This is a genomic window from Methylobacterium organophilum (assembly GCF_022179465.1).
Classification (GTDB): domain Bacteria; phylum Pseudomonadota; class Alphaproteobacteria; order Rhizobiales; family Beijerinckiaceae; genus Methylobacterium; species Methylobacterium organophilum.
This window is the reverse complement of sequence record NZ_BPQV01000005.1, coordinates 219424-276834: the sequence shown is the minus strand read 5'-3', so window position 1 is coordinate 276834 and position 57411 is coordinate 219424. Positions and strand designations below refer to the sequence as shown.

Sequence of the window (57411 nt, the reverse complement as noted above, 5' to 3'; positions counted from 1 at the left end):
CGCTCGGTCGGACCCACGATCAGGAAGATCTTCCGCCAGCGCATCAGGGTCATGTACTGCGCCAGTGCATCCGTTTGCATGGCCCGGCTCGGCAGCACGTGGAAGACGTTGGCGCGGCACTCGACCCCGCGCAGGGCGTCGTCCGGCGCCCCGGCATTCAGCACCACGGCGCCCTCCCCCTTGAGGGCGTCGGCCACGGCCAGCACCTCGGCCGCCGGCAGGGTCAGCACGACATACTTCACCCCCTTGGCGACGAGCGCCCTGGCGGCGGCGACCGCATCCTGGCCCTCTTCGAGAGCCACCTCGTCGAGGGCGTAGGTCTGCTTGGTGAAGCGGCCGGTGGTGTTGTTGTCCTTCACCGCCATCCGCGCCCCGGCGACGCCGAGATCCTCCGGGTCGGCCTCGGCGTCGTAGGAGGACGGCGCCGGCAAGGGCCGGTAGAGGAGGCCGATCCGCGTGTCGCTGCCGCCGGCCGCCGGCGCCTCCGCGCCGGGCGCCGGCTTGTCCTCCGCGGCCCGGCTCTCCTGAGCCCGCGCGGCACCGGCCGGCAGCGGGGCGGCGAGGATCAGCGACAGGGCGAGGGTGGAGGGGCGAAGGGCAGGATGATGCATGCGGGCGGCACGCTAGCAACATTGCGCCGGCCGCCTCAACGCCGGAAGCATAAGAGCATCATAAGCTTTTCGCCCGGAAAAACCACCCGACGACCCGGGAGGCAGAGGCGGCGGGCGTTGCCAAAACCGCCATGCGCCCGACCTTGGGGAGACGAGAGGCCGCAGGAAAAGCCGGCCTCCCCCGGGAGACGACGCTCATGACGGTTCGTGCCAGGAGAATCCGCGCCCCGCGCCTGCTCGGGCTCCTCACCTGTGCCGGCCCGGCCCTGCTCGCGCCCCTCGGCCCCGTCCGGGCCGAGGCGCCGGCCGGGGAGGGCGGCAAGGCGGCGGTCTTCGCGGCGGAGATGAACGATCCCTCCCTCGCCTATGGCCGCAAGCCCGTGCCCGCCGAGCAGAAGCGCCTCGCCCTGGTGACGGACGAATTGCGCAAGGCCCTGTCCGACAAGGCGGGGCTGGCCAGCGTCGACCTCGCCCCGCAGCAGGAGGAGATTGCGAAGCAGGCGCCCCTGTGGAAATGCAACGGCTGCGCGTCGGACATCGCCAAGGCGCTCGGCGCCGGCTATGCGGTGACGACGACGGTCGAGAAGGGCGCGGGCCAGATCTTCAATCTGGACGTCGCCATCGCGGATTCGGCCACCGGCAAGGTCGTGCGCAGCGGCCTCGTCGTGATAAGAGCCAACACCGACGACGACTGGACCCACGCCATGCGCTGGGTCGTGAAGAACCGGCTCCTCACCGAGCCGCTGCCGGGACGCTCCTGAGGGTCCCGAGGCGGTGCCCGGGGAGCCCTTGATCCGGAACACCGAGACAGCGTGCCGCAGCGTAGCCACCCGATCGCGTCCCCCCTGCCCGCCCCCGTCCGCCTGCTGGTCAGCGTGCGCGACGGCGCCGAGGCGCGCCTGGCCGCCGCGGCCGGGGCCGATCTCGTCGATGCCAAAGATCCCGAGCGCGGGGCGCTGGGCGGCCTGACCCCGCAGGCCGTGCGGGCGATCCGCGTGGGCCTTGCCCCGGGCATCGTCACCAGCGCGGTGGCCGGCGACGAGGGGGGGCAAGAGCGCGGCCAAGCATGCGGCCAAGCGTGCGGCGAAGACCCCGTGGCCGCGGTGGCGGCCATGGCGGAAACGGGCGTCGACTGGGTGAAGGTCGCGGTCGGCGCTGCGGAGGGCCGTCCGCTCGCCGCCATGGCCGCCGCCGCGCCCGGCCGGCTGATCGGCGTGCTGTTCGCCGAGGAGGGCCTGGCCGAGGCGGGCGCCGCCCCGGCATGGGTCGCGCGCCTCGCCGCGGCGGGCTTCGCCGGGGCGATGATCGATACGCGCGGCAAGGCCGGGCGCCGCCTGGGCGACCTTCTGTCCCCGGCGGTGCTGACCGAATTCGTGGCCTCCTGCCGGGCGCATCGGCTGATGAGCGGGCTGGCCGGCTCCCTCGCGGTCGCGGACATCCCGGCCCTGGCGGCCCTGCGCCCCGACTATCTCGGCTTCCGCGGCGGGCTCTGCCGCGAGGGCGACCGCCGGCAGGGGCTCGATGCGGGCCGCGTCGCAGAGGCCGTCGCCGCCCTGCGGGCGCTCGCCCGGGATGCGGCCGCGTGACGGGCCCGTCCCTCACCGTCGTGAAGGTCGGCGGCAGCCTGCTCACCGACCGGGACCGCCTGCGGGCGGTGCTGGCCGCCGCCGTCGAGGCCGGGCCGGTCGCCGTGGTGCCCGGCGGCGGCCCCTTCGCCGACGCGGTGCGCCGGGCCCAGGCCAGCCTCGGCTTCGAGGACGGCCTCGCCCACCGCCTCGCCCTCGACGCCATGGGCCGCATGGCCGAGATCTTCCGCGCCCTTGAGCCGCGGCTTCCCGTCTCGGCCTCCCTCGACGCCCTCGCCGGCGCCCTGCGGGCCGGCCGGAGCGGGATCTGGGACCCGGCGGCGCTCAAGGCCGGCCATCCCGACATCCCCGAGAGCTGGGCGGTCACCTCCGACAGCCTCGCCCTCTGGCTCGCCACCCGGCTCGGCGCGGCGCGCTGCATCCTCGAGAAATCGGCGCCGGCACCCGCCGGGGCCGATCCCGCGGCGCTGGCGGCCTGCGGGCTGGTGGATGCGGCCTTCCCGCGCTTCGCCGCCGCCTTCCCCGGCACGATTCTGGTCCGCGGTCCCGAGGCCGGCTCCGGGAGGGACGCCGCATGAGCGCCCCCGGACAGAGCCCGCGCGACCACCTCGTCTTCGTCACCGGCAAGCTCGCCCATGCCCGGCTGGAGAAGGTCGCGGCCACCCTCCCCCCGGACCGCTTCGCCTGGAGCATCGCCGATGCGGGGGTGAAGGTCGCCGCGCTGATGACCGAGGAGATCATCAAGCGCCGGGTGAGCATCCCCGAGGGCGCGACGCGCATCGTCCTGCCCGGGCGCTGCCGGGCGAACCCGGAGGCGCTCGCCGCGCATTTCGGCCTGCCCGTGGAGCGCGGCCCCGACGAGATCGTGGACCTGCCGGCCTATCTCGGGCTCAGCGGCCGCAAGGTCGACCTGTCGCGCCACGACCTGCGCATCTTCTCCGAGATCGTCGACGCCTCGAAGATGACCGTCGACCAGATCGTGGCCAAGGGGCTCGACCTCGCCCGCCGCGGCGCGGACGTGATCGATCTCGGCGGCCTGCCCGACACCCCCTTCCCCCATCTCGACGACGCCGTGCGGGCGATGAAGCGCGCGGGCCTGACGGTCAGCGTCGATTCCTTCTCCCTCGACGAACTGACCCGCGGGGCGCGGGCCGGGGCCGATTATCTCCTCAGCCTCAACGAGGAGACCCTCGACCTCGCCTTCGAGACCGACGCGGTGCCGGTGCTGGTGCCGATGCGGCCGGACGACCTGCCCTCCCTCGACCGCGCCATCGCGCGGATGGAGAAGGCGGGCCGGCCCTATATGGCCGACCCGATCCTGGAGCCGATCCATTTCGGCTTCGTCGAGTCGGTCGCCCGCTACAACGAGGTGCGCCGGCGCTGGCCGGGCATCGAGATGATGATGGGCACCGGCAACCTCACCGAGCTCACCGAGGCCGACAGCCTCGGCGTCACCGCGCTCCTCGTCGGCATGTGCTCGGAACTCTCGATCCGCAACGTGCTGATCGTGCAGGTCTCGAACCACACCCTCCGCACGGTGGAGGAGCACGATGCGGCCCGGCGGGTGATGTACGCGGCCAAGGCCGACGCGGCGCTGCCCAAGGGCTATGGCCGGGCGCTGCTCGCCCTGCACGACAAGCGCCCCTTCGTGCAGACCCCCGATGAGATCGCGGCCCTGGCCGCCGAGGTGCGCGATCCCAATTACCGCATCGCCGTCGCGCAGGACGGGATCCACGTCTACAACCGCGACATCCACAAGGTCGGCACCGACGCGATGGCCTTCTTCCCCGACTTGAACGTGGCGAGCGACGGCGCCCACGCCTTCTATCTCGGCGGGGAGCTGACCAAGGCGGAGACCGCCTTCCGCCTCGGCAAGCGCTATGTGCAGGACGAGCCCCTCGACTGGGGCTGCGCCGCCGACCGCGCCGCCGAGGACACCACCGCCTTCAAGAAGGCCGGCCACACCCGGCATAGCGGGCCGGACGCGCCCCCGCCGGGCACCCGCGACGCGGCGGATCCCGAGCGGGACGCCGCCCCGCCCCGGCGGGAGGACGGCCAGGGCCGCCCGGAGGCCGCCGACCCGCTGTCCCAGCCTCGGGGCGGCCGCGTGGTCTGCGGGAAGCTCGTGCCCGATGCGGGCCGGGCGGGCGAGGATTGAGCCAGGGGTTGAGACGGTGCCGCTGATCCTCGAGACCATCGTGACCACGCTCTCCCCCGAGGGCGCGCTCCACCTCGTGCCGTTCGGGCTGATCCAGGACGGCGCGGACTACGTGCTGGCCCCGTTCCGGCCTTCCCCGACCATTCACAATCTCGCGACGAATCCGGTCTTCGCCGCCTCGGCGCCGAGCGACGTGCGGGTGATCGCCGGTGTGGTCACGGGGCGGCGCGACTGGCCGGTCGTGCCCTGCGAGAAGATCGCCGGGCAGCGCCTCGCGGAGTGCTTCGGCCATGCCGAGTTCGAGGTGGTGGCGGTGGAGGAGGACGCGGCCCGCCCTCGCTATCGTGGCCGGCTGGTCCATGCCATGAGCCACCGGCCGTTCATCGGCTACAACCGCGCCCAGGCGGCGGTGCTGGAGGCGGCGATCCTGTCGACGCGTCTGCACATGCTGCCCCCCGACAAGATCCTGACGGAGATGGCCTATCACGCCATCGCGATATCCAAGACGGCCGGGCCTGCCGAGCGGGAGGCCTGGGACTGGATCGAGGACAAGGTCGCGCAAGCCCTCGGGCGGAGCGAACGCGTCCTCGGAAACACCGGCTCCGCGTCCTGACGCGGCGGCTCAACGGAGAAACCTCTGATGCGCTTCATGACGCTCGCGGCCGTGGCGGCCCTCGCCACGGTCTCGTTCACGGCCCAAGCCCACGGCCCGACCCGGCAGAAGGTCTCGGAGACGATCGAGATCAACACGCCCGCCGACAAGGTCTGGACGGTGGTCGGCAACTTCCAGGACGCCAGCTGGATCCCGGTGGTCGAGAAGACCGAGGGCAAGGGCGGCAACGAGGTCAAGGCGACCCGGACGCTGACGCTCAAGGGCGGCGCCACGGTCGAGGAAGAGCTCGCCAAGTACGACGCCGAGAAGAAGCTCCTCATGTACCGGATCAACAAGGTCGACGTGAAGGTGCTGCCGGTGAACGACTACTCCTCGACGATCGAGCTCGAGGGCGACGGCGGCAAGACCAAGGTCACCTGGAAGGGCGCCTTCTACCGCGGCTACATGAACAACGACCCGCCGCCCGAGCTGAACGACGAGGCCTCCAAGAAGGCCGTGCTCGGCCTCTACAAGGCCGGCCTCGAGAACCTGAAGGCCAAGGTCGAGAAGGGCTCGTAGGGGCTTTGAGTCTTCGGAGAGCCGGCGTGCGTCGATCGTTTCGGTGGGCCCGCCGGCCCTTTCCGCCCGCCTGGGCGGGGGCGAGGATCAGGGCGCCGCGCGGCGTCCTGCTGGCGGTGGGGATGCTCGCCGTGTCCCCCGCCCTCGCGCAGCAGGCCTATGTCACGACGCAGCTCGGCAACGCCGTCGACGTCGTGGATCTCGCCGCCGGCAAGGTGGTGCGCTCGATCCCCGTGGACGGGGCGCCCGCCGGCATCGCCCTCGCGCCCGATCGCAGGACGGCCTACGTCACCCGCCCCGAGGGCCATGGCCTCGCGGTGATCGATCTCGATGCGGGACGGGTCAGCGCGACGGTGCCCCTGCCCGGCGGCCCCCTCGGCATCGGCGTCAATCCGAGGACCGGCGCGGTCTACGTGGCCGACTGGTATGGCGCCCGCGTCTTCGTGCTCCTCCCCGAGGGCGGGAGCCTCCGGCGCTCCGGCGAGATCGCGGTCGGCCGCTCGCCCTCCGGCATCGCGGTGACGCCCGACGGGGCCACCCTGCTCGTCGCCAACCGGGAATCCGACAGCGTCTCGATCGTCGACCTCGCCTCGGGCAAGGAGTGCGCGGTCGTTCCCGTCGGTCAGCATCCCTTCGGGCTGACCCTGTCCGCGGACGGGACCCGCGCCTACACCGCCAACGTCGTCTCCGACGACGTCTCGGCGATCGACGTGGCGGCGGCCCGGGAGATCGGCCGGGTGAAGACCGGGGAGCGCCCCTACGTCATCGCCCTGGCCGGTGGCCGCGGCTTCGTCACCGACCAGTACGTGAACGACGTGACGGTGTTCGATCTGGCGAGCCTGGAGAAGGTCGGTACGATCGATGTCGGCGACCATCCCGAGGGCATCGGCACCGGGCGGGACGGCAGGACCGTCTACGTCGCCAATTGGGGCGACAACAGCCTGAGCGTGATCGACGTGGCGACCCTCAAGGTCACGGGGACCATCGCCACCGGCGACGGCCCCCGCGCCTTCGGGGATTTCCTGCGCTAGGACCCTCTCCGCCGGAGGCCCCTCACACCGCCTTCTGCATCGGCACCACGTTGTGGAGCGTGCGGTCGGAATTGTCGAAGAAGCGGCGGATGTTGCGCGCGGCCTGGCGGATGCGCTGCTCGTTCTCGACCAGCGCGATGCGCACGTACTCGTCGCCGTGCTCGCCGAAGCCGATGCCCGGCGCCACCGCCACGTCCGACTTCTCCAGGAGCAGCTTCGAGAATTCGAGGCTGCCGAGCGGCCGGTACTTCTCGGGAATCGGCACCCAGGCGAACATCGAGGCCTGGGGCACCGGCAGGGACCAGCCGGCCTTGCCGAAGGACTCGATCAGCGCGTCGCGGCGCTTCTTGTAGGTCGCCCGCATCTCCTTGATGCAGTCGTCCGGCCCGTTCAGCGCGGCGGTGGCCGCCACCTGGATCGGCGTGAAGGCGCCGTAATCGAGATAGGACTTCACCCGGGTCAGCGCCGCGAGCAGACGCTCGTTGCCGACCGCGAAGCCCATGCGCCAGCCCGCCATCGAGAAGGTCTTGGAAAGGGAGGTGAACTCCACCGTGACGTCGATGGCGCCCGGCACCTGCAGCACGGAGGGGGGCGGGGTGTCGTCGTCGAAATAGACCTCGGCATAGGCGAGGTCGGAGAGCAGGATCAGCTCGTGCTTCTTCGCGAAGGCGACGAGGTCCTTGTAGAAGTCGAGGCTCGCCACGTAGGCGGTCGGGTTCGAGGGGTAGCACACGACCAGGGCGACGGGCTTCGGGATCGAGTGGACCACCGCCTTCTCCAGGGCCGGGAACATGGCCGGGGTCGGCTCGGCCGGCACGGAGCGGATCACGCCGCCGGCCATCAGGAAGCCGAAGGCGTGGATCGGGTAGCTCGGATTGGGCACCAGCACGACGTCGCCCGGGGCGGTGATCGCCTGCGCCATGTTGGCGAAGCCTTCCTTCGAGCCCAGCGTCGCCACGACCTGGGTGTCGGGGTTCAGGCTCACGCCGAAGCGGCGCTGGTAGTAGCCGGCCTGGGCGCGGCGCAGGCCGGCAATGCCCTTGGAGGCGGAGTAGCGGTCGGTCCGCGGCTTCCCGGCGGTCTCGACCAGCTTCTCGATGACGTGCCGGGGCGCGTCGAGATCGGGGTTGCCCATGCCGAGATCGATGATGTCGGCGCCCTGCGCTCGGGCAGCGGCCTTGATCCGGTTCACCTGCTCGAAGACGTAGGGCGGGAGGCGCTTGATGCGGTGGAAATCGGTCATGACAGGTCCATCGGCGCGGAGGTTCCGGCAGGGCGCTGTTGGGCCGGAACGCGGCGAAGCGGCTCGTTTACCACCGACGCGCGCCCGCGCCGATCTTTTTGTGACGCCCCCGTGAAGCCGCGGGAGCGGCGAAGGCTACGGGTTGGGCGGGGCCGAGGGGGCGGACAGATCCTTCCCGGCCGACTTGCCCGCGCCCTCCGCGGCCTTTCCGCGGGCCTCGTTGCGGCTGCGGGCGCCTTCCAGCTCCGCGGCGAGGGCCTTCTGGCCCTCGGACGAGCGGGCGCGGATGGCGCGCTTCGGGGCGTCCTCGCCCACGGGCATGTAGCCGACGCCCTCGCGGCGGGAATTGGCCACGAAATCGGGGGCCTGCATCTCCTTCGGGCCGTGGCCGGCGCCGACGAAGGCGGCCTTCATCGGGTTCACGTCGCTGGAGCAGGCGCAGAGCCCCGCGGCGATCGGCAGCAGGGCCGCGGCGGTGGCGAGCCTACGCCCGATCCTGCGGGCCTGCGCCGACGGGGATGCGCCTTCGGCGGAGCGCGCTGCGAGGTGCCACAGGAGTGTCATCGGCTTTGGCTTGAAAACCTAAATCGCGGGCCGGCACTGGCAAGGAAAGCGGTTGGCGCGTTAATTTGTCGGAAACGAGGCCCGCCGTCTCCGCTGACGCGGCCCGAGCAGAGCCTCCAGGGAGGAGAGCGCGCGCGTGGCGACCGAGAGAAGCGTACCCGGCGTACCGGACCTTGAGGCGATCTCGCGCAACGCCGGTCAGCTCGCGGAGGAATTCGGCAAGATCGCCGCCGCCTCGATGCGGCCCTTCGAGGCGAAGGACGGGGCGTTTCCCGCGGCGCCCGAGGGCACCGACGAGATCAACGAGATGACCCGCACCCTGACCCGGGTGGCGGAAGCCTGGATGAGCGATCCGGAGAAGGCGCTGACGGCGCAGCGCAGGCTCAGCGAGGCCTTCATGGCCCTGTGGGGCGCGACCTGGACGCGGATGCAGGGGCAGGCGGCGGCGCCCGTGGCGGAGCCGGAGCCCAAGGACAAGCGCTTCGCCCACGAGGAATGGTCGAGCAACCCGGTCTTCGATTTCGTCAAGCAGAGCTATCTCATCACCGCCCGCTGGGCGGAGACCCTGGTGCGCGAGGCGGAGGGGCTCGACCCCCATACCCGCCACAAGGCGGAGTTCTACCTGCGCCAGATCCTCGGGGCGATGTCGCCCTCCAACTACGTGATGACCAACCCCGAACTGCTGCGCCACACCCTGCAGGAGAACGGGGCCAATCTCGTGCGCGGCATGAAGATGCTCGCCGAGGATATCGAGGCCGGCGGCGGCCAGCTGCGGGTGCGCCAGACCGACCTCTCCGCCTTCAAGTTCGGCGAGGACGTCGCCGTCACCCCCGGCGAGGTCGTGTTCCGCAACGATCTGATGGAGCTGATCCAGTACGCGCCCAAGACCGAGACGGTGCTCAAGCGACCGTTCCTGATCGTGCCGCCCTGGATCAACAAGTTCTACATCCTCGACCTCAACCCGGCCAAAAGCCTGATCGGCTGGATGGTCAGCCAGGGCCTCACGGTGTTCGTGATCTCCTGGGTCAACCCGGACGAGCGCCACCGCGACAAGGACTTCGAGTCCTACATGCGCGAGGGCATCGAGACCGCGATCGACATGATCGGCGTCGCCACCGGCGAGACCGAGGTGTCCGCGGCGGGCTACTGCGTCGGCGGCACCCTGCTCGCCGTGACGCTGGCCTATCAGGCCGCCACCGGCAACCGGCGCATCAAGAGCGTGACCTTCCTCACCACGCAGGTCGACTTCACCCATGCCGGCGATCTCAAGGTCTTCGCCGACGAGGAGCAGATCCGGGTGATCGAGGCGCGGATGGCCGAGCGCGGCTATCTCGAGGGCGCGCGCATGGCCAACGCCTTCAACATGCTCAGGCCCAACGACCTGATCTGGTCCTACGTGGTCAACAACTACGTGAAGGGGAAGGCGCCCCTGCCCTTCGACCTGCTCTACTGGAACGCCGACGCCACGCGCATGCCGGCGGCCAACCATTCCTTCTACCTGCGCAACTGCTATCTCAACAACACGCTCGCCAAGGGCGAGATGGTGCTCGGCAACGTGCGCCTCGACCTGAAGAAGGTGAAGGTGCCGGTCTTCAACCTCGCCACCCGCGAGGACCACATCGCCCCCGCCGTCTCGGTCTTCGAGGGCTCCAAGAAGTTCGGCGGCAAGGTCGATTACGTGCTGGCGGGCTCCGGCCACATCGCGGGCGTCGTCAACCCGCCGGGCAAGAAGGCCAAATACGGCTTCCGCACCGGCGGCCCGACAAAGGGTCAGTTCGAGGACTGGCTCACGGCCGCCACCGAGCACGAGGGCTCCTGGTGGCCCTACTGGTTCAAGTGGCTGGAGGAGCAGGCGCCGGAGCGGGTTCCCGCCCGCATCCCCGGCGAGGGGGGCCTGCCCTCCCTCGGCCCGGCGCCGGGCACCTATGTCCGCATGAAGGCCTGAAGGCCCCGCGCCGCGAACGGGGCCGCCCGCGGCGGCCCCGGACATGAGGAGCGCCGTCAGTACTTGCGCACGAGCGGCGCCGGGATGGCGGCGGGGGGCGGCGCGAAGACGTAGCGGAAGCCGACCGAGACGACGTCCGCGCTCGAATCGACCGTGCCGGCGAAGGCGATGCTGGCGCCCAGCACGTTCCGCGTGTCGTAGTCGCGTCCCAGCCCGGCCAGGATGCTGCTCTTGTCCAGGAAGAAGTGCGAATAGGCCGCGTTGAGCGTGAGCTGGTCGCTCCAGCGGTAGCTCGCGCCGATCGAGGCGATGTAGCGGTCGTTGTCGGGCAGGCGCACCGAGCGGTTGCTGAAGTCGATCGGCGATTCCTCGTAGGCGAAGCCCGCCCGCAGGGTGAGGGCCGGCGACCAGTCGTATTCGGCGCCGATCGAGTAGGTGAACCCGTCCTTGTAGTTGAGCGGCAGGAAGTTCACCGGCACGCCGAGGGTCTTCGAGACGATGCCGATCGTGCCGAGCCTCGACCAGTTGTCCCACTCGAAGCCGAGGCTGACCCGGGTGACCGGGTTGATCGCCTGGGTCAGGCCCACGCTGAGCTTGTCCGGGGTGTTGAGGTTCGCCTTGACCTGGCCCGCCGCCCGGGCGAGCGCGAGCAGCGGCACGCCGATCGAGCCCTCGAGGTCGTGATGCACCGAGGAGCGGTAGCCGATGCCGAGCACGGTGCCGTCCCAGGGCGTGATCGTCGCGCCCGCGGTGAAGCCGACGCCCCAGGAATCTCCCTTCAGGAAGGCGCTCGGGAGGGCGGCCGCCGGCAGCAGCGGCGTCAGCGGCACGGCCTGCCGCAGGGTCAGGCGGAAATACTCGATGTTCGGGCCGGCGGCGACGGAGAGCCAGTCATTGACCTTGAAGCCGATCACCGGGTTGAAGGCGAGGGAGAAGATCCGCGAGGACCGCCCGTAGACCTCGCCGGCCCAGACGTCCCGGGGCTTCGTCACGAGGCCGAAGGGGGCCCCGGTCTGCAGGCCGATCCAGACCCGGTCGCTCAGCTGGTAGGAGGTCGCCCCCGCCGGCACCACCGCGCCCTGGCCGATATCGCCCGAGCCGCCGAGGGGCAGGAAGCCGGGATTGGTGCCGGCCGTGGGCTGGATCTCGGACGAGAGATTGATGAAGGTCAGGTTCTGCTCGCTGACCCAGCCCGGCCGCATGGTGATCACGGCCGGGTTCCAGAACATCGAGGAGACGCCGCCCGAGCCCGAGGCCGCGCCGGCGAAGGACAGGCCCTGGGCCTGCGTGCTCTGCTCACGGATGCCGAAGGCGCCGGCCTGGGCCTGGGTCGTCACGCCCGCCGCGAGCCCTGCGAGGCACAGGGCCGAGACCCCCGAGAGCGCGTGTGCGCGAATCCTGCCGATCTTCCCCACGTCCTGACCCCTTCTCAGACCTATTGTTCGACGGTGCTGGATTCCTCTCGGCTGCGTCGCCCGGGCTGGCACCTTGGCGCAACGGTGGCGCATTTGCGGGTACTTATCAATGCCTATGTTTCTTAAGGGTTTATCAGTAAATTGACGTGTCTCGACTGATTCTCTGCTTGCGAAAACCTGCGCGCGCTGTTGTCGCAGAGATCCGCCGCAAATGGTTCACATCTGAACCTTATGCGCTATCCTGCATTGACGATCGGCGTTGAGCGGGCGTTTCGGCGCTTTGATTCCGGTCTGTGTCATTTGCGTCACGTCCGCGGGCGGCCACCATTCCCGCGCCGGCGCCCGCGTCGACCCTTGCACCGGCTCCATGACGGCGCCATGGTCGCGCCCCCGCAAGGCAGGACCGGACGCAGACCCGATGAAGCTCATCCGCCACGGAAATCCCGGTGAGGAGAAACCCGGCCTCGTCGATCGCCACGGCGGCCTGCGCGACCTGTCGGGGCTCCTGCGCGACGTCGCCGGGCCGGCCCTGTCCCGCGAGAGCCTCGACCGCCTGCGCAGGATCGACCCCGAGACCCTCCCCCCGCTCCCGGCCGCGACCCGGCTCGGCCCTTGCGTCGGCGGCACCCGCAACTTCGTCGCGATCGGCCTGAACTATTCCGACCACGCTGCCGAGATCGGCGCGCAGATTCCGGCCGAGCCGATCGTGTTCAACAAGGCGCCCTCCTGCATGGCCGGGGCGAACGACACGGTCATCCTGCCCAAGGGCTCGGCCAAGACCGACTGGGAGGTGGAGCTCGCGGTGGTGATCGGCCGGCGCGCCTCCTATGTCCACGCCAACGAGGCGCTGGACTACGTGGCCGGCGCCTGCATCTGCAACGATCTCTCCGAGCGCGAATTCCAGATGGAGCGTGGCGGCACCTGGACGAAGGGCAAGGGCTGCCCGACCTTCGGCCCCCTCGGCCCCTGGCTCGTCACCCTGGACGAGATCCCCGATCTCAAGGGCCTGTCGCTCAGCCTCGACATCAACGGGCAGCGCATGCAGACCGGCTCCACCGCGACGATGATCTTCGACGTGCCGCAGATCGTCGCCTACGTCTCGCATTTCATGATGCTGGAGCCCGGCGACGTCATCACCACCGGCACCCCGCCGGGCGTCGGCGTCGGCATGAAGCCGCAGCGCTTCCTGAAGAGCGGCGACGAGATGGTGCTGCGCATCGACGGTCTCGGCGAGCAGCGCCAGAGCGTCGTCGCCTTCGACGACTGGACGGCCAAGGTCGCGGCGGGCGAGCCGACGCACTGAGGGGCCTCGTCACTTCGTGGTGAAATTGATCGTGCCGGCAAAAATAATATCGTAGATTGTGTATTTGCAGTTCTGGAGTTGTGCCGACCGGCCTCTTTCCTTCTGGGAATGAAAATTAACCGAGTTTTATTGATCACAATTGATGATCCGCGTGTCTCCATGCGGATCTCCCATGCATCCTGCTCCGACCCAAGAGCCCAAGACTGGTTCTCCGCCGACGCTCGCGGCGATCGCGGCGCTCGCGGCGGAGTTACGCCACGTGGCGCAGGACAAGACCGGGCGGATCCGGCAGATCACCGGCCAGGCCCGTATCCTCGCCCTCAACGCGCTGATCGAGGCCGGCCGGGCCGGCGAGCATGGGCGCGGCTTCTCCGTGGTCGCCCAGGAGGTTCGGGCGATCGGGACGGAGATCGAAGGGCTGGCCCGTGAGCTGGAGACGCATCTGTCCGGCAAGATCGTCGAGGTGCAGGAGGCCGTCCGCGCGATGGCCGGCTGCGCGCAGGAAGAGCGCCTCATCGACCTCGCCCTGAATGCCGTCGAGCTGATCGACCGCAATCTGTATGAGCGGACCTGCGATGTGCGCTGGTGGGCGACGGACGCCGCCATCGTGGATTGCGCGGCCCAGCCCTCGCCGGAGGCCGCCGCCTACGCGGCCGAGCGGCTCGGCGTCATCCTCTCGGCCTATACGGTCTATCTCGATCTGTGGCTGTGCGACCGATCCGGCCGCATCCTCGCGACGGGCCGCTCCAGCCGCTATCCGGGCCTGACCGGCCGAAGCGTCGCCGGCGAGCGCTGGTTCGAGGAGGCCCTCGCCCTGAGCAGCGGCGACGATTATGGCTGCGCCGATGTCCGCCGCGAAGCCCTGCTCGAGAACGCGCAGGTGGCGACCTATACGGCGGCGGTGCGGGGGCGCGGGCAGCGGAACGGGCCGCCCTGCGGCCTGCTCGCCATCCATTTCGACTGGGAGCCCCAGGCCCGCGCCATCGTCGAGGGGGTGCGGGTGGCCCCCGAGGATCGGGCCCGCACGCGCGTTCTGCTCGTCGATGCCCAGCGGCGCATCCTCGCCGCCTCCGGCGGCGGGGCCGCCCTCGGCGCGACGGTGGCGGCCGATCCCGAGGGGCGCAAGAGTGGGACCGCGCGCGATCCGCGCACCGGCACGCTCACCGCCTTCCACCGCACGCCCGGCTACGAGACCTACGAGGGGCTCGGCTGGTACGGGATGATCGAACAGCGGCCCGCTTGAGGCCCTTTCCTGCCGGGCGGCGCGTCCGGTGCCTGCCGCATCGGGGCCGGCGTGGGCGCGGCTGCGTCGGTATTGCACCCAAACCTTCGCGGCCTGCGGCGGTTTTCTCCTCACGAGCCGCGTGAGGAGAAGAAAGCATGTCCGCTCAGGATCCCCGGCACCATGCCGGGCAGCGCATCGATACCGTCGATCAGCTCTCGAGCCTCGTTCTGCTCGGATTGTCCCTTGCCGGCGCGGTCCTCGTCGTGGGGCTCGACCTGCTCCTGATCTGAGGCGGTCCCGGGCGGTTCCGCAAGTTTCCCGTGAGGGCAAGGGGTCGGGCGGGGCGGCCGGAGGAAATCCCCGGAAAGTTTTCGAGCCGCCGGGCAAGTGCGGACCGCTCCGCGAACCGGGTTCTGCTTGGTCCCGCCAGAACATCCGCGGTGCAGAATACAGATGGCGCGCGGCGAACGCCGCGTCAATTAAACACAGGTTGATTTGCGGGCGATAAATTTCGGCAATATCTCTCTCCGATCCATCTCGACTTGGGCGGAGGTACGCGATGAGGGCGGAGGGGGAAGGGCAGGCCGATCGGCTGTCGGAAGTGTCCCGGCTCGCCGGGGCGCTGGCCGATCAGATCCTGCGGGAAAGCATGACGGGCGAGCCATCGGAGGCGAAGGTGACGGCTTTGGGCAAGGCCGCGCTGCTGCTCGACGATTTCAGCCAGCCGATTCCCGATCTCGTCGCCGACGTGCTGATGCGCGTCCATGGCGGCGGGGAGAACGGGGCGGAGGCCCTGTCCGAGCCGGAGGATCTGGAGACGGAGGGGGCGTCGGCCGAGGGCATGGCCGGGGCGCCGAGCGTCAGGCCCGGCCTGTTCCCGCGGCTCCTGCGTTCCCTGCGGCCGCCCCAGCGCGGCTGATAAGGCTCAGTCGTCGCCGACGACGCCGGCCTCGTCCTGGGCCTGCAGCACGGCGGGCCGCGGCATCGAGATGATGTTGAAGCCGGAATCCACGAAGTGGACCTCTCCGGTCACGCCGCTCGACAGGTCGGAGAGCAGGTAGAGCGCCGAGCCGCCGACATCCTCCAGCGTCACCGTGCGGCGCAGGGGGGCATGGGCCTTCTGGTGATTGTACATCAGCCGGGCATCGGCGATGCCGGCGCCGGCCAGGGTGCGCATCGGGCCGGCCGAGAGGGCGTTGACCCGGATCCCGTCCGGGCCGAGATCGGAGGCGAGGTAGCGCACCGAGGCCTCCAGCGCCGCCTTGGCCACGCCCATCACGTTGTAGTTCGGCATGACCCGGGTCGAGCCGCCATAGGTCAGGGTCAGCAGCGAGCCCCCCCGCGGCATGCGCTGGGCCGCCCGCTGGGCCAGCTCCGTGAAGGAGAAGCAGGAGATCGTCATGGTCCGCGAAAAATTCTCGCGAGTGGTGACGTCGACGTAGCGGCCCTTGAGCTGCGCCTTGTCCGAGAAGCCGATGGCGTGGACGAGGAAGTCGATCCCCTCGGGGAAGCGCTCGTCCAGGGCGGCGAAGGTGGCGTCGACGGAGGCGAGATTCTCGACGTCGCAGGGCAGCACCACGTCCGAGCCCAGGGAGGCGGCGAGCGGCGTGACGCGCCGGCCGAGCGCGTCCCCCTGATAGGTGAAGGCGAGGCTCGCGCCCTGGGCGTGCAGCGCCTTGGCGATGCCCCAGGCGATCGAATGATCGTTGGCGACCCCCATGATGAGGCCGCGCTTGCCCGCCATCAAACCCGTCATACGCTGTCCCGAACGCTCGTTCCGGGCGGCGCCCGGTCAGTTCCCCGACGAGGCTTAACGCGCCGGTTGCATGCCTGTCCACGCATCCGGACCGCGATCGGGCACGAAAAAGCCCCGCCGGGGCGGGGCCGGGACAGGAGCGGGGGACGCGTGCGGCTCGGCCTCAGAAATAGCCGCGGGTGCCGGAGCGGGCGTCGTCGATCAGGGTCTGCTTGACGCGCACGGCCAAGGTGCCGAGGCCGAGCGTGCAAGCAACCAGGAAGACCGCGAGACAGATCAACATGGATGCATCATACCTCCGGTCGTATGAACGCCGGCTGTCTGCACCGGTTCCTTGGGCACCCCCAAGACGAGCCCGGGCCTAACCTTGGCTGTACGTCTCGCAGCTGCGAGAGGGCCGCCTCCGGGCGCCTCAGGCGTCGATGTGCTTGAGCACGAGCGTGGCGTTGGTGCCGCCGAACCCGAACGAGTTCGACATCACATGACCGAGGGAGACGCCGTCGCGGCGCTCGCGCAGGATCGGCATGTCGGCGAAGGCCGGGTCGAGCTCGTCGATATGGGCGCTCTCGCAGATGAAGCCGTTGTTCATCATCAGGAGCGCGTAGATCGCCTCCTGCACGCCGGTGGCGCCCAGGGAATGCCCGGTGAGGGACTTCGTCGCCGAGATCGGCGGGCAGGCCTCGCCGCGGCCGAACACCGCGCGGATCGCCTCGATCTCCTTGTCGTCGCCGACCGGCGTCGAGGTCGCGTGCGGGTTGATGTAGTCGATCTTCACGCCCTTCAGGTCTTCCAGGGCCTGGCGCATGCAGCGCACCGCGCCCTCGCCGGAGGGGGCGACCATGTCGTGGCCGTCCGAGGTGGCGCCGTAGCCGGCGATCTCGCCGTAGATCTTCGCGCCGCGGGCCTTGGCATGCTCGTATTCCTCGAGCACCACCACCCCCGCCCCGCCGGCGATCACGAAACCGTCACGGTTGGCGTCGTAGGCGCGGGAGGCACGCGCGGGCGTGTCGTTGTACTTCGAGGACATCGCGCCCATGGCGTCGAACAGCACCGACAGGGTCCAGTCGAGGTCCTCGCAGCCGCCGGCGAAGATCACGTCCTGCCGTCCGCCGCGGATGATCTCGGCGGCGTTGCCGATGCAGTGGTTCGAGGTCGCGCAGGCCGAGGAGATCGAATAGTTCACGCCGCGGATCTTGAACCAGGTCGCGAGCGTGGCCGAGGCCGTGGAGCTCATCGCCTTCGGCACGGCGAAGGGGCCGACGCGCTTGGGGCCCTTCTCCTGGGCGATGGCGGCCGATTCGACGATGGTGCGGGTCGAGGGCCCGCCGGAGCCCATGATGATGCCCGTGCGGTCGTTGGAGACGTCGCCGGCCTCCAGCCCCGCGTCGCGGATCGCCTGCTCCATGGCGACGTGGTTCCAGGCGGTGCCGCCGCCGTGGAAGCGCATCGCCCGGCGGTCGACCACGCTCTCCGCGTCGAGCTGGGGGGCGCCCTCCACCTGGCTGCGGAAGCCGCGCGCGGCGTAGGATTCGGCCCGCACGATCCCCGAGCGCGCCTCGCGCAGGGAGGCGAGCACTTCCTGGGTGTTGTTGCCGATGGACGAGACGATGCCCATCCCGGTGATGACGACACGCCGCATGATGCTCGAAGGAATCTCCGTCGCCGCGCCAGACGCGCCGCACGGCGTCACCTAAGATGATGTGCGCATAATCTCAACCACGCAAAGCCCGATCCGTGCCCGATTGGCACGCGTTCGACCGCTGCGGGGACGGATTTTACGACTGGAACAGGCCGACGCGCAGGTCCTTGGCCTCGTAGATCCGGCGGCCATCCGCCTCGAGCCAGCCATCGGCGATGCCGAGCACGAGCTTGCCCTGGCGCACCCGCCGGATGTCGATGCCGTAGACGACCTTCTTGACGGTGGGCAGCACCTGGTCGGTGAACTTGACCTCGCCGACGCCGAGGGCCCGGCCGCGGCCGGGGCTGCCGAGCCAGCCGAGATGGAAGCCGACGAGCTGCCAGAGGGCGTCGAGGCCGAGGCAGCCGGGCATCACGGGGTCGCCCTGGAAGTGGCAGGGGAAGAACCAGAGGTCGGGCCGGATGTCGAACTCGGCGAGCACATGGCCCTTGCCGTAGGCGCCCCCCTCGGTGCCGATCGAGGTGATGCGGTCGAACATCAGCATCGGCGGCAGCGGAAGCTGGGCGTTGCCGGCCCCGAACATCTCGCCGCGGCCGCAGGCCAGCAGCTCCTCGTAGGTGAAGCTCGACGGCCGCGGCGCAGGGCCGCCCTGCTCCGGCTGCGCGGGGGTCTCGGATTCGGAAGACACAGGAGCCATGTGAGCGGTTCGGTTCCCTTCGGCTGGTTTCTTGTCCGGGGAGGCGGAGGATGGGCCGGCGCCGATGCCGGGTCCGAGGCGGCGCCTCGTTAGCACAGTGCCCCCCTGCCTGATAGCCGTCCCGGCGGAGGGCCGGGCGGCGCAGGTTCGAGGCTCTGTCGGGTTGTCGTCGTTGCCGCAGGCACGTATACTATTGCGCCAGATGTCAAGTGAAGAGTGAGAAAGCCGTCCCGCCGATGTCCGACCTGTCGCCACTTCAGGCCGTCCTGAACGCCCGCCCGGCCAATGCCGCCGAGGCCGGCGCGGCTGCGCGCCGCGGTTGCCCGCTCTCCGACCTTCGGGACCGCCTGCGCCGCGCCGGCCTGCGCCCGACGCGGCAGCGCCTGTCCCTCGGCTGGCTGCTCTTCGGCCGTGGCGACCGCCACCTGACCGCGGAAATGCTCTACGACGAGGCCATGCGCGCCAAGGTGCCGGTCTCGCTCGCCACCGTCTACAACACCCTGCACCAGTTCACCGAGGCCGGCCTGCTGCGCCAGCTCGCCCTCGACGGGTCGAAGGCCTATTTCGACACCAACCCGAGCGAGCACCACCACTTCTTCCTCGAGGAGGAGGGCGAGGTGATGGACATGCCGGAATGCGGCATCTCCGTCGATTCGCTGCCCGAGGCGCCCGAGGGCATGGAGATCGCCGGCGTCGAGGTGATCGTGCGCCTGCGCCGCCGGGCGGCTTCGGGCCGCGCCTGACGCGTCACCCGCTTCATCGGCATCTGCGAGACATGCGAAAGGCCCGGGATGTCCCGGGCCTTTTCGTTTGCGCCCGCCGCTCGCGCGGTGCGCCTATTCGACCCGCTCGTTCGGGTAGACGCCCCAGAGCCGGTCCTGGCGGATGTAGCCGTCGACGTCGCCGCGCTTCTGCGGAAGGGACACGACCAGCCGGCACCAGGTGCCGGTGCAGCTCTTCACGCTGCCGATCACGCCGGGCTCGAGGCGCGCCTCCTCCCCCGCGGTCTCGTCCGCGCGGGAGCGCAGCGTCACGGTGGCGGCCTTGTCGCCCCCGGTCTTGTCGCCTCCGGCTCTGGCGATCACCACGGCGGTCCGCCGCCCCGAGAGCAGGGAATGCAGCACCCAGCCCTCGGTGCCCTCCGAATCCCGGATGCGCCGCCAGGTCTCGAATTCGGCGATGATCTCCACCGGCAGGCCGGCCCGCTGGAACACCCAGAGGGTGCGGTGGTCCTTGGACGGGCCCTCCCGCAGGTTCACCCGGTCGGTCTTGAGGCTGGCATAGCGCGGCAGCGGCAGCTTGGTGACGGGGCCGAGGCCCGCCTCCGGCGTCGCCGGCGCCGCCAGGGCGGGGAGCGCCGGCAGCGTTCCGGCCAGCCCCGGAAGGGCCGCGAGAAGCAGGGACAGGGCGCGCGCCCGGGCCGTCCGTCGCATCGTCCGTCGCATCGTCGGTCTCCTGCCCGGGATCCTGTCGCAGGCGGCGTTCGGGGCGCGGAAGGGCGCCGGACCGGCCGCCCGCATTGTCTTCGCCCGTCGCTCTGGTAGAGAGGCCGGAAGACGCGGGCAGCCCGCCGGCTCTCCCCACCCGATGCCGCATTCCGCCCCATCTGGCCGGGACGTGGTTAAGGGAGCGTAAGCCGGGCCGGAGCCGCCGGCGAGGTCAGTCGGGTGCCGCGCGTGGTGCCGGGAGGGGGTCATGTCGTCGTTCAAGCGCAAGCCGCTGGTCGTGGTGACGCGGCGCCTGCCGGACGCGGTCGAGACGCGCATGCGCGAGCTCTTCGACACGCGCCTCAACCATGACGATGCGCCGATGTCGGCCGAGGCGCTCGCCGTCGCCCTGCGCGAGGCGGACGTGCTGGTGCCCACCGTGACCGACGAGATCGATTCCGCCCTGCTCGCCCAGGCCGGTCCGAACCTGCGGCTCATCGCGAATTTCGGCAACGGCGTCGATCACATCGACGTGGCCGTGGCCCTGGAGCGGGGCATCACCGTCACCAACACCCCCGGCGTGCTGACCGAGGACACCGCCGACATGACCATGGCGCTGATCCTCGCCGTGGCCCGGCGGGTGGCGGAGGGGGCGCGCATCATCCCCGACGACGACTGGACCACCGGCTGGTCGCCGACCTGGATGCTCGGGCGCCGCATCACCGGCAAGCGCCTCGGCATCGTCGGCATGGGCCGGATCGGCCAGGCCCTCGCCCGCCGCGCCAGGGCCTTCGGCCTGTCGATCCACTATCACAACCGCCGCCGCGTGCCCGCGAGCATCGAGGAGGAGACGGGGGCGACCTACTGGGAATCCCTCGACCAGATGCTCGCCCGGGTCGACATCGTCTCGGTCAACTGCCCGCACACGCCGGCGACCTATCACCTGCTCTCCGCCCGCCGCCTCAAGCTCCTGAAGCCCGAGGCCGTGGTGGTGAACACCGCCCGCGGCGAGGTGATCGACGAGAACGCCCTGGCGCGCCTGATCGAGGCCGGCGAGATCGGCGGGGCGGGCCTCGACGTGTTCGAGCAGGAGCCGGCAGTGAGCCCGCGCCTCGTGCGCCTCGCCCGCAACGGCAAGGTGGTGCTGCTGCCGCATATGGGCTCGGCCACCCACGAGAGCCGCGTCGACATGGGCGAGAAGGTCATCATCAACATCAAGACCTTCATGGACGGCCACCGGCCGCCGGACCGCATCCTGCCCAGCATGCTCTGAGCCTGGGCGGGGCTCACCCGAACAGGTCGACCGTGGCGAAGCCGCGCGCCGCCAGGCGCTCGGCCAGCACCCGCCGGTGGCAGCGCTCGGGATCGCGCTCGAAGCAGAGCAGGCAGACCGGCGCCCTGCCCGCGAGTTCGGCCAGGGCGTCGAGGGCGAGCCCCCCGTCGGCGGTGTCGAGCACCTCCTCGCAATAGATCCTCCGCATCAGCCCGGCATCGTGGGCGCGGGCGGCCTCGCGGCCGGCCTTCGGCGTGCCCAGCGCCCGCAGATGCGCGTAGCCGAGGCCCGCCTCCTCCAGCCCGGCCTTCAGGGCGCCCTTCGAGAATCCGCGCTTGCGGGAATTGGCCACCGCCCGCACGTCGGCGAGCGTTGCCACCCCCGCCTCCTTGAGCGCCGCGTGCAGGCGCTCCGGATCGAGGCCCTCGTATCCTATGGTGAACAGAGTCTTCATGATGTGACGGCGATCCGAAAACGCGGGCTCTTCTTGAGGCTTGCGGGCCACGCCCCCTGAGGATTGTCGTGGGAAGGTCCTCGCGATGTGCCTCCCCTACAACGGCTACCGGAAATTCGCCGCAATGGCGTCAAACCTCTCTTAACCGCGCCCAGGGCAACCAATAGCCATGCATTGGCGCGAAGACGGTTGCGGGGCCTCGATGTCGCTGGAGATCGCGAAGACGGTTCTGGCCTGCGTGCCGCGCCTCAAGCGGCTGGCCGCCGCCCTCGCCCTGTCGAGCCTGGCCGCCTGCGCCGCCGACACGAGCTTCTACCCCACAAAGGGCGACGCCAAGCCCCATCCCGGTGTGGCCCGGGCCAAGCGCCACCCGATCCAGGGCATCGACATCTCCAAGTGGCAGGGCCCGATCGACTGGGCCTCGGTCCGGGGCGCGGGCACCCAGTTCGCCTTCATCAAGGCGACCGAGGGCGGCGACCACGTGGACGAGCGCTTCCGCGAGAACTGGGAGGGGGCCGGCCGGGCCGGCGTGCCCCGCGGCGCCTACCATTTCGTGTTCTGGTGCCGCTCCGCCAAGGAGCAGATGGACTGGTTCAAGCGGAACGTGCCCAACGACCCGACCGCCCTGCCCCCGGTGCTGGACGTGGAGTGGAACGGCCATTCCGTCGCCTGCCCGAAGCGGCTGCCCAAGGCCCAGGCGCTGGGCATGATCCAGTACATGCTCGACGAGATGGAGCGCTACACCGGCAAGCGCCCGATCATCTACACCGACATCACCTTCCACCGGGACGTGCTGGAAGGCGAGCTGCCCGATTACCCGCACTGGGTGCGCTCCACCGCGGCGGAGCCCGAGCAGCGCTTCGCCAACCGCCAGTGGATGCTCTGGCAGTTCACCTCGACCGGCCGCGTGCCGGGCGTGCGCGGGGACGTGGACCGGAACGCCTTCTACGGCACCCAGGCCGAATGGGCCTCGTTCCTGGCGACCGATTGCGATCCGCGGGAGCATCGCCGCCTGTCGAGCCGCGGCCTCTGTACGGAGAAATGACGGGCCCGGCCTTGCGGTGCAAGTGGACCCGATATTAGGAACAAATTGAACGAATGGTCGATTGATCTGTCTACTAGTGGACAGACGATCGAAGGTGTTTGCGCTACGAGCACCTGATACGAAGCGTGAACAAAGCGTCATCATGTCGACCATGTCGGCGGCTCGCGAGCCCCTGTTCGAAGGAAACCTCCTCCTCAAGGCTTTGAGCCCGGACGACAGGGCGCTCCTCGCCCCCTATCTGGAGCGGTGGGAGCACCAGCGCGGCGAGGTGATCTTCTCCGCCGGCAGCGAGGTCGGCTTCGTCACCTTCCCCTGCGAATTCACGGTGATCACCCTCGTCATCGAGATGGCGGACGGGCGCAGCGCCCAGACCGCGACCGTCGGCCGCGAGGGCGCGGTCGGCGGCGTCGTCAGCAACGGGGGCCTGCCGGCTTCCGCCAACGCGGTCGTGCAGATCCCGGGGCCGGCCCTGCGCATCGACGTGCGCCGCCTGCAGGAGGCCAAGCGCCGCTCGGAGACCCTGCGCAACCTGTTCACCCGCTATTCGGACTGCCTGCTTGCCCAGGTGCTGCAGGCGGTGGCCTGCAACGCCCTCCACCCGATCGAGCAGCGCTGCATGCGCTGGCTGATGACCCTTCAGGACCGGCTCGACACGCCCGTCCTGCCGGTGACGCAGGAGGTGCTGGCCGCCATGCTCGGCGTGCAGCGGACCTACCTGACCCGGATCCTGCGCTCGCTGCAGGACCAGGGCCTGATCGCCATCGGCCGCGGCCGCATCACGATCCTGAACCGCACCGAGGTCGAGGCCGCCGCCTGCGAGTGCCACGCCAGCGTCAAGCGGCACTTTGAAACCGTGCTCGGCGCAGTGTGCAGCCGCAGCGGCCGCTTCATCGCGATCGATCCCGACCCCGTGCAGGGCAAGGGCGGCAACGGTGCGACCGCGCCGGACGCCCCGATCGCCTGAGGGGCCGGTCTCCGCTCCGGCGGCGGCCCGACATCGCCCCGACGCCGCGCGAGCCGACCGACCGATGAGTGCCCGGTCTCCCGAGTTGCCAGAGGCCGTCGCGGATGCCGGGAGGCTCGCCGCCCTCGACGGATACGACATCCTCGACACGCCGCCGGAACCCGATTTCGACGATATCGTGCTGATCGCGAGCCGGCTCTGCGTGGCGCCGACCGCCCTGATCAGCTTCGTCGCCGAGGACCGCCAGTGGTTCAAGGCGCGGGTCGGCTTCGAGCCCTGCGAGACGTCCCTGGCGCAGTCGGTCTGCGCCCATGCCCTCGAGCAGTCCGGCATCCTGGTCATCCCCGACCTCGCCGCGGACCCCCGCACCCGCGCCAACACGCTGGTGACCGGGCCGCCCCATCTGCGCTTCTACGCCGGCGCCCCCCTGGTGACGCCGGAGGGCTACGGCCTCGGCTCGCTCTGCATCCTCGACACGCATCCCCGCCCCGGCGGGCTGTCCCCGGCCCAGATGACCGGGCTCGAGGCGCTGGCCCGCCAGGTGATGCTCCAGCTCGCCCTGCGCCGCAGCGTCGAGGCCCGCGACGCCGACCTCGCCCGCCGGTCCCGGGAGGAGCGGGAGCTGCGGGCCAGTGCCGCCGCCCTCGCCGAGAGCGCCCTGCGCCTGCGGCTCGCCGTGGAGGCGACCGGCGTCGGCATCTTCGACTACGACCTCGTCACCGGCACCCTGATCTGGGACGCCCGCACCCGGGAGATGTTCGGCCTCGGGCCGGAGGATCCGGTCAGCTACGAGGGCGCCTTCCTCTCCGGCCTCCACCCGGAGGACCGGGCGCGGACCGACGCGGCGGTGCGGGCGGCCCTCGATCCCGCCGGCTCGGGCGTGTTCGACTGCGAGTACCGCACCGTCGCCGCCGACGGGAACGTCCTGCGCTGGATCGCGGCCCGCGGCCGGCTGACCAGCGTCGAGGGCCGCCCGACCCGCTTCGTCGGCACGGTGCGCGACATCTCCGCCGAGCGCCGCGCCCAGGCCGAGATCCTGGCGACCGAGGAGCGCTACCGCCTCGTCACCCACGCCACCAACGACGCGATCTGGGACTGGGACCTCGTCGCCGACCACGTCCTGTGGAACGAGGCCCTGCTCACCGCCTATGGCTGGGATCCCGCCCGGATCGCGCCGACCGGCGGCTGGTGGCTCGACCACGTCCATCCCGAGGACCGGGCCGGCGTCGAGGCGGATATCCGCGCCGTCATCGCCGGCCGGGCGATGGACTGGCGGCACGAATACCGCTTCCTGCGGGCCGACGGCAGCTATGCCGACGTGTTCGACCGGGGCTCGATGGTGCGCGATCCCGCCGGCCGGCCGGTCCGCATGATCGGGGCGATGCTCGACCTCACCGAGCGCAAGCGGGCCGAGGCCCAGTTCCGGGCGGTGTTCGAGGGCGCCAATGTCGGCATCGTCCAGCTCGAGCCGCGCAGCCTGAAGGCCCTGCGCGTCAACGCCAAGCTCTGCGCGATCTGGGCGGCGGAGCCCGCCGACATCGTCGGCCAGTCGGTGGCGCAATGGACGCCGGAGGAGGATGCGGAGGAACGCGACCGGCTCCATCGCCGGCTGGCCGCCGGCGAGATCATGCAGGAGACCCTGGAGAAGCGCTACCGGCGCAAGGACGGACGGCTGATCTGGGCCCGGGTCAACCTCGTCTCGCAATGGCGCGGCGACGAGATCCAGGTCACGGCGATGATCGAGGACATCACCGAGGAGCGCCGGGCGGCGGAGTGCCAGCGCGCCCTGATCGCCCTCGGGGACCGCCTGCGGGACGCGGGCAGCACCGCCGAGATCGCCGAGGCGACGGCGGCCCTCCTCGGCCGCAGCCTCGATCTCGACCGGGCCGGCTACGCCTTCCCCGACGGCGCCGAGGCGACGCTCACCGTCGAGCGGGACTGGAGCGCGGGTGCCCTGCCGAGCCTAGCCGGCACCCATGCCGCCGCCGCGCTCCCCCTGCGGCTCCCCGAGCTCGCCCGGGGGGCGGTCTGCGTGCTGCGGGATGCCGCGGCGGAGCTTCCCCCGGCGCGCGCCGCCGCCTATGCGCGGGCGGGAATCGGCGCGGCGGTCGAGGTGCCCCTGGTCCGGCGCGGCGCCCTGGTCGGCGTGCTCTTCGCCCAGTCCGCCGCCGCCCGCGACTGGTCGAGCGGCGAGGTCGATTTCGCCCGCGAGATCGCCGAGCGCGCCTGGGGGGCCGTCGCCCGCATCCAGGCCGAGGAGCAGCAGCGCCTGCTCAACCGCGAGCTCTCCCACCGGCTCAAGAACACCCTGGCCATGGCGCAGGCCATCGCGGCGCAGAGCCTGCGCAACGTCACCGAGGTCGAGACGGCCAAGAAGACCCTGGTGGCGCGCCTGATCGCCCTCGGCAAGGCGCACGACATCCTGCTCGACGGCTCGAGCGAGGCCGCCGACATGGAGGCCCTGATCGCCGGGGCCCTCGCCAGCCACGACGACGGCCAGGCCGGCCGCTTCCGCCTCGCCGGGCCGCCGATCCAGGTGGGGGCGGCCGCCGCCCTCCCCCTCACCCTGATGCTGCACGAGCTCGCCACCAACGCGGCCAAGTACGGCGCCCTCTCCGTGCCCGAGGGCCGCGTCGGCATCACCTGGGAGATCGTCGCCGACGGCGCGGCCGAGCCCCGGCTGAACATGCGCTGGCAGGAGAGCGGCGGCCCGCCGGTGACGCCGCCGGCCCGCACCGGCTTCGGCTCGCGGCTGATCGAGCGCGGCCTGTCCGGGGCGGTGGGCGGCGAGGTCGCGGTCGATTACGACGCGGCCGGGGTGGTCTGCCGGCTGTCCGGCCCGCTCTCGGGCTTCCTCGCGCGGGATTGATCCCCCTCCCCGCCCCGCAGGCGCTCCGCGGCGACGTAGAAGACCGGGGTGACGAACAGGGTCAGGATCGTGGCCACCAGCAGGCCGCCGATCACCACCGTGCCCATGGAGAGCCGGGCATTCGCCCCCGCCCCGCTGGCGATGGCCAGGGGTACCGAGCCCAGGATGAAGGCGAAGGAGGTCATCAGGATCGGGCGCATGCGCATCCGCGTCGCGTGCCTGGCCGCTTCCAGCGCGTCCTCGCCCTGCTGCCGCAATTCCTCGGCGAAGGAGACGAGCAGGATCGCGTTCTTGGCCGCCAGGCCGACGAGGAGCAGCAGCCCGATCTGCCCGAACACGTCGAGGGGCATGTCGCGCAAGGCCAGGAAGCCGACCGCCCCGAAGATCGCCAGCGGGGTCGCGAGCAGGATCACGAGGGGCAGCCGCAGGGATTCGTACTGGCCGGCCAGGAAGCAGAAGATCATGAACACGCCGAGCCCGAAGATGATCGGCGCGAAGTTGCCGGCGATCTTCTCCTGGTAGGCGACCTCGGTCCACTCGATCGAGAAGCTGCTCGGCAATTCCCCCGCCAGCTGCTCGACCGCCTCGATGATCGTGCCGGAGCTGGAGCTCGGGTCGATCGTCACCGCCACCTCGATCGCCGGGTAGGTGTTGTAGGACAGGACCGCCGTCGGCCCGGTGGTGAAATGCGGCTGGACCAGGGAGCCGAGCCGCACGGGCTGGCCCTCCACGTTGAGCACGGTCAGCGCCTCCAGGTCCTGGAACTGGCGCCGCCCCGAGGCCTCGCTCTGCACATAGACCTGGTAGACGAAGCCGAAGCGGTTGAAGAGGTTGACGAAGCTCGAGCCCACATAGGTGCCCAGGGCTTCGAACAGCCGGGAGAGGGGCACGCCGAGCTGCTCGGCCTTGGCCCGGTCGATGTCGAGGCGGATCTGCGGCACCCCCCAATCCGTGGTCGGCGTGGCGCCGCTCACCCCGGGCAGCGCCTTGATCTTCGCGACGAAGTCGTTGGCGGTCCTGGCAAGCCCGAGCCCGCCATTGCCGGAGCGGTCCTGGATCTCCAGGGTCAGGCCGCCGCGGGTGCCGAGCCCCGGCAGAGGCGAGGGATTGGCGATGCGCACCTGCCCGTCCGGGTCGTTCTTGAAGCGCGTCTCCATCTCCGCGATCAGGTCGTTGACCATGGTCGTGCGCGCGTCCCAGGGTTTCATGACCGGGATGTTGAAGCCGTAGAACGGGGCGACGGTGTCGGCGAGGAAGCTGCGCCCGCTCACGCCGATGGTGTGGTCGACGTCGTCGCGGGCGCGCAACGCCGCGCCGAAGCGGGCATTCATCGCCTCCGTGCGCTGCACCGAGGCGCCGAGGGGCATCGCCACCTCCGCGTAGAGATAGCCCTGGTCCTCCTCCGGCACGAAGCCGGTCGGCCGTTGCTGGAGCAGCAGCACGGTCGCCCCCGCGAACAGGGCGAAGACGAGGAGGGTGAGCACCACGTGCCGGGCGAGCAGCCCGATCGCGGCCACGACGAAGCGGGCCGCCCCGTCGAGCGCCGTGTTGAACCCGTCGAGCGGTCGCAGCCACCAGGGATGCCGCGTCCGTTCGTGCGGGCGCAGCAGCAGGCCGCAGAGCGCCGGCGTCAGGGTCAGGGAGACGACGGCCGAGATCAGCACCGAGATCGCGATGGTGAGCGCGAACTGGTTGTAGAGCTGGCCGGTCAGGCCCGGGATGAAGGCGACCGGCACGAACAGGGCGGCGAGCACCAGGGTCGTGGCGATGACCGGGCCGCCGACCTCGTTGACCGCCTCCCGCGCCGCGGGCTTGGGCTCCAGGCCCTCCGCCATCAGGCGCTCGGTGTTCTCCACCACGATGATGGCGTCGTCGACCACGAGGCCGACCGCCAGGACGAGGCCGAGCAGGCTCAGGGTGTTGAAGGAGAAGCCGAGCAGCGCCATCGGCCCGAAGGTGCCGATCAGCGCCACGGGCACGGCGATGGTCGGGATCAGCGTCGCCCGCCAGTTCTGCAGGAAGACGAAGGTGACCACGATCACGATGGCGATCGCCTCGATCAGCGTGCGCACCACCTCGAAGATCGCCTCCTTGACGAACTCCGTGGAATCGAGGGCGATCTTGTAGTGCAGGCCCGGGGGGAAGCGCCGGGCGAGCTCCGCCATGGTGGCGCGCGTCCCGTTCATCACCTCGACGGCGTTGGCGTCCGGGTTCTGGAAGATGCCGAGCGTGGCCGAGGGCTTGCCGTCGAAATTCGAGGTGACGCCGTATTGCTCGGAGCCGAGCTCGACCCGGCCCACATCCGAGACCCGCACCACCGAGCCGTCGGGATTGGCCCGCAGGACGATGTTGGCGAATTCCTCCGGCTTCACCAGCCGGCCCTTGGTGACGAGCTGCACTTCGAAGGGCGTCGCCCGGTCCATCGGCAGCTTGCCCAGCGAGCCGGTGGTGATCTGCGCGTTCTGCGCCTGGACCGCCTGGAGCACGGTCTCGGTCGCCAGGCCCAGCGCCTCCATCCGGGCCGGGTCGAGCCAGATGCGCATGGCGTAGCGCATGTTCGAGAAGTTCTGGATGCGGCCCATGCCGGTGACCCGCCGCAGGGGCTTGATCACCTGCGTCTCGGCGTAGTTCGCCAGGAACAATTCGTCGAAGCCGGTGCCCTCGTCGGCATAGAGCACGACGTTGCCGAGGCGCTGGCGGGAGGATTTCTGGATCTCCAGGCCCTGGTCGCGCACCGCCTGAGGCAGCTTGGCCTCGGCCCGGCTCGACCGGGTCAGCACCTCCGCGGCGGCGGCGTCGAGGTTGGAGCCCACCTCGAAGGTCGCATCCACCGAGACGCTGCCGTCGGTCGAGGAGGTCGACTGGATGTAGATCAGGTTGGGCGCGCCGTTGATCTCCTGCTCCAGGGGGATCGCGATCGATTCGTAGGCCTGCTGGGCGGAGGCGCCGGGATAGGTCGCCTGGATGTTGACGATCGGCGGGGCGATGTCGGGATATTGCGCCACCGGCAGGGTGAGCCCGGCGACGAGGCCGATCGTGGTGATGATCACCGAGATCACGCCCGCGAGGATCGGCCGGTCGACGAAGGTGGCGAACATGCGCGGGCGCCGGCTCCCCTGCGGGTGTCGAGCCTGTCCCGGGACGCGGCGCGGACTGCGCGGATCGGCCAAGCCTCGCGTGCAACGTCTCCCTTTCCCGCGTGTTCCCTGTCCGGCGCCGGGCGGCCCGCGGGGGCGGGGCGCCGCGCAGCAGGTCGGGGAGCAGCGGGTGCGCTCAGGGCTCGGTTTCGTCATCGCCGGCTTCGCCGTCGGCGCCCTCGGCCTCGCCGGCGGGGCCTGGTGGGGGGCGGGCCACCCGATTCCCGGTTTCCTCGCCCATCACCTCAAGGTCGAGACCCGTGCCCGGCCCAAGGCGAAGGAGGAGCCGGTGCTGGCCGTGAAGGTGGTCCGCGCGTCGCGGCAGGCGGTGCCGGTGGCCTTCGAATATACTGGCACCATCCTCTCGCCGCGGGATGCCGAACTCCAGGCGCGGGTGACCGGCATCGTGGTCGAGCGGCCCTTCGAGCCCGGCGGCCACGTGAAGACGGGCGACGTCCTGTTCCGGATCGATCCGCGGCCCTTCGAGGTGGCGCTGAAATCGGCCCAGGCCCTGCGCGACCAGGCCAAGGCCACCCTCGATTTCGCCGAGGCCGAGGTGAACCGCACCGAGCAGCTCGCCGACAAGGGCTTCGCCACCGAGCAGCGCGCCCAGCAGAACGAATCGAACCGCGCCGCCGCCGCCGCCAGGCTGCAGGAGGCCGAGGCCGCCATCGCCCGGGAGAGGCTGAACCTCGACTATGCCGTGGTGCGCGCGCCCTTCGACGGCCGCTCCAGCCTGTCGCTCGTCAATATCGGCGACATGGTGATCGAGAACCAGACCCGCCTCGCCTCGGTGGTGCAGGTCGATCCGATCGACGTCCAGATGGCGCTCTCGGCCGAGGATGCCGAGGCGGTGCGGGTCGCGCTCGCCGAGGACCGCGCCAGGGTCCAGCTCCTCGACCTGCGTCACCGCCCCGTGCGGGAGGCGCGGATCTACAAGCTCGACAACCGCTTCAATCCCCGCACCGGGCGACGACTGATCCAGGCCCTCGTCGAGAACGGCGACGAGCGCTACCTGCCCGGCCGCTTCGTGCGCGCCCGCGTCGAGGTCGGGCAGCAGGAGCGCCTCCTGGTCCCGACCGTCGCCCTCTCGGCCCAGCTCGACCAGCAGGTGGTCTGGACCGTGGACGAGGCGGGCCGGGTCCACATGACGCCGATCGAGGTGGGCGACAGCTACGGCGAGAGCACGGCGGTGCTCCAGGGCCTGGAGCCCGGGGCGATGGTCGTGGTCGACCATCTCCAGAGCATGCGCCAGAACCTGATGGTGACGAAGGCCGAGGCCGCGGTCACCTCCATCCAGGGCGAACCCGCCGCCGGCGAGGCGCGGCACTGAGGGGGCGCGGGGCCCCTCGCCTCAGGCCGTCCGCTCAGGCTGCCCGGACTTGCGCGAGGAAGCCGTCGACCTCTTCCCGCAGGGCCGCCGCCTGGCGGGACAGGTCGCCCGCCGCGGACAGGACCTGGGCGGAGCCGGCGCTCGCCGCCCCGGCGGCCGCGCTCACCCCGGCGATGCTCTCGGAGACCGTGCGGGTGCCTTCCGAGGTCTCGGCGGTGGTCCGCGCGATCTCGGCGGTCGCCGCGCCCTGCTGCTCCACCGCCGCGGCGATGTCGGTCGAGATCCGCGACAGCCGGCGGATCACCTCGCCGATGCCGGCGATGGCGGCGACCGAGCTGCCCGTCGTCGTCGTGATCTCGGCGACCTTGGCGCCGATCTCCTCCGTCGCCCGGGCGGTCTGGCTGGCCAGCGCCTTCACCTCGGCGGCGACCACGGCGAAGCCGCGTCCCGCGGGGCCGGCGCGGGCGGCCTCGATGGTGGCGTTCAGCGCCAGCAGGTTGGTCTGGTCGGCGATCTGGGAGATCAGCCCGACGATCTCGCCGATGCTGCCCGCGGCCTCGGCGAGGCGGTGCACCTCCCCGGCCATGGCGCCGGCCTCCCGCTCCGCCACGCCGGCGACCTCCGCCGAGGCGGCGACCTGGGACGAGATCTCGTGGATCGAGGTGGAGAGCTCCTCGGTGGCCGCGGCCACCGTGTCCGAGGAGGCGGCGGCCCGGGCGGAGGCCTCGGCGACGGCGCTGCTGAGGCTCGACGTGTCCCCGGCCGCCACGCTCATGGCTTCGGCGGCGGCTTCGAGTTGCCGCGCGGCGGCCGAGACCGCTTGGACGATCCCGCCGATGCGGGCCTCGAAGCCCTCCGCGACACCCATCATCGCCGCCCGCCGATCCGCCGCATGCGCCGCCTCGGCCGCCTCCTGGGCGGCGCGGGCCTGGGCGCGCTCGGCGACGCTCTCGCGGAAGGCCTCCGCGGCGGCGGCGATGGCCCGCAGCTCGGTGGGGCCGCCGGCGGGAATCGCCACCTGCGTCTCGCCCCGGCCGATCGCGGTGAGGATCCCGGCCATGCGGCCCATCGGCCGGGCGATGGCGGTGCCGAGGCCGAAGGCGAGGAGCCCGGAGAGCAGCAGCGTGCCGAGGCCGGCCAGCGCCCAGAGCCGGACATCGGCATCGGCCTCCCCGTGCACCGCGGCGGCGCGGGCGGCGAGCTCGGCGGTGAGCCGGTCCTCGATTCCCTTCAGGGCATCGATGCGCTGCGTGGCGCGGGCGAACCAGGTCTTGGCGTCCGTGAAGGCCAGCGGCTGGCCGGGCATCGTGGCGAGGGCGATGCCGCGCAGCCGCGCCACCTCGCGCGCGCCCTCCCCCGCCTCGGCGGCATCGAGCCAGCCGGCCTGCTCCGGCGTCGCGCCGGCACGGAACAGGCCCGCATAGGTGTCCTGGTTGGCCCTGAGGGTGGCGAGCCGGTGCGCGCCGGCGAGGTCGAGGCTGCCCGAGGCGAAGACCGCCGAGGCCGCCGCCCGCTCCTGGCCGGCGAATTCCTTGAGCGACAGGAAGGCGGACAGGGCGGCGGTCCGCGCGCCGATCCCGGGATCGGAGGCGTTCTGGGAGATCTCGCGGACCAGGGCGAGGGCCTGGTCGATCACCCCGGTGTAGGCGGCGAGGTTCTGGGCCGGGCTCGGGTTCAGGCCGTCGACGGCCTTGCGGTGCGCCGCGATGGTGGACAGGCCCGTGCGCAGGGCCTCGACCTTGCCGCGGAAGCCGGCGCCGAGCCCGGCCTCGCCGGTCGCCGCGAGGGCGCCGGCGACGCCCTCCCGCGATTCGTCGGTCAGCCTGCGCTGGGCGGCGAGTTCGGCGGCGAACTGGGTGCCCTTCGAGCCGAGATAGAGGCTCGAGGCGCCGCGCTCCTTCTGCGCCTCGTGCACGAAGGCGCTGATCCGGCCGGCCAGGGCGACCAGGGCTTCGAGCCGCCCCATTTCCGCGCTCTGCGCCCGATGCTCGGACACGGACAGGGCGGCCACAGCGGCGAAGGCCAGACAGGGAACGAGGGCGACCGCGACGATGCGGGCGCGAAGCGACGACAGGAAGCGCATGGAGACTCAGTCCGAAGAGGATGCGCGGGATCCTGGCCAGCCGGCGTAAAACAAAACTTTCGAAGTTCGGCCTCTGCTTAAATTTCATGCAAAGGCGCCAGCATTTATGCACTTAACGGTTGTAAATTTGGTCGCTCGCATTTGTCTCGAAAAATGCGGCGCGGGCCCTCGGAGGGGGCCGCCCGACCCCTCCGGGACCATTCCGCCTGCGATGCGGTGCGCGGCCGCGTCTCCGGGCGCGCCGCCGCTTCCGGACCCCTCCATCGCCCCGAATGCCGAGGGCCGGAGCGACCCGTCGCTGCGCCCGCGGCAGGAAGTTGCCGTCGTTTCCGTTTCGTTCTAGTGGTACCCCGACGCTCGAGGGCCATCTTCCGCGTCGACGATTCCCACGGCACGACCGTTGCCCGCCCTGACGGACCGGGCGTCAGGCGCTGCATGGCGCCGCCCCGGGCCTGCCTGCAACAGACCGATCCGCCCCATGGCCAAAGCCAAAGCCGACGCAAGCAGCCGAGCCGAGAGCGAGAAGGACGCCAAGCTCGCCGCGCTCTTCGACGGGGCCGCGCAGGCGCGCGACGCCCGCGTCATCGCGGTGCGCGGCGCCCGCGAGCACAACCTGAAGAACGTCGACCTGACGATCCCCCGGGATCGGCTGGTGGTGTTCACGGGGCTCTCGGGCTCGGGCAAGTCGTCGCTCGCCTTCGACACGATCTATGCCGAGGGCCAGCGCCGCTACGTCGAATCGCTCTCGGCCTATGCCCGGCAATTCCTCGAGATGATGTCGAAGCCCGATGTCGACCAGATCGACGGGCTCTCGCCGGCCATCTCCATCGAGCAGAAGACCACCTCGAAGAACCCGCGCTCCACCGTCGGCACGGTCACGGAGATCTACGACTACATGCGCCTGCTCTGGGCGCGGGTCGGCATCCCCTATTCCCCGGCCACCGGCCTGCCGATCGAGAGCCAGACCGTCAGCCAGATGGTCGACCGGGTGCTGGCCCTGCCGGAGAAGACCCGGCTCTACCTGCTCGCGCCCGTGGTCCGAGGCCGGAAAGGCGAGTATCGAAAAGAAATCGCCGAGTTCCAGAAGAAGGGCTTCCAGCGTCTCCGCGTCGATGGCGAATACTATCCGATCGACGACGTGCCGAAGCTCGACAAGAAGCTCAAGCACGACATCGACGTGGTGGTGGACCGCATCGTCGTGCGGGCCGACATCGCGAGCCGCCTCGCCGATTCCTTCGAGACCGCCCTCGATCTCGCCGACGGCATCGCCGATATCGAGTTCGCGGATACGCCGGAGGGCGAGGCGCCGAAGAAGATCACCTTCTCGTCGCGCTTCGCCTGTCCCGTCTCGGGCTTCACCATCCCCGAGATCGAGCCGCGGCTGTTCTCCTTCAACAATCCCTTCGGCGCCTGCCCGACCTGCGGCGGCATCGGCCACGAGATGCGCATCGACGAGACGCTGGTGATCGCCGACCCGGCGCTCACCCTGAAGCGCGGCGCGATCGCACCCTGGGCCAAGTCGACCTCGCCCTATTACGACCAGACGCTGGAGGCGCTGGCCAAGCATTTCGGCTTCAAGACCACGACCGCCTGGTCGGCCCTGCCCGCGGCGGCCCGGGCGGTGATCCTCTACGGCACCGGCAAGGAATCGGTGCGGTTCGACTACAATGACGGCCTGCGCGCCTACGCGGTCAACAAGCCCTTCGAGGGCGTGATCCCGAATCTGGAGCGGCGCTACAAGGAGACCGAGAGCGACGCGAGCCGCGAGGAGATCGGCCGCTTCATGAGCGCCACGCCCTGCGCCGCCTGCGGCGGCAAACGGCTCAAGCCCGAGGCGCTCGCGGTCAAGATCGACAGGCAGGACATCGGCGACGTCACGGCGCTCTCCGTGCGCGAGGCCCATCGCTGGTTCAGCGAGATCGCCTCGAAGCTCACCGACAAGCAGAACGAGATCGCCGTCCGGATCCTCAAGGAGATCCGCGACCGCCTGACCTTCCTCGTCGATGTCGGCCTCGAATACCTGACGCTCGCCCGCGGCTCGGGCTCGCTCTCGGGCGGCGAGAGCCAGCGCATCCGCCTCGCCTCGCAGATCGGCTCGGGGCTGACGGGCGTGCTCTACGTGCTCGACGAGCCGTCCATCGGCCTGCACCAGCGCGACAACGAGCGCCTGCTCGGCACGCTCAAGCGCCTGCGCGACCTCGGCAATTCGGTGATCGTGGTCGAGCACGACGAGGACGCGATCCTGCAGGCCGACTACGTGGTCGATGTCGGCCCCGGCGCCGGCATCCATGGCGGCGAGATCGTCGCCCAGGGCACGCCCGAGCAGCTCCTCAAGGACCCGGCCTCGCTCACCGCGAAGTACCTCACCGGCGAGCTCTCCGTGCGCACGCCGAAGGCGCGGCGCAAGCCCGGCAAGGGGGCGCTGAAGCTCGTCGGTGCCCGGGGCAACAACCTGAAGGACGTCGAGATCGAGATCCCGCTCGGCACCTTCACCTGCGTCAGCGGCGTCTCGGGCGGCGGCAAGTCCACCCTGGTGATCGACACGCTCTACAAGGCGACGGCGAAGAAGCTGAACGGCGCCCTGGAGCATCCGGCGCCCTTCGAGCGGCTGGAGGGGCTCGAGCATCTCGACAAGGTCATCGACATCGACCAGTCGCCGATCGGCCGCACGCCGCGCTCGAATCCTGCAACCTATACGGGTGCCTTCACGCCGATCCGCGACTGGTTCGCCGGCCTGCCCGAGGCCAAGGCCCGCGGCTACCAGGCGGGGCGCTTCTCCTTCAACGTGAAGGGCGGGCGCTGCGAGGCCTGCTCGGGCGACGGCGTCATCAAGATCGAGATGCACTTCCTGCCCGACGTCTACGTCACCTGCGACGTCTGCAAGGGCAAGCGCTACGACCGCGAGACCCTGGAAGTGAAGTACCGAGGCAAGTCGATCGCCGACGTGCTCGACATGACCGTCGAGGAGGCGGCCGAGCTGTTCAAGGCGGTGCCGGCGATCCGCGACAAGATGGAGACGCTGAACCGCGTCGGCCTGCACTACGTCCGCGTCGGCCAGCAGGCCACCACCCTGTCGGGGGGCGAGGCCCAGCGCGTGAAGCTCTCCAAGGAATTGTCGAAGCGCGCGACGGGGCGCACCCTCTACATCCTCGACGAGCCGACCACGGGCCTGCATTTCCACGACGTCGCCAAGCTCATGGAGGTGCTCCACGAGCTGGTCGACCAGGGCAACACGGTGGTGGTGATCGAGCACAACCTCGAAGTGATCAAGACCGCCGACTGGGTGATCGACATGGGCCCCGAAGGGGGGGATGGCGGCGGCACGGTGGTGGCGCAGGGCACGCCGGAGGAGATCGCCCGGTCCAAGGCGAGCCATACCGGCCGGTTCCTGCGCGAGGTGCTGGCCCGGCGCCCGGCCTCGGCCGCGGAATCGGCGCCCCCCGGCCGCACGAAGCGGCGCCAGGCGGCGGAGTGAGGCGAATCGCGGGACCGGATCTTCGCGTTCCGGTTGTCGGGCGCCGGGCGATTCGAACCGGGGAACCCGTGTGATCCGGGCGTGACCCGGGCGCGGCCTGGTCACGGGCGGGGCAGGCTGTTGCCGGGGCTCGCCGCCGGACGGCGCCGGGAGCGCGCCACGACGTCGCCGCAGGCGCCCGCGCGTCTTGCGCCAAACGGCTGAGCTTCATGTGGTATTTTGCCGGAAGTGCGGGCCGTACAAGTGGACCGCCCGGTGACTAAGTATGCTTAACTCTTTGTTAAGCCCCTGTTGCGGCGCCGCAAAAATGCGACTTTTGCGCAACGGTAGGTTCCGAACTGCCGAGATTGCAGGCAACGCCCTGTCATTCCGGAGCGCAGTGTAGAATAGTTCCCGACGTTGAGACTTGAGGTGGGGCCGTAAGGGGGCGCCCGGCGCTGGCAGTACGGACGGGAAAAGTTCGGCTGAAGTCGACGGGGGCTACGGGGCGGTCGCCTGAAATCCTTGGGAAGGAACCAGAAAATGATGAAGAACTGGCTCGCCGCGGGCGCCTTCGCGCTCACGGCCGGTATGACGGCCACGGCCGCGCAGGCCCAGACGACCACGGTCCCCGGCGAGCAGGTCGGTCTCGCCACCGGCGCCCCGCTTCCGGAAGGCGTCTACGCCATCAACACCTTCACCTACCGCAGCCAGGACAACGCGGCGGTCGACACCGCGGTGAACATTCCGATCCTGCTGTGGTCGACCCCCTGGACGCCCTTCGGCGGCCGTATCGAGCTCGCCGTCGCTCCGCCGACCGTGTTCACCTTCAGCCGCGCTGCCGGCGGCCGTGACACCTCGATCAACGTCGGCACCTTCATCGGCGGCATCTGGGCGTTCGACCTCGGCGGCAACATCGGCGTCAGCGTCCTGTTCGGTACCTACCTGAACGAGCTCAACGCCGGTCGCGGCGGCGGCCTCAACATCCTGGCCTCCAACACCTACCGTGCCGGCGGCGCGATCAGCTACACCGGCGACGGCTGGAACCTGACCGCCAACCTGACCTACAACTTCTACGACACTCCCGGCCGCTTCGATGGCCCGAACGGCATCCCCGCCTTCTTCGGCCCGGTCGGCATCTCGGACGCGCTCAACCTCGACCTGACCGCGACCAAGAAGTTCGGCAAGTTCGAGATCGGCGCCATCGGCTACGGCACCGTCAACCTCGACCCGAACGCGATCACCTTCCCGGCCGGTCTGGGCGTCCTCGGCGGCCGCGTCGGTCGCGGTGGCCGCTTCGCCCTCGGTGGCCTCATCGGCTACGACTTCGGGCCGTTCACGGTGCAGGCCTACGTCGCCCGCGACGTCGTGACCTCGGCCGGCGTCTCGGAGAGCACGGACGGCTGGTTCCGCATCATCGCCCCGCTCTACACCCCGGCCCCCGCCGCGGCTCCGGCCCCGGCCCCGCTGGTCCGCAAGTACTGATTTCGCGCATCGGGGCGCCGCGCGGCGCCCCGCTGTCGATCTCGACGAGACCGCCCGGCTCCTGGCCGGGCGGTTTTTTCATGCCCGCCGTGCACCGGCCCTCGGCCGAGCCGGCGCGGGGGGCGTCGTCGGAGCGTCATCGGAGCGACATGCGGCGGCTTTAGCGCCGGGCTTGAACCCGATCGGAGATGAGGCCGCGATGTCCGACCCGAAAGCCGCCCCGAGCCTCGACGCGGTGATCGCCCGCCGCTTCTCCCGGCGCGACCTGATGCGCGGTGCGCTGGCCGCCTCCCTCGCCGCCGGGATCGGCCCCGAGGCGCTGTCCGGCCCCGCCGCCGCGGCCGAAGCCCCGGCCGAGACCCCGGCCTTCGACTTCCCCGAGCTTCCCGCCGGCATCGACGGGCATCTGCATGTGGCCGAGGGCTACGAATCCCAGGTCCTGCTGCGCTGGGGCGACCCGCTCTTTCCCGATGCCCCGGCCTTCGACCCCGCGGCCCAGAGCGCGGAGCGCCAGGAGCGGCAATTCGGCTACAACAACGACTTCGTGGGCTTCATTACCCTCGACGGCAGCGCCGCGCGCGGCCTGCTCGTGGTCAACCACGAATACACCAATGCCGAGCTGATGTTCCCCGGGCTGAACGCCGCCGACCGTAAGGGCGTGATCGCCGGCATCGGCGCGGATCAGGTCGCGATCGAGATGGCGGCCCATGGCGGCTCGGTGGTGGAGATCCGCCGCGAGGACGGTCGGTGGCGCCCGGTTCCAGGCTCCCCCTATACCCGTCGCATCACCGCGCGGACGCCGATCGCCCTCACCGGGCCGGCGGCGGGCCATCCCCGCCTCGTCACCGAGGCCGACCCGACCGGGCGGCGGGTCGAGGGCATGATCAACAACTGCTCCGGCGGCGTCACCCCCTGGGGCACCTGGCTCTCGGGCGAGGAGAACTTCCCCTACTACTTCCTCGGCGCCCTGCCCGAGGGCCATGCGGAGGCGCGCAACGCCAAGAGCATGACCATGGGCACGCCCCAATACGGCTGGGGCCGCTTCCATCCGCGCTTCGACCTCGCGAAGATGCCGAACGAGCCCAACCGATTCGGCTGGGTCGTGGAGATCGATCCCTTCGATCCGGCCTCGACCCCGAAGAAGCGCACGGCGCTCGGCCGCTTCCGGCACGAGGGCGCGGCCGGCATCACCGCGGCGGATGGGCGCTACGTCGTCTATCTCGGCGACGACGAGCGCTTCCAGCACGTCTACCGCTTCGTCAGCGCGGCCAGGGTCGCCCCGGACCGGGCCGGCAATGCCGATCTCCTCGATTCCGGCACCCTCAGCGTCGCCCGGTTCGAGGCCGACGGGACCGGGCGCTGGCTGCCCCTCGTTCATGGCCGGAACGGGCTCGATGCCGGCAACGGCTTCGACTCCCAGGCCGACGTGCTGATCGAGACCCGCCGCGCGGCCAAGCTCCTCGGCGCCACGCCGATGGACCGGCCCGAGGACATGGAGGCCAATCCGAAGACCGGGCGGGTCTACGTGATGCTCACCAACAACGCGAAGCGCACGGCCGAGCAGGTCGATGCCGCCAATCCGCGGCCGCTGAACCTCTTCGGCCACGTCATCGAGATCACGCCGGATGGCGGCGACCAGACCGCGGAGACCTTCCGCTGGGAGGTGATGATCCAGTGCGGCGATCCCGCCAAGCCGGAGGTGAAGGCGACCTTCTCGCCGCGCACCACGGCGGATGGCTGGTTCGGCATGCCCGACAACTGCGCCTTCGACGGCCGGGGCCGCCTCTGGATCGCAACCGACGGCAACAACCGCCGCGCCACGGGCCGGGCCGACGGCATCTGGGCGATCGAGACGGAGGGGCCGCGCCGGGGCACCGCGCGCCACTTCCTGCAGGTGCCGGTGGGCGCCGAGATGTGCGGCCCCTGCTTCACGCCGGACGACGAGACCTTCTTCGTGGCCGTCCAGCATCCCGGCGAGCCCGACGAGGAGGGCGCGCTCGGCAGCTACGAGAAACCCTCCACCCGCTGGCCCGACTTCGCGGACGGCGTGCCGCCCCGGCCCTCGGTGGTGGCGGTGACCCGGACGGGCGGCGGACGGATCGGCTGAACCGTCGCAGGTCGGATCATCTCCCGTCTCGACGCCGCCCGGACGGGCGGCTATTCCCGCGCCTATGCCTGACCTCCTTCTCGAACTCCTCTCCGAAGAGATCCCCGCCCGCATGCAGCGGCGCGCGGCCGAGGATCTGAAGAAGCTCGTCACCGACGCGCTGGTCGAGCGCGGCTTCCTCTACGAGGGCGCCAAGGCCTTCGCGACGCCGCGGCGGCTGGCGCTGCATGTGGCCGGCCTGCCGGCCCGGGGCGAGGCGGTGCGGGAGGAGCGGCGCGGTCCCCGCGTCGGCGCGCCGGAGGCGGCGGTTCAGGGCTTCCTGAAGAGCGCGGGGCTCGACAGCCTCGACCAGGCCACCACGGTCACCGACCCGAAGAAGGGCGAATTCTACCTCGCGGTGATCGAGCGGCCGGGCCGGGAGACGCTGGACGTGCTGGCCGAGATCCTGCCGGGCATCGTCAAGAGCTTCCCCTGGCCGAAATCGATGCGCTGGGGCGCGGCCTCGGCCCAGCCCGGGGCGCTGCGCTGGGTGCGTCCGCTGCAATCGATCGTGGCCACCTTCGGCCCGGAGACGGAGACGCCGGAGGTGGTGCCGTTCTCGGTCGACGGCATCGCGGCGGGCACCACCACCCGCGGCCACCGCTTCCTGGCGCCCGGCCCGATCGAGGTGCGCCGCTTCGACGATTACGTCCAGGCCCTGGAGCGCGCCCACGTGATCCTCGACGCCGACCGGCGCAAGGACATCATCCTGCACGACGCCAAGGATCTCGCCTTCGCCCGCGGCCTCGACCTCGTGGAGGACGAGGGCCTGCTCGAGGAGGTGGCGGGCCTGGTCGAGAAGCCGGTGGTGCTGATGGGCTCCTTCGACCCGCGCTTCCTGGAGATCCCGGCCGAGGCGATCCGGGCGACGATCCGCGCCAACCAGAAATGCTTTGTGCTGCGCAGGAGCGGCTCGGAGGAACTGGCCCCGGCCTTCATCCTCGTCTCGAACCTCGTCGCCTCGGATGGCGGCGCGGCGATCACCGCGGGCAACGAGCGCGTGGTCCGCGCCCGGCTCTCCGATGCGAAGTTCTTCTGGGAGACCGACAAGGCGACCAAGCTGGAGGACCGCCTCCCGAAGCTCGACGCCATCGTCTTCCACGAGAAGCTCGGCACGCAGGGCGAGCGGATCGCGCGCATCGCCAAGCTGGCGCGCCGGATCACCGCTGAGATCGATGTTCACTACGACACCGCTCCTGTCGAGCGTGCGGCACGGCTGGCCAAGGCCGATCTCGTCACCGAGATGGTCGGGGAGTTCCCGGAGTTGCAGGGCCTGATGGGCCGGAAATACGCGACCCTTCAGGGCGAAGATCCACGCGTCGCGGCGGCCATCGAAGAGCATTACAAGCCCCTCGGCCCGAGCGATCGCGTGCCGAAGGACATCGTCTCCGTGGCGGTGGCGCTCGCCGACAAGCTCGATACCCTGGCCGGCTTCTGGTCGATCGACGAGAAGCCCACGGGCAGCAAGGATCCGTTCGGCCTGCGCCGCGCCGCCCTCGGCGTCATCCGGCTGATCCTCGAGAACGAGCTGCGGTTGTCGCTCTTGGACGGCCCGATCTGGGATGCCTTCGATGGGCTGCCGGGCAAGTTCGCCGTCGCCCTCACCCTGTCCGGGGACGAGGCACTCGATGCGGCCGCGTTCGAGGGAGACCTCGTGGATCCGCGGGCCAAGGATCTCCTCGCCTTCTTCGCCGACCGCCTCAAGGTCTATCTGCGCGACCAGGGCGCGCGCCACGACCTGATCGACGCCGTCTTCGCCCTGCCCGGTCAGGACGACCTGCTGCTCGTCGTCCGCCGCGTCGCGGCCCTGGGCGAGTTCCTGGGCAGCGACGACGGCAAGAACCTCCTCGCCGGCTACAAGCGCGCGGCCAACATCCTGCGCATCGAGGAGAAGAAGGACGGCGTCGCCTACGATGCCGCGCCCGACGCGGCGCTCGCCGCCTCCGGGCAGCCGGAGGAGCGGGCGCTGGCCGAGGCCTTGGCGTCGGCGCGCCAGGAAGCCTCCGCGGCGGTCGCCGCCGAGGATTTCGCCGGGGCGATGCGGGCGCTGTCGCGGCTGCGGGCGCCGGTCGACGCCTTCTTCGAGAAGGTCACCGTGAACGCCGAGGATCCGGCCTTGCGCCGCAACCGCCTCCTGCTCCTCAACGCCCTGCGCGCGGCCACCCGCGAGGTGGCCGAGTTCTCGCGGATCGAGGGCTGAGGTGGATGATGCGGGGAATCGCGTAGTGTGACGGATCACGGGCCGCCCATCGCGCTCTACGTCGATGCCGATGCCTGCCCGGTGAAGGACGAGACCTTCCGCGTGGCGGCCCGCTACGGGCTGCACGTCTACGTCGTCGCCAATGCCTTCATGAACCTGCCGCGCGAGCCCTGGATCGAGCGCGTGGTCGTCGGCGACCGGCTGGACGAGGCGGATGACTGGATCGCGGAGCGGGTCGGCCCCGGCGCCATCGTGATCACCGCGGACGTGCCCCTGGCGAGCCGCTGCGTGAAGGCCGGCGCCGTGGCCCTGGCGCCGAACGGCAAGCCCTTCAGCGAATCCTCGGTCGGCATGGCGCTGGCGACCCGCAACCTGATGCAGGAGCTGCGCGAGGCCGGCCTGGTCACCGGCGGCCCGAAGCCGTTCTCGCGCCAGGACCGCTCGGCCTTCCTCGGCGCCCTCGACCGGGCGGTGATGCGCCTGCGGCGCGAGCGCGGCCTGTCCTGAGGGCGTAACCCCCATCACGAGCCGCTACCACACGTTGTGGAACGCTCTCGTTTGTTTCGCCGTTGCTCGCGATGAATCCACCCCTTTGGAGGAATTCATGGGCAAGAATCGTCTCTTCGCTGCCGCGGCCCTCACCCTATTCGGCGCCTCGGGCGCCCTCGCCGAGACCACCGTGATCCACCGCGACGAGGGCGTCGTGGTCGACCGCCCGGCGACCACCTCCTCCACCACCGTCGAGCGCCGCGAGCATTCGGATGGCTGCGCCAGCAAGACGGTCTCGAAGGAGAACGACATGGGCGACCGCAAGACGGTCACCAAGGAGAGCTGCGACTGATCCCGGTCGGTCGCGTCCCCTGACGAAAGAACCCCGCCGCGGGCCACCGCGGCGGGGTTCTCTTCGTCGGGCGCGGCGCGGGCCGTCAGGAATGCGCCAGCACCGCCAGCAGCAGCAGGGCGATGATGTTGGTGATCTTGATTGCCGGGTTCACCGCGGGGCCGGCGGTGTCCTTGTAGGGGTCGCCGACGGTGTCGCCGGTCACCGCCGACTTGTGGGCCTCCGAGCCCTTGCCGCCGTGATGCCCGTCCTCGATGTACTTCTTGGCGTTGTCCCAGGCGCCGCCGCCGGAGGTCATCGAGATCGCGACGTAGAGCCCGGTGATGATCACGCCGAGCAGCATCGCGCCCACCGTGGCGAAGGCCTGGCTCTTGCCGGCGATCGGCTGGATCACGAAGAACAGCACGATCGGCGAGAGCACCGGTAGGAGCGAGGGGATCACCATCTCCTTGATGGCGGCCCGGGTCAGCATGTCGACCGCCCGGCCGTAATCGGGCCGGTCGGTCCCCTGCATGATGCCGGGCTTCTCGCGGAACTGGCGCCGCACCTCCTCCACCACGGCGCTGGCCGCGCGGCCCACCGCCGTCATGGCGATGCCGCCGAAGAGATACGGGATCAGGCCGCCCAGCAGCAGGCCGACCACGACGTAGGGGTTCGAGAGCGAGAAATCGACGCTCACGCCCTGGAAGAAGCGGTACTGCGTCGGGCTCGCATGGGCGATGAAGTAGTTCAGGTCCGAGGTGTAGGCGGCGAACAGCACCAGGGCGCCGAGGCCGGCCGAGCCGATGGCGTAGCCCTTGGTGACGGCCTTGGTGGTGTTGCCGACCGCGTCGAGGGCGTCGGTCGCCTTGCGCACGTCCGAGGGCAGGCCCGCCATCTCGGCGATGCCGCCGGCATTGTCGGTGACCGGGCCGAAGGCGTCGAGGGCGACGATGAAGCCGGCCAGCGCCAGCATCGCCGTGACCGCGATGGCGATGCCGAACAGGCCGCCGAGCGCGTAGGTCGCGATGATGCCCGCCACGATCACGAGGGCCGGCAGCGCCGTGGATTCGAGCGAGATCGCCAGCCCCTGGATCACGTTGGTGCCGTGGCCGGTGACGGAGGCGTCCGCGATCGAGCGCACGGGCCGGAAGTTCGTGCCCGTGTAATACTCGGTGATCACGACGATGAGCGCCGTGATCGCGAGGCCGAGCACCGCGCAGCCGAACAGGGCGCCGGAGGTGAAGGTGACGCCGGTATTGGTCTTGAATTCGGTCCCGAAACCGCCGAGCAGGGTCAGGTTCACGAGCGCGATCGCCACCACCGAGAGCACGCCCGCGGCGATGAGGCCCTTGTAGAGGGCGCCCATGATCGACTGGTTGGCGCCGAGCTTCACGGCGTAGGTGCCGGCGATCGAGGTGACGATGCAGGCCGCGCCGATGGCGAGCGGGTAGAGCATCATCGCTTCGAGCACGTTGCGGCCGCCCATATCGGTCTGGCCGGCGAAGAAGATCGCGGCGAGCACCATGGTAGCCACCGCGGTCACGGCGTAGGTCTCGAACAGGTCGGCGGCCATGCCGGCGCAGTCGCCGACATTGTCGCCCACGTTGTCGGCGATGGTGGCCGGGTTGCGCGGGTCGTCCTCCGGGATGCCGGCCTCGACCTTGCCGACGAGGTCGCCGCCGACATCCGCGCCCTTGGTGAAGATGCCGCCGCCGAGGCGTGCGAAGATCGAGATCAGCGAGGCGCCGAAGCCCAGGGCCACCAGCGCGTCGATCACCTCCCGGCTCGCCGGGGCGAGGCCCGCGCCGCGGGTGAGGTAGAGGTAGTAGAAGGCGACGCCGAGCAGGGCGAGGCCGGCCACCAGCATGCCGGTGACGGCGCCGGACTTGAAGGCGACCTCGAGGCCGCCGCCGAGCGACTGGGTGGCGGCCTGGGCGGTGCGGACATTGGCGCGCACCGAGACGTTCATGCCGATGAAGCCGGCGGCCCCCGAGAGCACCGCGCCGATCAGGAAGCCGATTGCCACCTTGATCCCGAGGAACCAGGCGAGAAGCACGAAGAGGACGAGGCCGACGAGGCCGATCGTGGCGTATTGGCGCCGGAGATAGGCCTGGGCGCCCTCGGCGATGGCCCCGGCGATTTCCTGCATGCGCTGCGTGCCGGCATCTCGCCGCATCACGTCCCGGATCGTGACGATTCCGTAGGCGATGGCGCACAGCCCGCCCAGTATGATCAGCAACAGTGCGGTCATTCCTCGTCCTTGGATTTTGGTTGTGATTGCCGAGCTTGGCCGGACGGCCACGGGACGTGGGTGCTCGGTTTCGGGCGCTCCTCCCTCAAGAAGCCTGCCTAGCTTGCCGAAGTTCAGCGGGAAGCGCAAACGCTGTTGTTGCGTCGCGGACAGCGAAGATTGTTGCGTCGCAAGATCTGCCGGCTATTCGTGCGCCCGCGCTGTGACGAATGCGGCGCAGCATGGAATGGATACAATTTTCGCGACGGGCGAATCCCGCCCCGCGAAGGCCGCCGTGCCGCCTCGGAAACCGCGATCAGGCGGGCGGGAGCGCCTCGGGATCGATCGGCGCCCCGTCGGCCCAGTCCGTGAGGAGCGCGCGCACGGCCGCGGGCGAGGCGAGGCGGCGCTGCGCCCCGGTCTCCTCGTCGCCGACGCGCACGCTGACGCCGCCATCCGCGTTCACGCTGGCGAAGGCGATCTCGTCGGTCTTGTCGTCGCCTAGGAAGATCGCCCGGCGCCCCGCATAGGGGGCCGCCGCGCCGAAGGCGCGGATGGCGTGGCCCTTGGTGGCGCTGGCGGGCAGGATCTCCCCCACCGCCTTGCCGAGCTGGAGCCGGTAGGTCGCCCCGAGATCGGCGGCGACCGTCCTGACGAGAGCCTGCGCCCGGCCCGCCTCCGCCTCGCCGGCGAGGCGCCAATGCACGGCGACGGAGGCGCCCTTGTCCTCGATCAGCACCTGCGCCAGGGGCGCGGTCTCGCGCTTGAGCCGCTCGACGCCGGCGCGCAGGTCCGGATGGTCCTCCGGCCGGCCGCCGCTGGTCGTGCCGGCCAGGCGGCGCTCGACGCCGTGCAGGCCGGCGATGTCGAAGCGGGCCGGGGCGAGGAAATCGTCGATGGTGGCGATCGGGCGGCCGGTGACGATGGCGAGCGCCCCGCCGAGGCGCGTCCGCAGGCGCTCCAGGGTCGGCACCAGGGCCGGATCGACGCGGACCGCGTCCGGCCGCGGGGCGATCTCGACCAGGGTGCCGTCGAAGTCGAGGAAGAGGGCGAAGGCGTCGCTCGTCGTCACGCGGAAACTCCCGGGGTCGCGGCCGTGCAGGTCGGCCTCCCCCATCTAGGGCGGCCGTCCGTTCGGGAAGCCGCGCCGGCATGCCGGCGTCAAGCGCCCGAGCCCACTCGCGGCGGCGGCGCCGTCTTGACCCTGCGCGCCGGCATCGCCCATGCGTGCGGCGCGAGCGTGCCGCGAGGACGAGACGAATGGCCGAGATCACGGTGAGCGACCCCCGGAGCCTCGGGCTCTGCCCCGAGCGGCTGGAGCGCGTGGATGCCTGGATGCGGCGCTACGTCGAGACGGGCAGGCTCGCCGGCCTCTCGGTGATGCTGTCCCGCCGGGGCGAGACGGCCTTCTTCCGCGCCCACGGCATGGCGGACATCGCCCGCGGCAAGCCGTTCACCGCGGAGACGATCACCCGCATCTACTCGATGACGAAGCCGCTGACCTCCCTCGCGGTGCTGATGCTCTACGAGGAGGGCCGCTTCCAGCTCGACGATCCCCTCGCCCGCTACCTGCCGGACTTCGCCGAGATGCGCGTCGCCACCGGCGGCAACCGGGTGAAGCTCGAGACCGAGCCGGCCCTGCGCCCGATCACGATCCGCGACCTCCTCACCCACACCGCCGGCCTGACCTACGGCTTCATGGAGGCGACCCTCGTCGACGCCCTCTACCGGATCCACGGCATCGACTTCCAGGCCTCGGAGCATTCCCTGGCGGATCTGGTGGCGCGGGTGGCGCGCCAGCCGCTCCTGGCCCAGCCGGGGGCGGAGTGGAACTACTCGGTGGCGACCGACGTACTCGGGCATCTCGTCGCCGTGCTCTCGGGCATGGACTTCGCCGCGTTCATGCGCACGCGCATCCTGGCGCCCCTCGGCATGCACGACACCGATTTCTCCGTGCCGGAGGCGAAGCACGGGCGCTTCGCCGCGAACTACGTGTTCGGCCGCGACGGCCGGCTCAAGGTCTATGACGACGCGGTCGGCAGCCGCTTCCTCGCGCCGCCGCCGGTGGCCTCGGGCGGGGGCGGCCTCGTCTCGACGGCGGCCGACTACATGCGCTTCTGCCGGCTCGTCCTGAACCGGGGCAGCCTCGACGGGGTGCGGCTCCTCGGCCGCAAGACCGTCGACCTGATGCTCATGAACCACCTGCCCGGCGATCTCGCGGCGATGGGCCAGCCGCGCTTCTCGGAATCCTCCTACACGGGCATCGGCTTCGGCCTCGGCTTCTCGGTGATGCTCGACCCGGCCCGGGCCCAGATCGTGGGCACGCCGGGCGAGGTCGCCTGGGGCGGGCTCGCCAGCACCTCCTTCTGGATCGACCCGGCCGAGGATCTCGCCGTGGTCCTGCTCGCCCAGCTCATCCCCTCCTCGGCCCTGCCGCTCCGGCGGGAATTGCGGGTGCTCACCTACGCCGCCCTCGTCGACTGAGACCCTGCTGGCTGCAAACTTGCACGCCGCGGAAGAGCCGGTCTCGCCGGCCTGTCGACAGATGATGCGTAGGGACGGAAACCCCATGAAGCGTGAAGACCTCACGGAGAAGCTTCTCGACATCAAGCGGGAGAAGGGCTGGACCTGGAAATACATCCAGGAGGAGATCGGCGGGATCTCGCCGATCCTGATCACCGCCGCCTGCATGGGCCAGATGAAGCTGCCCAAGGCGCAGGCGAAGAAGGCCGCCGAGCTGTTCGGCCTGAGCCAGGCCGAGGAGCGCATGCTCAACGAGGCGCCCTATCGCGGCTCGATTCCGCAGATGCCGCCGACCGACCCGCTGATCTACCGCTTCTACGAGCTGGTCATGGTCTACGGCACCACCTGGAAGGAGCTGATCCAGGAAGAATTCGGCGACGGCATCATGTCGGCGATCGACTTCAACATGACCATGGAGCGCGAGCCCAACAACAAGGGCGACCGGGTGAAGATGAACCTCTCGGGCAAGTTCCTGCCCTACAAGTATTACGGCAACGAGGACGGCGTGCCGGAATACGGCTTCAAGGAGAGCTGAGCCTCCCGCTATCGCCGCGTCGCGCCCGGTCCCTCAGGGGCCGGGCGTGCCGTGCAGGAAGTCCCGGTCCGGATCGTGCCCGTCGAGGCTGCGGGCGACGCCGCGGGCGATGCCGATCAGGGCCGTCACCATCGGCGTCATCGGGTCGCGCCGGGCGGCGACGAGGCCGATTGTGTGCTCCAGGTCCGGCTCCACGATCGGGATCGAGCGCACCCCCTCCGTCGGGCCGAGGGCGTCGGCGAGGATCGCCGGCATGATGCTGGCCCAGCGCAGGGTGCGCACATGGGTCATCAGCACGATCATCGAGTTCGATTCGAGGCTCGGCGCCGGCTCGCCCCCGGCCTCGCGCAATTGCTGGTCGATGATGCGCCGGTTCTGCATGTTCGGCGTCAGCAGGCAGAGCGGGATCTTGGCCACCTCCGCCCAGGTCACGTGCGAGCGGTCGTCGTAGGGGCCGCCGGCGGCGGTGAGCAGGCGGTAGCGCTCCCGGTAGAGGGGAACGGCGGTGACGCGGCCCAGGGGCTCGTTGTCGAGATAGGTCAGCCCGGCATCGGCCTCGAGATTCTCGAGCAGCGAGAAGATGTCGGAGGAGGTGGTGGAATCGATGGTGAAGCGCACGTCCGGGTAGCGCGCCCGGTAGGGCGTGGTCAGGGCGGCCACCATCGGCAGGGCGGTCGGCACCGCGGCGATGCGCAGATGGCCGGCGAGCCCCCGCCGCAGGGCCGCCACGTCCTCCTGCATCGCCCGCGTGTCGGCCACGATGCGGCGCGCCCAGGCCAGCACCTTGTCGCCCTCGTGGGTGAAGCCCTGGAAGCGCGAGCCCCGCTGCACGAGGCGCACGCCGAAGCGCTCCTCCAGGTTCTTCACCCCGGCCGAGAGCGTCTGCTGGGTCACGCCGCAGGCCTCGGCCGCGCGGCCGAAATGCTGCTCCCGGGCGAGCGCCAGCAGGAATTCCAGCTTGTCGATCAAGGCGCCGAGTCCCCTCTCGGGCCCGGGAGGGCCGCGCCCCAGCGGTGGTAGGCCGCCCGGCGGCCGCGCTCAAGGGAGAAGCTTCCTATCGGAACGGCGGCCAAACGCTGTCGGCCCGTTTCCGGCGGATGGGAGCGGCTCGCGCGGGATGCCCCTCTCCCCACAAGGGGGCGAGGAAAGGCGCGCGACCGGAGAGCGTTCGGACACCTTTTGAAAGGCGGCCCCGCCTCAGCCCGCGTCGCTGGCGCCCTCGCCGACGAGCTGCGGATTGCGGGTCGCCGGGCGGATCGGGCTCTCCGAGGTGGATTCCTCGGTCAGGGCCTTGTGGACGAGGGCGTCGAGCCGGTCGCCGGCCGCGTCGGCATAGCCCGCGAGGTCCCGGCGCATCTTCGGGGTCCAGAAGGCCACGATGTGCTTGTGGATGCCGGCCACGGCCTCGTCTTCCGGATAGGAGCGGAAGAAGGCGGCGATCTGGTTCGCCATGCGCACCAGCTTGTCGTTGGAATTCGTCGCGCTCATCGCCTCGGGACTCATGCGGGTGTCGTGTCGTCGCCCCCGCGCGGGACGTCCCGCGCGAGGCGGCCCCTCCCCTCGCGGGGGGGAGGAGCGCTTCGTCCGGTCCGGGGACCTTACTCCGCGGCCGCCTGGGCGATCCGGGTGAGGGAGAAGTCCTCCTCGTAGAACTTCGCCTGCCAGTCGGAGGGCCGGTTCGTGCGCCGGATCTGCACCGCCGTCACCTTGTATTCCGGGCAGTTCGTGGCCCAGTCCGAGTAGTCGGTGGTGATGACGTTGGCGCCGGTCTTGGCGTGGTGGAAGGTCGTGTAGACGATGCCGGGCTGCATCCGCTCGGTGACCTTCGCCTTGAGGGCGATGTCGCCGGAGCGGCTCTCCAGGGAGACGAGATCGCCGTCGACGATGCCCCGGGGCTCGGCGTCGAAGGGATGGATCTCGAGCACGTCCTCCTCGTGCCAGCGCGAGTTCTCCGTGCGGCGGGTCTGCGCGCCGACATTGTACTGCGACAGGATGCGGCCCGTGGTCAGGATCAGCGGGAAGCGCGGGCCGGTCCGCTCGTCGGTGGCCACGTATTCCGTGATCATGAACTTGCCCTTGCCGCGCACGAAGCGGTCGACATGCATCATCGGCGTGCCGTTCGGGGCCTTGTCGTTGCACGGCCACTGGATCGAGCCGAGCTCGTCGAGCTTGGCGTAGGAGACCCCGGTGAAGCTCGGGGTCAGCCGGGCGATCTCGTCCATGATCTCGGAAGGGTGGCTGTAGTTCATCTCGTAGCCGAGGGCCTTGGCGAGCAGGATCGTGCCCTCCCAATCGCCGTAGCCGCCGAGCGGGGCCATCACCTTGCGCACGCGGCTGATGCGCCGCTCGGCATTGGTGAAGGTGCCGTCCTTCTCCAGGAACGAGGCGCCCGGCAGGAAGACGTGGGCGTATTTGGCGGTCTCGTTCAGGAAGATGTCCTGGATCACGATGCACTCCATGGCCTTGAGGCCGGAGGTCACGTGATGGGTGTCGGGGTCGGACTGGGCGATGTCCTCGCCCTGGATGTACATGCCCTTGAAGGTGCCATCGACGGCCTCGTCGAGCATGTTGGTGATGCGCAGGCCCGGCGCGTTGTCGAGCTTGGCCCCCCAGATCGCCTCGAAGCTCTCGCGGGTGGCGTCGTCCGAGACGTGGCGGTAGCCGGTGAGCTCGTGCGGGAACGAGCCCATGTCGCAGGAGCCCTGCACGTTGTTCTGGCCGCGCAGCGGGTTCACGCCGGCACCGACCTTGCCGATATTGCCGGTGGCCATGGCGATGTTGGCCATGCCCATGACCATGGTCGAGCCCTGGCTGTGCTCGGTCACGCCCAGGCCGTAATAGATCGCCGCGTTGCCGCCGGTGGCGTAGAGGCGGGCGGCCTGGCGGATCGCCTGCGGGTCGACCCCGGTCACGGCCTCGGCCGCCTCCGGCGAGTTGCGCTCTTCGGCGATGAAGCGGGCCCAGACCTCGAAGGCGTCGAGCTCGCAGCGCTCGCGGATATAGGCCTCGTCGATCAGCCCTTCCGTGATGATCACGTGGGCGAAGGCATTGATGAAGGCGACGTTGGAGCCGGGCTTGAGCGGCAGGTGGTAGTCGGCCTTGATGTGGGGCGACTTCACCAGGTCGATCCGGCGCGGATCGGCCACGATCAGCTTGGCGCCCTCGCGCAGGCGCTTCTTCATGCGCGAGCCGAAGACCGGGTGGCCGTCGGTCGGGTTGGCGCCGATGACCAGGATCACGTCGGAATTCTCGACCGACTTGAAGTCCTGGGTGCCGGCGGAGGTGCCCAGCGTCGACATCAGGCCGTAGCCGGTCGGCGAGTGGCAGACGCGGGCGCAGGTATCGACGTTGTTGTTGCCGAAGGCGGCGCGCACCAGCTTCTGGACGAGGTAGGCCTCCTCGTTGGTGCAGCGGGACGAGGTGATGCCGCCGACCGAGTCCTTGCCGTACTTGGCCTGGATGCGCTTGAACTCGGAGGCCGCGTGGTTGATCGCCTCCTCCCAGGAGACCTCGCGCCACGGATCCGTGATCTTCTCGCGGATCATCGGCTTGGTGATGCGGTCCTTGTGGGTGGCGTAGCCGTAGGCGAAGCGGCCCTTCACGCAGGAATGGCCCTCGTTGGCCTTGCCGCCCTTGTAGGGCACCATGCGGATGACCTTGTCGCCCTGCATCTCCGCCTTGAAGGCGCAGCCGACGCCGCAATAGGCGCAGGTGGTCACGGCCGAATGCTCGGGCTGGCCGAATTCGTGGACCGTCTTCTCCTGAAGGGTCGCGGTCGGGCAGGCCTGGACGCAGGCGCCGCAGGACACGCATTCCGACTGCATGAAGTTGGTCGGGCCGGAGGCCACGCGGGAATCGAAGCCGCGGCCGGCGATGGTGAGGGCGAAGGTGCCCTGGACCTCCTCGCAGGCCCGCACGCAGCGATTGCAGACGATGCACTTCGACGGGTCGTAGGTGAAGTAGGGGTTCGACTCGTCCTTGGGCAGGTAGCGGTCGGAGGACGGCTTGACGTGGTTGTCGCCGTCATAGCCGTAGCGCACGTCGCGCAGGCCGACCTGGCCCGCCGTGTCCTGCAGCTCGCAATCGCCGTTGGCGGCGCAGGTCAGGCAGTCGAGGGGGTGGTCGGAGATGTAGAGCTCCATCACGCCCTTGCGCAGGCGGTGCAGCTTGTCGGTCTGCGTGTGCACGACCATGCCGTTCTCGGCCGGGGTGGTGCAGGAGGCGGGCGTCCCGCGCCGGCCCTCGATCTCCACGAGGCACATGCGGCAGGAGCCGAAGGGCTCCAGCGAATCCGTGGCGCAGAGCTTCGGGATCTTGGTGCCGGCATGCATGGCCGCGGCCATCACGGAGGTGCCGGCGGGGACCGTCACGCTCTCGCCGTCGATGGTCAGCGTCACCGTCTGCTCCGCGACGCGGATCGGCGTGCCGTAGTCGATTTCCTTGATGAGGGTCATGAACGCCTCCTCACTCGGCCGCGGCGGGGAGATCGCCCGCACGCCTGAAATCCTCGGGGAAATGGGTGATCGCGCTCATCACGGGCATCGGCGTCAGGCCGCCCATGGCGCAGAGCGAGCCGTCGGTCATGACCTCGCAGAGGTCCTCGACGAGCTTCAGGTTGGCCTCGGGCCGGATGCCGGCGATGACCTTGTCCATGGTCTCGACGCCGCGGGTGGCGCCGATCCGGCAGGGGGTGCACTTGCCGCAGGATTCCGCGGCGCAGAACTCGAAGGCGAAGCGGGCCTGCTGGGCCATGTCGACGGTGTCGTCGAAGACCACGATGCCGCCATGGCCGACGAGGCCCTTGTTGGCCGCCATCGCCTCGTAGTCGAGGGGCGTGTCGAGCAACGCGTCGGGGAAATAGGCCCCCAGCGGCCCGCCGACCTGCACCGCGCGGACCGGGCGCCCGGAGCGGGTGCCGCCGCCGAACTCCTCGATCACCTGCCGCAGGGTGATGCCGAAGGCGTACTCGATCAGGCCGCCCTGCTTGACGTTGCCGGCGAGCTGGATCGGCAGCGTGCCGAGCGAGCGGCCCATCCCGTAATCGGCATAGGCCTTGGCGCCGTTCTCCAGGATCCACGGCACGGCCGTGAAGGTCATCACGTTGTTGACGAGCGTGGGCTTGCCGAGGAAGCCCTTCAGGGCCGGGATCGGCGGCTTGGCCCGCACGATGCCGCGCTTGCCCTCCAGGCTCTCGAGCAGGGAGGTCTCCTCGCCGCAGATATAGGCGCCCGCGCCCATCCGCACCTCGAGGTGGAAGCTCTTGCCCGAGCCCAGGATGTTGTCGCCGAGCACGCCGGCCTTCACGCCGTTGGCGATGGCATCGGCGAGCGTGCGCACGCTCTGCGGATATTCCGAGCGGCAATAGATGTAGCCGCGGGTGGCCCCCGTCGCGACCGCGGCGATGGTCATGCCCTCGATCAGGTTGAAGGGGTCGCCCTCCATCATCAGGCGGTCGGCGAAGGTGCCGGAATCGCCCTCGTCGGCGTTGCAGACCACGTATTTCTGGTCCGCCTTGGCGAGCATCACCGTGTTCCACTTGATGCCCGCGGGGAAGCCGGCGCCGCCGCGGCCGCGCAGGCCGGACTCGCGCACCTGCTCGACGATCTTGTCGGCCTCGAGCTTCAGCGCGGCCTCCAGGCCGCGATAGCCGCCATGGGCCCGGTAATCCTCGACGGAGACCGGGTCGACCACGCCGCAGCGGTGGAAGGTGATGCGGTGCTGGCGCTTGAGGAAGGGGATCTCCTCCGGGTCGCCGAGGCGCAGGGCGTGCGTGCCGCCCGCGACGAGGCCGGCATCGAGCAGGGCGTCGACGTCGGAGGCCTTGACCGGGCCGTAGGCGATGCGGCCCTGCGGGGTCGCGACCTCCACCATGGGCTCCAGCCAGAACAGGCCGCGGGAGCCGGTGCGCACGATCTCGACGTCGAGGCCGCGGGTCTCGGCGCCCTTGAACAGGGCACGGGCGACGCGGTTGGCGCCGAGGCCCAGCGCGACCGCATCCTGGGGAACGTAGATCTTGGTGCTCATTGACGGGACTCCGTCAGTGCGGCCTCGAGGGTGTCGGCGGTCAGGTTCGCGATCGGCTCGCCGTCGACGAGGGCGGCGGGGCCGTTGGCGCAGAGGCCGAGGCAGTAGACCGGCTCGACGGTGACGTTGCCGTCGGCGGTGGTCTCGTGGAAGCCGCAGCCGAGGCGCTCCAGGATCTCCCGGTGGAGCTTGGCCGAGCCCATCGCCTGGCAGGCCTCGGCCCGGCAGAGCTTGACCTCGTGGCGGCCGGCGGGCGCCTTGCGGAAGTCATGGTAGAACGAGATGCAGCCATGCACCTCGGCGCGGGAGAGGTTCAGCGCGTCCGCGATCAGCGGGATCGCGCCCTCGTCGACATAGCCGAAGGTCTCCTGCAGGGCATGCAGGATCGGGAGCGTCGCACCCTCGAGATGCTGGTGCTCGGCGACGATCCCTGCGGCGCGCGTGGCGCTCCATGGCTCGGGACTGGCCATAATTTCCTACCCAGATTGGTTTTTTTCTAAGGCGAATGGACCAAAGTCCAACGCCGAATGCAATCAAGCGCTCCGGTCGCCTGACAGATAATTCCTGTTGAGCGGGGTGGTTCGACGGAAAACAGCCTGCAATCGGAACGGTTTTGCCGATGATCTGGTATGCCATACACCAGATGCGGGCTTGTCATGTGCATGACGCAAGCCCGTTCCGCCCCCGTGGGAGGCCGTTCCCCTCCCCTCGGCCCAGGGCGGCGGGGGCTACCGGTCCGGGAGGGCCAGCTTCACGGCGATGCCGTGCTGATCGTTCTCGAAGACATGGGCGACGTCCTCGACCGTCCAGCGCACCGGCTCGGCACCGAAATCGAGGATGACGCATTCGCCGATGCGCGGCACCGACTCGCCGGGGCGGAAGGAGATGGTCCTGCGCATCAGGCCGGCCTTCGCGCCGTCGGGTGCCAGGAAGACCACGTCGATGCCTGTCATGACGGCTCCGGACCCGATGCGCCGGGCGACCGGGCTTCCGGCTGCGCACTCCATCACAGCCGCGCTCGATTTTGAAGAGCGCGGCCGGAAAAAGCTGTCCGGAGAGGGGGTTCCCGCCGTTTCCGTCGCCCGGGCGGCCCTCAGCGCCCGGCCAGGGCCTCGAAGCCGAAGGGCACCTCCGCCGGGCCGGTCGGCGCGCGGCCCGTGGAGGCCGCCGGTCCGACGCCGCGGCTCAGCCGGGCATGCACGGTCGCCATCACGAGGACGGCCATGGCGAAGACCTGATGGCAGAGCGCCGCCCAGAGGGGCACCTGGAGCAGCAGCGTGGCGATGCCGAGCCCCGCCTGGGCCAGCGCCAGGGCGGCGATGCCGGCCGCCCGGCCCGCCGCGCCGCTCTGGCCCGAGAGCCGGGCGTCGAGGGCGTGCAGCAGGGCGACGAGGACGACGAGATAGGCCGCGAGGCGGTGGTTGAACTGCACCAGGGTGACGTTGTCGACGAAGTTCTCGATGAGGGGCTTGATCGCGAACAGGGCGTCGGCGGCGGGCACGAACACGCCGTCCATGTCCGGCCAGGTGTTGTAGATCAGGCCCGCCTTGGAGCCGGCGACGAGGCCGCCGAGGAAGATCTGGACCAGAACCAGCACGGGGAGCGCGCAGGCGCCGACGCGGATCCGCGCCGGGGCCGGGGCCAGCGCCTGCCCACGCAGGCCCGCGGCGAGCCAGACGAGGCCGGCCAGGATCAGGGAGGCGGTGGTCAGGTGCAGGGCGAGCTTGAGGGGCGCCACCGCGGTCATGCCCGGCTGCAGCCCCGAGGCGACCATGATCCAGCCGATCGCCCCCTGCAGGCCGCCGAGCAGCCCGAGGCCGAGCAGGCCCAGCAGCAGGCGGCCGCTCAGCGCCCGCCGCCACAGGAACCAGAAGAAGGGCAGGAAGAACACCAGCCCGACGATGCGCCCGAGCAGGCGGTGGCCCCATTCCCACCAGTAGAGCGTCTTGAAGTCGGAGAGCCCCATGCCCTCGTTGAGGATGCGGTACTGGGGCGTGCCGCGATACTTCTCGAACTCCGCCGTCCAGTCGGCCGCCGAGAGGGGGGGCATCGCCCCGGTCACTGGCCGCCACTCGGTGATGGAGAGGCCGGAGCCGGTGAGGCGCGTCGCCCCGCCGACCGCGACCATGGCCACCACGAGCAGCGCCAGCAGATAGAGCCACGCGCGCACCCCGCGCCGGGCGCGCGCCTCGGCCGCGGGCGCCGGCGGGATCTCGGATGCGCCTTGCGCGCCGGGGGCGAACGGTCTCATGGTCTGCCGCATCGTCTCGCTGCCGCCCCCGAGCACGGGGGCCGGCGACCCCTTACGGCAGGGCCGGGCGGGAGCGCAACGCGGGGGAGGTCGGGCCTGGTCTGCCCGCTCCGTCCGAGCCTTGGGGTGGAAAGTTCATGCGGCGTCGCACCCGGACCCTGGTCGGGACCTTCGGCATCCTCGCCTTCGTCACGGTCTACGCGCCCCTCGCCATGGCGCTCGCCGACAGCCGGATCTCCCAGACCCCGCCCCTGGTGCAGGCGCTGCTCTACTCGATCCTCGGCATCGCCTGGATCTTCCCGCTGATGCCCCTGATCCGCTGGATGGAGCGCCCGGACGATCCGGCCTGAGGCCGGTTCCGGAGGCGGGAACACCGCGCCGCCCCGGATGGGAAAGTAAAGACGCCCTGAAGACCGGTGCGAGCGACCGGAACCGCGGGGCTCCCGTTTTTTTGCCGCACTCGGGAGCGAGAAGGCGGATGGTCTCCAAAATGCCAGGCTTTCGCGGCCCGGTTCCCGGCCGCATGCTCTCCCCCAAGGTCGCGCCCCCTTCATGCCACGCCCCCTCCCCTTCGGCCTCCTCGCCTGCCTGGTCGCGACCGGGGCCCTCGGCCAGGGGACACCGCGATCGGTCGGGGAATGCGAGCGGCTGAAGAACGACCTCGCCTACAATCAGTGCCTCGCCATGTTCGGGCCCCCCGCCAAGAACGTCGCCGGGGGCGACGGCCTGCCGAGCGCGCCGCCGGTGGCGACGCCGACGCTCAACACCGGCGGCGCGACCGCGAGCGCCGATCCCGCCTCGACCGCCACGG

At 70.6% G+C, this 57411-nt stretch carries 48 protein-coding genes (2 of these 48 cut by a window edge); 28 read left to right on the top strand and 20 right to left on the bottom strand.

The window, feature by feature from the left end; genetic code table 11:
* Positions 1–611: the start of a lanthanide ABC transporter ABC transporter substrate-binding protein PedA1 gene (gene pedA1 / locus MFF21_RS10830; RefSeq protein WP_238311154.1), read on the bottom strand. Its footprint begins 643 nt before the window's first position; only the first 611 of its 1254 coding nucleotides appear in the window; the start codon lies at positions 609–611; its stop codon lies beyond the left edge, outside the window.
* A 197-nt stretch (positions 612–808) separates the two neighbouring features.
* On the opposite strand from pedA1, the gene MFF21_RS10825 reads away from it, so the two are divergent.
* From MFF21_RS10825 to MFF21_RS10795, 7 genes are all read left to right on the top strand, one after another.
* Complete coding sequence (locus tag MFF21_RS10825) at positions 809–1372, top strand: DUF3280 domain-containing protein (RefSeq protein ID WP_238311153.1); 564 nt, start codon at positions 809–811, stop codon at positions 1370–1372.
* Positions 1373–1423: 51 nt separating this feature from the next.
* Positions 1424–2197 (top strand): (5-formylfuran-3-yl)methyl phosphate synthase, encoded by a 774-nt coding sequence (locus MFF21_RS10820; RefSeq protein ID WP_238311152.1) that lies wholly within the window; start codon positions 1424–1426, stop codon positions 2195–2197.
* Positions 2194–2775 (top strand): amino acid kinase family protein, encoded by a 582-nt coding sequence (locus tag MFF21_RS10815; RefSeq protein WP_238311151.1) that lies wholly within the window; start codon positions 2194–2196, stop codon positions 2773–2775. The genes MFF21_RS10820 and MFF21_RS10815 overlap by 4 nt, the downstream gene beginning before the upstream one ends.
* Complete coding sequence (locus tag MFF21_RS10810; protein ID WP_238311150.1) at positions 2772–4355, top strand: DUF6513 domain-containing protein; 1584 nt, start codon at positions 2772–2774, stop codon at positions 4353–4355. Before MFF21_RS10815 ends, MFF21_RS10810 begins: the two co-directional genes overlap by 4 nt.
* A 16-nt stretch (positions 4356–4371) precedes the next feature.
* Entirely contained in the window at positions 4372–4968 is a 597-nt protein-coding gene (locus MFF21_RS10805; RefSeq protein WP_238311149.1) for a DUF447 domain-containing protein, read from the top strand.
* Between the two features lie 27 nt (positions 4969–4995).
* Positions 4996–5526: an SRPBCC family protein gene (locus MFF21_RS10800; protein WP_238311148.1), complete on the top strand. Its 531-nt coding sequence runs from the start codon at positions 4996–4998 to the stop codon at positions 5524–5526.
* 122 nt (positions 5527–5648) lie between these two features.
* Complete coding sequence (locus tag MFF21_RS10795; protein ID WP_238311147.1) at positions 5649–6557, top strand: beta-propeller fold lactonase family protein; 909 nt, start codon at positions 5649–5651, stop codon at positions 6555–6557.
* Positions 6558–6579: 22 nt separating this feature from the next.
* Here MFF21_RS10795 and MFF21_RS10790 read toward each other — a convergent pair whose 3' ends face one another.
* Positions 6580–7800 (bottom strand): LL-diaminopimelate aminotransferase, encoded by a 1221-nt coding sequence (locus tag MFF21_RS10790; protein ID WP_238311146.1) that lies wholly within the window; start codon positions 7798–7800, stop codon positions 6580–6582.
* 135 nt (positions 7801–7935) lie between these two features.
* Positions 7936–8364 (bottom strand): hypothetical protein, encoded by a 429-nt coding sequence (locus tag MFF21_RS10785; RefSeq protein ID WP_238311145.1) that lies wholly within the window; start codon positions 8362–8364, stop codon positions 7936–7938.
* A 136-nt stretch (positions 8365–8500) separates the two neighbouring features.
* Between MFF21_RS10785 and MFF21_RS10780 the strand changes: the two genes are divergently transcribed.
* The gene (locus MFF21_RS10780) at positions 8501–10309 is read left to right on the top strand and encodes a PHA/PHB synthase family protein (protein WP_238311144.1); all 1809 of its coding nucleotides are present in this window, start codon (positions 8501–8503) and stop codon (positions 10307–10309) included.
* A gap of 56 nt (positions 10310–10365) precedes the next feature.
* Here the strand turns inward: MFF21_RS10780 and MFF21_RS10775 are convergent, their stop codons facing one another.
* Positions 10366–11706, bottom strand: a complete 1341-nt coding sequence (locus MFF21_RS10775; protein WP_373324990.1) for an OmpP1/FadL family transporter — start codon at positions 11704–11706, stop codon at positions 10366–10368.
* Positions 11707–12142: 436 nt separating this feature from the next.
* Here MFF21_RS10775 and MFF21_RS10770 point away from each other — a divergent pair, with 436 nt between their 5' ends.
* From MFF21_RS10770 to MFF21_RS10760, 4 genes are all read left to right on the top strand, one after another.
* On the top strand, positions 12143–13027 hold the full coding sequence (locus MFF21_RS10770) for a fumarylacetoacetate hydrolase family protein (protein WP_238311143.1): 885 nt from the start codon (positions 12143–12145) through the stop codon (positions 13025–13027).
* Positions 13028–13199: 172 nt separating this feature from the next.
* Entirely contained in the window at positions 13200–14270 is a 1071-nt protein-coding gene (locus MFF21_RS10765) for a methyl-accepting chemotaxis protein (protein ID WP_283206525.1), read from the top strand.
* A 137-nt stretch (positions 14271–14407) separates the two neighbouring features.
* Entirely contained in the window at positions 14408–14542 is a 135-nt protein-coding gene (locus tag MFF21_RS23975) for a hypothetical protein (protein ID WP_283206524.1), read from the top strand.
* Between the two features lie 269 nt (positions 14543–14811).
* Positions 14812–15171: a hypothetical protein gene (locus MFF21_RS10760; RefSeq protein ID WP_238311142.1), complete on the top strand. Its 360-nt coding sequence runs from the start codon at positions 14812–14814 to the stop codon at positions 15169–15171.
* 6 nt (positions 15172–15177) lie between these two features.
* Here MFF21_RS10760 and fabI read toward each other — a convergent pair whose 3' ends face one another.
* The 3 genes from fabI to fabA form a co-directional block, all read right to left on the bottom strand.
* Complete coding sequence (fabI, locus tag MFF21_RS10755) at positions 15178–16008, bottom strand: enoyl-ACP reductase FabI (protein WP_238311141.1); 831 nt, start codon at positions 16006–16008, stop codon at positions 15178–15180.
* Positions 16009–16420: 412 nt separating this feature from the next.
* Positions 16421–17647 (bottom strand): beta-ketoacyl-ACP synthase I, encoded by a 1227-nt coding sequence (fabB, locus tag MFF21_RS10750; RefSeq protein ID WP_238311140.1) that lies wholly within the window; start codon positions 17645–17647, stop codon positions 16421–16423.
* Positions 17648–17783: 136 nt separating this feature from the next.
* On the bottom strand, positions 17784–18344 hold the full coding sequence (gene fabA / locus MFF21_RS10745; protein WP_373324984.1) for a 3-hydroxyacyl-[acyl-carrier-protein] dehydratase FabA: 561 nt from the start codon (positions 18342–18344) through the stop codon (positions 17784–17786).
* 236 nt (positions 18345–18580) lie between these two features.
* Here fabA and irr point away from each other — a divergent pair, with 236 nt between their 5' ends.
* The gene (gene irr / locus MFF21_RS10740) at positions 18581–19087 is read left to right on the top strand and encodes a Fur family transcriptional regulator Irr (RefSeq protein WP_238311139.1); all 507 of its coding nucleotides are present in this window, start codon (positions 18581–18583) and stop codon (positions 19085–19087) included.
* Positions 19088–19180: 93 nt separating this feature from the next.
* On the opposite strand, the gene MFF21_RS10735 is transcribed toward irr, so the two are convergent.
* Positions 19181–19777 (bottom strand): SH3 domain-containing protein, encoded by a 597-nt coding sequence (locus MFF21_RS10735; protein ID WP_238311138.1) that lies wholly within the window; start codon positions 19775–19777, stop codon positions 19181–19183.
* Positions 19778–20039: 262 nt separating this feature from the next.
* On the opposite strand from MFF21_RS10735, the gene MFF21_RS10730 reads away from it, so the two are divergent.
* A complete protein-coding gene (locus MFF21_RS10730; protein WP_238311137.1) occupies positions 20040–21044 on the top strand; it encodes a 2-hydroxyacid dehydrogenase in 1005 nt (334 codons plus the stop codon).
* Positions 21045–21057: 13 nt separating this feature from the next.
* Here the strand turns inward: MFF21_RS10730 and MFF21_RS10725 are convergent, their stop codons facing one another.
* On the bottom strand, positions 21058–21501 hold the full coding sequence (locus MFF21_RS10725) for a DUF488 domain-containing protein (protein WP_238311253.1): 444 nt from the start codon (positions 21499–21501) through the stop codon (positions 21058–21060).
* Between the two features lie 199 nt (positions 21502–21700).
* Here MFF21_RS10725 and MFF21_RS10720 point away from each other — a divergent pair, with 199 nt between their 5' ends.
* The 3 genes from MFF21_RS10720 to MFF21_RS10710 all read left to right on the top strand — a co-directional run bounded on the left by MFF21_RS10720 (position 21701) and on the right by MFF21_RS10710 (position 26376).
* Positions 21701–22543, top strand: coding sequence for a glycoside hydrolase family 25 protein (locus MFF21_RS10720; RefSeq protein WP_238311136.1), 843 nt, complete (start codon positions 21701–21703; stop codon positions 22541–22543).
* A 151-nt stretch (positions 22544–22694) separates the two neighbouring features.
* Complete coding sequence (locus tag MFF21_RS10715) at positions 22695–23507, top strand: Crp/Fnr family transcriptional regulator (protein ID WP_238311252.1); 813 nt, start codon at positions 22695–22697, stop codon at positions 23505–23507.
* 64 nt (positions 23508–23571) lie between these two features.
* Complete coding sequence (locus MFF21_RS10710) at positions 23572–26376, top strand: PAS domain-containing protein (RefSeq protein ID WP_238311135.1); 2805 nt, start codon at positions 23572–23574, stop codon at positions 26374–26376.
* Here MFF21_RS10710 and MFF21_RS10705 read toward each other — a convergent pair.
* Entirely contained in the window at positions 26310–29474 is a 3165-nt protein-coding gene (locus MFF21_RS10705; protein WP_238311134.1) for an efflux RND transporter permease subunit, read from the bottom strand. The two genes, MFF21_RS10710 and MFF21_RS10705, sit on opposite strands and share 67 nt — an antisense overlap.
* Positions 29475–29643: 169 nt before the next feature.
* On the opposite strand from MFF21_RS10705, the gene MFF21_RS10700 reads away from it, so the two are divergent.
* Positions 29644–30846 carry an efflux RND transporter periplasmic adaptor subunit gene (locus MFF21_RS10700; RefSeq protein ID WP_238311133.1) on the top strand — a complete coding sequence of 401 codons (1203 nt, stop codon included), beginning with the start codon at positions 29644–29646 and terminating at the stop codon, positions 30844–30846.
* Positions 30847–30880: 34 nt separating this feature from the next.
* Here the strand turns inward: MFF21_RS10700 and MFF21_RS10695 are convergent, their stop codons facing one another.
* On the bottom strand, positions 30881–32929 hold the full coding sequence (locus MFF21_RS10695; protein WP_238311132.1) for a methyl-accepting chemotaxis protein: 2049 nt from the start codon (positions 32927–32929) through the stop codon (positions 30881–30883).
* 478 nt (positions 32930–33407) lie between these two features.
* Between MFF21_RS10695 and uvrA the strand changes: the two genes are divergently transcribed.
* From uvrA to MFF21_RS10665, 6 genes are all read left to right on the top strand, one after another.
* Entirely contained in the window at positions 33408–36404 is a 2997-nt protein-coding gene (uvrA, locus tag MFF21_RS10690) for an excinuclease ABC subunit UvrA (RefSeq protein WP_238311131.1), read from the top strand.
* 522 nt (positions 36405–36926) lie between these two features.
* Positions 36927–37868 (top strand): transporter family protein, encoded by a 942-nt coding sequence (locus MFF21_RS10685; protein WP_238311130.1) that lies wholly within the window; start codon positions 36927–36929, stop codon positions 37866–37868.
* Positions 37869–38067: 199 nt separating this feature from the next.
* Positions 38068–39975 (top strand): PhoX family protein, encoded by a 1908-nt coding sequence (locus tag MFF21_RS10680; RefSeq protein ID WP_238311129.1) that lies wholly within the window; start codon positions 38068–38070, stop codon positions 39973–39975.
* A gap of 64 nt (positions 39976–40039) precedes the next feature.
* Positions 40040–42214 carry a glycine--tRNA ligase subunit beta gene (glyS, locus tag MFF21_RS10675; RefSeq protein WP_238311128.1) on the top strand — a complete coding sequence of 725 codons (2175 nt, stop codon included), beginning with the start codon at positions 40040–40042 and terminating at the stop codon, positions 42212–42214.
* A gap of 27 nt (positions 42215–42241) precedes the next feature.
* Complete coding sequence (locus tag MFF21_RS10670; protein WP_238311127.1) at positions 42242–42721, top strand: YaiI/YqxD family protein; 480 nt, start codon at positions 42242–42244, stop codon at positions 42719–42721.
* Between the two features lie 97 nt (positions 42722–42818).
* Entirely contained in the window at positions 42819–43055 is a 237-nt protein-coding gene (locus tag MFF21_RS10665) for a hypothetical protein (RefSeq protein ID WP_238311126.1), read from the top strand.
* 85 nt (positions 43056–43140) lie between these two features.
* On the opposite strand, the gene MFF21_RS10660 is transcribed toward MFF21_RS10665, so the two are convergent.
* A complete protein-coding gene (locus MFF21_RS10660) occupies positions 43141–45288 on the bottom strand; it encodes a sodium-translocating pyrophosphatase (RefSeq protein WP_238311125.1) in 2148 nt (715 codons plus the stop codon).
* Positions 45289–45583: 295 nt separating this feature from the next.
* On the bottom strand, positions 45584–46384 hold the full coding sequence (gene otsB, locus MFF21_RS10655) for a trehalose-phosphatase (protein WP_373324983.1): 801 nt from the start codon (positions 46382–46384) through the stop codon (positions 45584–45586).
* A gap of 143 nt (positions 46385–46527) precedes the next feature.
* Between otsB and MFF21_RS10650 the strand changes: the two genes are divergently transcribed.
* Positions 46528–47751, top strand: a complete 1224-nt coding sequence (locus MFF21_RS10650) for a serine hydrolase domain-containing protein (protein ID WP_238311124.1) — start codon at positions 46528–46530, stop codon at positions 47749–47751.
* A gap of 85 nt (positions 47752–47836) precedes the next feature.
* The gene (gene cynS, locus MFF21_RS10645) at positions 47837–48325 is read left to right on the top strand and encodes a cyanase (RefSeq protein ID WP_238311123.1); all 489 of its coding nucleotides are present in this window, start codon (positions 47837–47839) and stop codon (positions 48323–48325) included.
* A 33-nt stretch (positions 48326–48358) separates the two neighbouring features.
* Here cynS and MFF21_RS10640 read toward each other — a convergent pair whose 3' ends face one another.
* The 7 genes from MFF21_RS10640 to MFF21_RS10610 form a co-directional block, all read right to left on the bottom strand.
* On the bottom strand, positions 48359–49294 hold the full coding sequence (locus tag MFF21_RS10640) for a LysR family transcriptional regulator (protein WP_238311122.1): 936 nt from the start codon (positions 49292–49294) through the stop codon (positions 48359–48361).
* A 228-nt stretch (positions 49295–49522) separates the two neighbouring features.
* Positions 49523–49813 (bottom strand): formate dehydrogenase subunit delta, encoded by a 291-nt coding sequence (locus MFF21_RS10635; RefSeq protein ID WP_238311250.1) that lies wholly within the window; start codon positions 49811–49813, stop codon positions 49523–49525.
* A gap of 110 nt (positions 49814–49923) precedes the next feature.
* A complete protein-coding gene (gene fdhF, locus MFF21_RS10630; protein WP_238311121.1) occupies positions 49924–52779 on the bottom strand; it encodes a formate dehydrogenase subunit alpha in 2856 nt (951 codons plus the stop codon).
* Positions 52780–52789: 10 nt separating this feature from the next.
* Complete coding sequence (locus tag MFF21_RS10625) at positions 52790–54349, bottom strand: formate dehydrogenase beta subunit (RefSeq protein WP_238311120.1); 1560 nt, start codon at positions 54347–54349, stop codon at positions 52790–52792.
* Positions 54346–54819 carry a formate dehydrogenase subunit gamma gene (locus MFF21_RS10620; protein ID WP_238311119.1) on the bottom strand — a complete coding sequence of 158 codons (474 nt, stop codon included), beginning with the start codon at positions 54817–54819 and terminating at the stop codon, positions 54346–54348. Before MFF21_RS10620 ends, MFF21_RS10625 begins: the two co-directional genes overlap by 4 nt.
* Positions 54820–55077: 258 nt before the next feature.
* Positions 55078–55302 carry a hypothetical protein gene (locus MFF21_RS10615; RefSeq protein ID WP_238311118.1) on the bottom strand — a complete coding sequence of 75 codons (225 nt, stop codon included), beginning with the start codon at positions 55300–55302 and terminating at the stop codon, positions 55078–55080.
* A 140-nt stretch (positions 55303–55442) separates the two neighbouring features.
* The gene (locus MFF21_RS10610; RefSeq protein ID WP_238311117.1) at positions 55443–56600 is read right to left on the bottom strand and encodes a COX15/CtaA family protein; all 1158 of its coding nucleotides are present in this window, start codon (positions 56598–56600) and stop codon (positions 55443–55445) included.
* Positions 56601–56737: 137 nt separating this feature from the next.
* On the opposite strand from MFF21_RS10610, the gene MFF21_RS10605 reads away from it, so the two are divergent.
* Together MFF21_RS10605 and MFF21_RS10600 are read left to right on the top strand one after the other, a co-directional pair.
* Positions 56738–56950: a DUF2842 domain-containing protein gene (locus tag MFF21_RS10605; protein WP_238311116.1), complete on the top strand. Its 213-nt coding sequence runs from the start codon at positions 56738–56740 to the stop codon at positions 56948–56950.
* A gap of 202 nt (positions 56951–57152) precedes the next feature.
* Positions 57153–57411, top strand: partial view of a hypothetical protein gene (locus tag MFF21_RS10600; protein WP_238311115.1) — the 5' portion only. 176 nt of this gene lie beyond the right edge of the window; 259 of the gene's 435 nt are visible here — the first part of the coding sequence; the start codon lies at positions 57153–57155; its stop codon lies beyond the right edge, outside the window.

Bases quoted from the DNA above. Each gene is read 5' to 3' on its own strand.
- MFF21_RS23975 (WP_283206524.1), top strand. From the start codon at position 14,408: ATGTCCGCTCAGGATCCCCGGCACCATGCCGGGCAGCGCATCGATACC.
- fabB (WP_238311140.1), bottom strand. From the start codon at position 17,647: ATGCGGCGTGTCGTCATCACCGGGATGGGCATCGTCTCGTCCATCGGC.
- MFF21_RS10625 (WP_238311120.1), bottom strand. From the start codon at position 54,349: ATGAGCACCAAGATCTACGTTCCCCAGGATGCGGTCGCGCTGGGCCTC.
- MFF21_RS10715 (WP_238311252.1), top strand. From the start codon at position 22,695: ATGTCGGCGGCTCGCGAGCCCCTGTTCGAAGGAAACCTCCTCCTCAAG.
- MFF21_RS10660 (WP_238311125.1), bottom strand. From the start codon at position 45,288: ATGACCGCACTGTTGCTGATCATACTGGGCGGGCTGTGCGCCATCGCC.
- cynS (WP_238311123.1), top strand. From the start codon at position 47,837: ATGAAGCGTGAAGACCTCACGGAGAAGCTTCTCGACATCAAGCGGGAG.
- MFF21_RS10785 (WP_238311145.1), bottom strand. From the start codon at position 8,364: ATGACACTCCTGTGGCACCTCGCAGCGCGCTCCGCCGAAGGCGCATCC.
- irr (WP_238311139.1), top strand. From the start codon at position 18,581: ATGTCCGACCTGTCGCCACTTCAGGCCGTCCTGAACGCCCGCCCGGCC.
- fabI (WP_238311141.1), bottom strand. From the start codon at position 16,008: ATGACGGGTTTGATGGCGGGCAAGCGCGGCCTCATCATGGGGGTCGCC.
- MFF21_RS10735 (WP_238311138.1), bottom strand. From the start codon at position 19,777: ATGCGACGGACGGCCCGGGCGCGCGCCCTGTCCCTGCTTCTCGCGGCC.
- MFF21_RS10795 (WP_238311147.1), top strand. From the start codon at position 5,649: ATGCTCGCCGTGTCCCCCGCCCTCGCGCAGCAGGCCTATGTCACGACG.
- MFF21_RS10610 (WP_238311117.1), bottom strand. From the start codon at position 56,600: ATGAGACCGTTCGCCCCCGGCGCGCAAGGCGCATCCGAGATCCCGCCG.
- MFF21_RS10620 (WP_238311119.1), bottom strand. From the start codon at position 54,819: ATGGCCAGTCCCGAGCCATGGAGCGCCACGCGCGCCGCAGGGATCGTC.
- uvrA (WP_238311131.1), top strand. From the start codon at position 33,408: ATGGCCAAAGCCAAAGCCGACGCAAGCAGCCGAGCCGAGAGCGAGAAG.
- MFF21_RS10720 (WP_238311136.1), top strand. From the start codon at position 21,701: ATGTCGCTGGAGATCGCGAAGACGGTTCTGGCCTGCGTGCCGCGCCTC.
- MFF21_RS10615 (WP_238311118.1), bottom strand. From the start codon at position 55,302: ATGACAGGCATCGACGTGGTCTTCCTGGCACCCGACGGCGCGAAGGCC.
- MFF21_RS10665 (WP_238311126.1), top strand. From the start codon at position 42,819: ATGGGCAAGAATCGTCTCTTCGCTGCCGCGGCCCTCACCCTATTCGGC.
- fabA (WP_373324984.1), bottom strand. From the start codon at position 18,344: ATGGCTCCTGTGTCTTCCGAATCCGAGACCCCCGCGCAGCCGGAGCAG.
- MFF21_RS10605 (WP_238311116.1), top strand. From the start codon at position 56,738: ATGCGGCGTCGCACCCGGACCCTGGTCGGGACCTTCGGCATCCTCGCC.
- otsB (WP_373324983.1), bottom strand. From the start codon at position 46,384: ATGGGGGAGGCCGACCTGCACGGCCGCGACCCCGGGAGTTTCCGCGTG.
- glyS (WP_238311128.1), top strand. From the start codon at position 40,040: ATGCCTGACCTCCTTCTCGAACTCCTCTCCGAAGAGATCCCCGCCCGC.
- MFF21_RS10790 (WP_238311146.1), bottom strand. From the start codon at position 7,800: ATGACCGATTTCCACCGCATCAAGCGCCTCCCGCCCTACGTCTTCGAG.
- MFF21_RS10765 (WP_283206525.1), top strand. From the start codon at position 13,200: ATGCATCCTGCTCCGACCCAAGAGCCCAAGACTGGTTCTCCGCCGACG.
- MFF21_RS10710 (WP_238311135.1), top strand. From the start codon at position 23,572: ATGAGTGCCCGGTCTCCCGAGTTGCCAGAGGCCGTCGCGGATGCCGGG.
- MFF21_RS10680 (WP_238311129.1), top strand. From the start codon at position 38,068: ATGTCCGACCCGAAAGCCGCCCCGAGCCTCGACGCGGTGATCGCCCGC.
- MFF21_RS10760 (WP_238311142.1), top strand. From the start codon at position 14,812: ATGAGGGCGGAGGGGGAAGGGCAGGCCGATCGGCTGTCGGAAGTGTCC.
- MFF21_RS10810 (WP_238311150.1), top strand. From the start codon at position 2,772: ATGAGCGCCCCCGGACAGAGCCCGCGCGACCACCTCGTCTTCGTCACC.
- MFF21_RS10635 (WP_238311250.1), bottom strand. From the start codon at position 49,813: ATGAGCGCGACGAATTCCAACGACAAGCTGGTGCGCATGGCGAACCAG.
- fdhF (WP_238311121.1), bottom strand. From the start codon at position 52,779: ATGACCCTCATCAAGGAAATCGACTACGGCACGCCGATCCGCGTCGCG.
- MFF21_RS10825 (WP_238311153.1), top strand. From the start codon at position 809: ATGACGGTTCGTGCCAGGAGAATCCGCGCCCCGCGCCTGCTCGGGCTC.
- MFF21_RS10770 (WP_238311143.1), top strand. From the start codon at position 12,143: ATGAAGCTCATCCGCCACGGAAATCCCGGTGAGGAGAAACCCGGCCTC.
- MFF21_RS10730 (WP_238311137.1), top strand. From the start codon at position 20,040: ATGTCGTCGTTCAAGCGCAAGCCGCTGGTCGTGGTGACGCGGCGCCTG.
- MFF21_RS10650 (WP_238311124.1), top strand. From the start codon at position 46,528: ATGGCCGAGATCACGGTGAGCGACCCCCGGAGCCTCGGGCTCTGCCCC.
- MFF21_RS10800 (WP_238311148.1), top strand. From the start codon at position 4,996: ATGCGCTTCATGACGCTCGCGGCCGTGGCGGCCCTCGCCACGGTCTCG.
- MFF21_RS10685 (WP_238311130.1), top strand. From the start codon at position 36,927: ATGATGAAGAACTGGCTCGCCGCGGGCGCCTTCGCGCTCACGGCCGGT.
- MFF21_RS10705 (WP_238311134.1), bottom strand. From the start codon at position 29,474: ATGTTCGCCACCTTCGTCGACCGGCCGATCCTCGCGGGCGTGATCTCG.
- MFF21_RS10695 (WP_238311132.1), bottom strand. From the start codon at position 32,929: ATGCGCTTCCTGTCGTCGCTTCGCGCCCGCATCGTCGCGGTCGCCCTC.